The organism is Corynebacterium epidermidicanis (genome assembly GCF_001021025.1).
In the GTDB taxonomy this organism is placed as follows: domain Bacteria; phylum Actinomycetota; class Actinomycetes; order Mycobacteriales; family Mycobacteriaceae; genus Corynebacterium; species Corynebacterium epidermidicanis.
Map to the genome: position 1 here is coordinate 2,186,679 of NZ_CP011541.1, position 57,671 is coordinate 2,244,349.

49 protein-coding genes and 1 tRNA gene (2 of these 50 cut by a window edge) are annotated in these 57,671 nt (G+C 57.4%); 17 read left to right on the top strand and 33 right to left on the bottom strand.

Annotated elements, in window-relative coordinates:
* Positions 1 to 182 carry the start of an aminodeoxychorismate lyase gene (locus CEPID_RS10070; RefSeq protein WP_047240849.1) on the bottom strand. Its footprint begins 706 nt before the window's first position, so only the first 182 of its 888 coding nucleotides appear in the window; its start codon is at positions 180 to 182; its stop codon lies off the left edge, out of view.
* 45 nt (positions 183 to 227) lie between these two features.
* On the opposite strand from CEPID_RS10070, the gene ygfZ reads away from it, so the two are divergent.
* Together ygfZ and CEPID_RS10080 are read left to right on the top strand one after the other, a co-directional pair.
* Positions 228 to 1,277 (top strand): CAF17-like 4Fe-4S cluster assembly/insertion protein YgfZ, encoded by a 1,050-nt coding sequence (gene ygfZ / locus CEPID_RS10075; RefSeq protein ID WP_047240850.1) that lies wholly within the window; start codon positions 228 to 230, stop codon positions 1,275 to 1,277.
* Positions 1,278 to 1,496: 219 nt separating this feature from the next.
* Positions 1,497 to 1,709, top strand: a complete 213-nt coding sequence (locus CEPID_RS10080; RefSeq protein WP_047240851.1) for a DUF3073 domain-containing protein — start codon at positions 1,497 to 1,499, stop codon at positions 1,707 to 1,709.
* A 201-nt stretch (positions 1,710 to 1,910) separates the two neighbouring features.
* On the opposite strand, the gene purM is transcribed toward CEPID_RS10080, so the two are convergent.
* The 4 genes from purM to CEPID_RS10100 form a co-directional block, all read right to left on the bottom strand.
* The gene (purM, locus tag CEPID_RS10085; RefSeq protein ID WP_047240852.1) at positions 1,911 to 2,984 is read right to left on the bottom strand and encodes a phosphoribosylformylglycinamidine cyclo-ligase; all 1,074 of its coding nucleotides are present in this window, start codon (positions 2,982 to 2,984) and stop codon (positions 1,911 to 1,913) included.
* 67 nt (positions 2,985 to 3,051) lie between these two features.
* Complete coding sequence (gene purF, locus CEPID_RS10090) at positions 3,052 to 4,584, bottom strand: amidophosphoribosyltransferase (protein ID WP_083984445.1); 1,533 nt, start codon at positions 4,582 to 4,584, stop codon at positions 3,052 to 3,054.
* Between the two features lie 81 nt (positions 4,585 to 4,665).
* Positions 4,666 to 5,391, bottom strand: coding sequence for a VIT1/CCC1 transporter family protein (locus tag CEPID_RS10095; RefSeq protein WP_047241504.1), 726 nt, complete (start codon positions 5,389 to 5,391; stop codon positions 4,666 to 4,668).
* Between the two features lie 99 nt (positions 5,392 to 5,490).
* Positions 5,491 to 5,865, bottom strand: a complete 375-nt coding sequence (locus tag CEPID_RS10100) for a sterol carrier family protein (RefSeq protein WP_047241505.1) — start codon at positions 5,863 to 5,865, stop codon at positions 5,491 to 5,493.
* A 136-nt stretch (positions 5,866 to 6,001) separates the two neighbouring features.
* On the opposite strand from CEPID_RS10100, the gene CEPID_RS10105 reads away from it, so the two are divergent.
* Positions 6,002 to 6,952: an acyl-CoA thioesterase gene (locus CEPID_RS10105; protein ID WP_201775199.1), complete on the top strand. Its 951-nt coding sequence runs from the start codon at positions 6,002 to 6,004 to the stop codon at positions 6,950 to 6,952.
* A gap of 96 nt (positions 6,953 to 7,048) precedes the next feature.
* Here CEPID_RS10105 and CEPID_RS10110 read toward each other — a convergent pair whose 3' ends face one another.
* From CEPID_RS10110 to CEPID_RS10130, 5 genes are all read right to left on the bottom strand, one after another.
* Positions 7,049 to 7,921, bottom strand: a complete 873-nt coding sequence (locus tag CEPID_RS10110; RefSeq protein ID WP_236684332.1) for a class C sortase — start codon at positions 7,919 to 7,921, stop codon at positions 7,049 to 7,051.
* Positions 7,887 to 9,242: an isopeptide-forming domain-containing fimbrial protein gene (locus tag CEPID_RS10115; RefSeq protein WP_047240855.1), complete on the bottom strand. Its 1,356-nt coding sequence runs from the start codon at positions 9,240 to 9,242 to the stop codon at positions 7,887 to 7,889. The genes CEPID_RS10110 and CEPID_RS10115 overlap by 35 nt, the downstream gene beginning before the upstream one ends.
* Entirely contained in the window at positions 9,232 to 15,276 is a 6,045-nt protein-coding gene (locus tag CEPID_RS10120; RefSeq protein ID WP_144413512.1) for a DUF5979 domain-containing protein, read from the bottom strand. Before CEPID_RS10120 ends, CEPID_RS10115 begins: the two co-directional genes overlap by 11 nt.
* Before the next feature lie 106 nt (positions 15,277 to 15,382).
* The gene (locus CEPID_RS10125; protein ID WP_047240857.1) at positions 15,383 to 16,285 is read right to left on the bottom strand and encodes a class C sortase; all 903 of its coding nucleotides are present in this window, start codon (positions 16,283 to 16,285) and stop codon (positions 15,383 to 15,385) included.
* An 86-nt stretch (positions 16,286 to 16,371) separates the two neighbouring features.
* Positions 16,372 to 17,850, bottom strand: coding sequence for a SpaH/EbpB family LPXTG-anchored major pilin (locus CEPID_RS10130; protein WP_083984446.1), 1,479 nt, complete (start codon positions 17,848 to 17,850; stop codon positions 16,372 to 16,374).
* A 725-nt stretch (positions 17,851 to 18,575) separates the two neighbouring features.
* Here CEPID_RS10130 and CEPID_RS10135 point away from each other — a divergent pair.
* On the top strand, positions 18,576 to 21,842 hold the full coding sequence (locus CEPID_RS10135; protein WP_144413513.1) for an ExeM/NucH family extracellular endonuclease: 3,267 nt from the start codon (positions 18,576 to 18,578) through the stop codon (positions 21,840 to 21,842).
* An 82-nt stretch (positions 21,843 to 21,924) separates the two neighbouring features.
* Here the strand turns inward: CEPID_RS10135 and CEPID_RS10140 are convergent, their stop codons facing one another.
* From CEPID_RS10140 to purD, 12 genes are all read right to left on the bottom strand, one after another.
* A complete protein-coding gene (locus tag CEPID_RS10140; protein WP_047240859.1) occupies positions 21,925 to 22,413 on the bottom strand; it encodes a glutathione peroxidase in 489 nt (162 codons plus the stop codon).
* 17 nt (positions 22,414 to 22,430) lie between these two features.
* Positions 22,431 to 23,108 carry a DUF2334 domain-containing protein gene (locus CEPID_RS10145; RefSeq protein ID WP_047240860.1) on the bottom strand — a complete coding sequence of 226 codons (678 nt, stop codon included), beginning with the start codon at positions 23,106 to 23,108 and terminating at the stop codon, positions 22,431 to 22,433.
* 183 nt (positions 23,109 to 23,291) lie between these two features.
* Entirely contained in the window at positions 23,292 to 24,734 is a 1,443-nt protein-coding gene (locus CEPID_RS10150) for a cation:dicarboxylate symporter family transporter (protein ID WP_047240861.1), read from the bottom strand.
* Between the two features lie 386 nt (positions 24,735 to 25,120).
* A complete protein-coding gene (locus CEPID_RS10155) occupies positions 25,121 to 27,220 on the bottom strand; it encodes a S9 family peptidase (RefSeq protein ID WP_047241507.1) in 2,100 nt (699 codons plus the stop codon).
* A gap of 30 nt (positions 27,221 to 27,250) precedes the next feature.
* Entirely contained in the window at positions 27,251 to 28,009 is a 759-nt protein-coding gene (locus CEPID_RS10160) for an ABC transporter ATP-binding protein (protein ID WP_236684236.1), read from the bottom strand.
* Positions 28,006 to 29,139 (bottom strand): FecCD family ABC transporter permease, encoded by a 1,134-nt coding sequence (locus tag CEPID_RS10165; RefSeq protein ID WP_083984448.1) that lies wholly within the window; start codon positions 29,137 to 29,139, stop codon positions 28,006 to 28,008. The genes CEPID_RS10160 and CEPID_RS10165 overlap by 4 nt, the downstream gene beginning before the upstream one ends.
* Before the next feature lie 30 nt (positions 29,140 to 29,169).
* On the bottom strand, positions 29,170 to 30,369 hold the full coding sequence (locus CEPID_RS10170) for an ABC transporter substrate-binding protein (RefSeq protein WP_052843523.1): 1,200 nt from the start codon (positions 30,367 to 30,369) through the stop codon (positions 29,170 to 29,172).
* Positions 30,370 to 30,535: 166 nt separating this feature from the next.
* Positions 30,536 to 31,429 (bottom strand): phosphoribosylaminoimidazolesuccinocarboxamide synthase, encoded by an 894-nt coding sequence (locus CEPID_RS10175; protein WP_047240863.1) that lies wholly within the window; start codon positions 31,427 to 31,429, stop codon positions 30,536 to 30,538.
* 155 nt (positions 31,430 to 31,584) lie between these two features.
* On the bottom strand, positions 31,585 to 33,015 hold the full coding sequence (gene purB, locus CEPID_RS10180) for an adenylosuccinate lyase (protein WP_047240864.1): 1,431 nt from the start codon (positions 33,013 to 33,015) through the stop codon (positions 31,585 to 31,587).
* Positions 33,016 to 33,038: 23 nt separating this feature from the next.
* Positions 33,039 to 33,632 (bottom strand): potassium channel family protein, encoded by a 594-nt coding sequence (locus CEPID_RS10185; protein WP_236684333.1) that lies wholly within the window; start codon positions 33,630 to 33,632, stop codon positions 33,039 to 33,041.
* Between the two features lie 58 nt (positions 33,633 to 33,690).
* Positions 33,691 to 35,046: a TrkH family potassium uptake protein gene (locus CEPID_RS10190; RefSeq protein ID WP_236684237.1), complete on the bottom strand. Its 1,356-nt coding sequence runs from the start codon at positions 35,044 to 35,046 to the stop codon at positions 33,691 to 33,693.
* 45 nt (positions 35,047 to 35,091) lie between these two features.
* The gene (gene purD, locus CEPID_RS10195; protein ID WP_047241511.1) at positions 35,092 to 36,351 is read right to left on the bottom strand and encodes a phosphoribosylamine--glycine ligase; all 1,260 of its coding nucleotides are present in this window, start codon (positions 36,349 to 36,351) and stop codon (positions 35,092 to 35,094) included.
* Positions 36,352 to 36,402: 51 nt separating this feature from the next.
* Between purD and CEPID_RS10200 the strand changes: the two genes are divergently transcribed.
* Together CEPID_RS10200 and CEPID_RS10205 are read left to right on the top strand one after the other, a co-directional pair.
* On the top strand, positions 36,403 to 36,819 hold the full coding sequence (locus tag CEPID_RS10200; protein WP_047240866.1) for an HIT family protein: 417 nt from the start codon (positions 36,403 to 36,405) through the stop codon (positions 36,817 to 36,819).
* Positions 36,820 to 36,907: 88 nt separating this feature from the next.
* Positions 36,908 to 37,393 carry an alpha/beta fold hydrolase gene (locus CEPID_RS10205; protein ID WP_158408043.1) on the top strand — a complete coding sequence of 162 codons (486 nt, stop codon included), beginning with the start codon at positions 36,908 to 36,910 and terminating at the stop codon, positions 37,391 to 37,393.
* Positions 37,394 to 37,415: 22 nt separating this feature from the next.
* Here CEPID_RS10205 and CEPID_RS10210 read toward each other — a convergent pair whose 3' ends face one another.
* The 3 genes from CEPID_RS10210 to CEPID_RS10220 form a co-directional block, all read right to left on the bottom strand.
* Positions 37,416 to 38,828 (bottom strand): sensor histidine kinase, encoded by a 1,413-nt coding sequence (locus CEPID_RS10210; protein WP_236684334.1) that lies wholly within the window; start codon positions 38,826 to 38,828, stop codon positions 37,416 to 37,418.
* A gap of 17 nt (positions 38,829 to 38,845) precedes the next feature.
* Positions 38,846 to 39,565 carry a response regulator transcription factor gene (locus CEPID_RS10215; protein ID WP_047240868.1) on the bottom strand — a complete coding sequence of 240 codons (720 nt, stop codon included), beginning with the start codon at positions 39,563 to 39,565 and terminating at the stop codon, positions 38,846 to 38,848.
* 137 nt (positions 39,566 to 39,702) lie between these two features.
* Positions 39,703 to 40,458 (bottom strand): MerR family transcriptional regulator, encoded by a 756-nt coding sequence (locus tag CEPID_RS10220; protein ID WP_407921598.1) that lies wholly within the window; start codon positions 40,456 to 40,458, stop codon positions 39,703 to 39,705.
* Between the two features lie 94 nt (positions 40,459 to 40,552).
* On the opposite strand from CEPID_RS10220, the gene CEPID_RS10225 reads away from it, so the two are divergent.
* Genes CEPID_RS10225 through CEPID_RS10235 form a run of 3 tightly spaced genes read left to right on the top strand, consistent with a single transcriptional unit; the run spans position 40,553 to position 43,799 of the window.
* The gene (locus CEPID_RS10225; protein WP_047240870.1) at positions 40,553 to 41,977 is read left to right on the top strand and encodes an MFS transporter; all 1,425 of its coding nucleotides are present in this window, start codon (positions 40,553 to 40,555) and stop codon (positions 41,975 to 41,977) included.
* Positions 41,967 to 42,485, top strand: coding sequence for a TetR/AcrR family transcriptional regulator (locus CEPID_RS10230; RefSeq protein ID WP_047240871.1), 519 nt, complete (start codon positions 41,967 to 41,969; stop codon positions 42,483 to 42,485). The genes CEPID_RS10225 and CEPID_RS10230 overlap by 11 nt, the downstream gene beginning before the upstream one ends.
* Before the next feature lie 24 nt (positions 42,486 to 42,509).
* Positions 42,510 to 43,799 (top strand): MFS transporter, encoded by a 1,290-nt coding sequence (locus tag CEPID_RS10235; protein ID WP_047240872.1) that lies wholly within the window; start codon positions 42,510 to 42,512, stop codon positions 43,797 to 43,799.
* Positions 43,800 to 43,888: 89 nt separating this feature from the next.
* On the opposite strand, the gene CEPID_RS10240 is transcribed toward CEPID_RS10235, so the two are convergent.
* The 4 genes from CEPID_RS10240 to CEPID_RS10255 all read right to left on the bottom strand — a co-directional run bounded on the left by CEPID_RS10240 (position 43,889) and on the right by CEPID_RS10255 (position 47,539).
* Positions 43,889 to 44,854, bottom strand: a complete 966-nt coding sequence (locus CEPID_RS10240) for a diaminopimelate dehydrogenase (RefSeq protein ID WP_047241513.1) — start codon at positions 44,852 to 44,854, stop codon at positions 43,889 to 43,891.
* A gap of 156 nt (positions 44,855 to 45,010) precedes the next feature.
* Entirely contained in the window at positions 45,011 to 46,750 is a 1,740-nt protein-coding gene (locus CEPID_RS10245) for a pyruvate dehydrogenase (RefSeq protein WP_047240873.1), read from the bottom strand.
* Between the two features lie 84 nt (positions 46,751 to 46,834).
* Positions 46,835 to 47,335: a GNAT family N-acetyltransferase gene (locus tag CEPID_RS10250; RefSeq protein ID WP_236684238.1), complete on the bottom strand. Its 501-nt coding sequence runs from the start codon at positions 47,333 to 47,335 to the stop codon at positions 46,835 to 46,837.
* A 131-nt stretch (positions 47,336 to 47,466) separates the two neighbouring features.
* Positions 47,467 to 47,539 (bottom strand) — tRNA-Thr (locus CEPID_RS10255).
* A 192-nt stretch (positions 47,540 to 47,731) separates the two neighbouring features.
* On the opposite strand from CEPID_RS10255, the gene thrE reads away from it, so the two are divergent.
* The 5 genes from thrE (at position 47,732) to otsB (ending at position 52,411) form a co-directional block, all read left to right on the top strand.
* Positions 47,732 to 49,159 carry a threonine/serine exporter ThrE gene (thrE, locus tag CEPID_RS10260; RefSeq protein WP_047240874.1) on the top strand — a complete coding sequence of 476 codons (1,428 nt, stop codon included), beginning with the start codon at positions 47,732 to 47,734 and terminating at the stop codon, positions 49,157 to 49,159.
* A 179-nt stretch (positions 49,160 to 49,338) separates the two neighbouring features.
* Positions 49,339 to 49,680 (top strand): hypothetical protein, encoded by a 342-nt coding sequence (locus CEPID_RS10265; protein ID WP_047241515.1) that lies wholly within the window; start codon positions 49,339 to 49,341, stop codon positions 49,678 to 49,680.
* Between the two features lie 80 nt (positions 49,681 to 49,760).
* Positions 49,761 to 51,188, top strand: coding sequence for an alpha,alpha-trehalose-phosphate synthase (UDP-forming) (locus CEPID_RS10270; RefSeq protein ID WP_047241516.1), 1,428 nt, complete (start codon positions 49,761 to 49,763; stop codon positions 51,186 to 51,188).
* Positions 51,185 to 51,625 (top strand): META domain-containing protein, encoded by a 441-nt coding sequence (locus tag CEPID_RS12565; RefSeq protein WP_052843527.1) that lies wholly within the window; start codon positions 51,185 to 51,187, stop codon positions 51,623 to 51,625. Before CEPID_RS10270 ends, CEPID_RS12565 begins: the two co-directional genes overlap by 4 nt.
* A 24-nt stretch (positions 51,626 to 51,649) precedes the next feature.
* Entirely contained in the window at positions 51,650 to 52,411 is a 762-nt protein-coding gene (gene otsB, locus CEPID_RS10280; protein ID WP_052843528.1) for a trehalose-phosphatase, read from the top strand.
* On the opposite strand, the gene CEPID_RS10285 is transcribed toward otsB, so the two are convergent.
* Complete coding sequence (locus CEPID_RS10285; RefSeq protein ID WP_047240876.1) at positions 52,375 to 53,475, bottom strand: LacI family DNA-binding transcriptional regulator; 1,101 nt, start codon at positions 53,473 to 53,475, stop codon at positions 52,375 to 52,377. The genes otsB and CEPID_RS10285 overlap by 37 nt on opposite strands.
* A 101-nt stretch (positions 53,476 to 53,576) precedes the next feature.
* Between CEPID_RS10285 and CEPID_RS10290 the strand changes: the two genes are divergently transcribed.
* Genes CEPID_RS10290 through CEPID_RS10300 form a run of 3 tightly spaced genes read left to right on the top strand, consistent with a single transcriptional unit; the run spans position 53,577 to position 56,235 of the window.
* Complete coding sequence (locus CEPID_RS10290; RefSeq protein ID WP_047240877.1) at positions 53,577 to 54,629, top strand: metal ABC transporter solute-binding protein, Zn/Mn family; 1,053 nt, start codon at positions 53,577 to 53,579, stop codon at positions 54,627 to 54,629.
* 22 nt (positions 54,630 to 54,651) lie between these two features.
* Positions 54,652 to 55,353, top strand: coding sequence for a metal ABC transporter ATP-binding protein (locus CEPID_RS10295; RefSeq protein ID WP_047240878.1), 702 nt, complete (start codon positions 54,652 to 54,654; stop codon positions 55,351 to 55,353).
* On the top strand, positions 55,354 to 56,235 hold the full coding sequence (locus CEPID_RS10300; RefSeq protein WP_047240879.1) for a metal ABC transporter permease: 882 nt from the start codon (positions 55,354 to 55,356) through the stop codon (positions 56,233 to 56,235).
* 143 nt (positions 56,236 to 56,378) lie between these two features.
* On the opposite strand, the gene CEPID_RS10305 is transcribed toward CEPID_RS10300, so the two are convergent.
* The 3 genes in view from CEPID_RS10305 to CEPID_RS10315 are tightly spaced (at most 11 nt apart) and all read right to left on the bottom strand, a layout consistent with a single transcriptional unit that may run on beyond the window.
* Positions 56,379 to 56,810, bottom strand: a complete 432-nt coding sequence (locus tag CEPID_RS10305) for a hypothetical protein (RefSeq protein WP_047240880.1) — start codon at positions 56,808 to 56,810, stop codon at positions 56,379 to 56,381.
* 8 nt (positions 56,811 to 56,818) lie between these two features.
* Positions 56,819 to 57,229, bottom strand: a complete 411-nt coding sequence (locus tag CEPID_RS10310) for a hypothetical protein (RefSeq protein ID WP_047240881.1) — start codon at positions 57,227 to 57,229, stop codon at positions 56,819 to 56,821.
* 11 nt (positions 57,230 to 57,240) lie between these two features.
* Positions 57,241 to 57,671: the 3' end of an ALF repeat-containing protein gene (locus tag CEPID_RS10315; RefSeq protein WP_047240882.1), read on the bottom strand. It continues 3,403 nt past the right edge of the window; the window shows 431 of its 3,834 coding nt (coding positions 3,404–3,834); its start codon lies beyond the right edge, outside the window; its stop codon occupies positions 57,241 to 57,243.

Below are 57,671 nucleotides of genomic sequence, written 5' to 3' on the forward strand. Positions count from 1 at the left end.
ACGTGTCGCTCCAAATTCACCACTTTGCCATCCACTACACGCAGGGTCTCAAAAACGCCCTCTCCTCGAGTGACAGCGAAATCATCGACGTAAAGCAAAGGTAGCGTCGGCAGGTGCGCGCGTGTCGAACCGCCGAACGGCTCAATCACGAAAATCAGTGGGGCAATCTTCGGGGAACCCATGCCTACCAGATTACGCGCTATTGAAGCGCGCTAACATCGGGAAGCGTGGCTACTACTTATCGATCTCCTCTCCTCGATCACCCCGGCGCCGCCGAACTCCAGGACGAAAGCACACTTGTCGACGCCCGTGGTGTCGCCTGGCACTACGGCGCGCCACTGCAAGAACAGCAGCTTCTCAGTTCCACCACTGGAATTGTGGACCGGTCCCATCGGGTCATCTTCCTGGTCAGTGGCGAGGATGCCGCCACGTTCCTGAATAATTTGCTTTCCCAAAAGCTGGACGACGCCCAACCTGGCCTCTCCACCAGCGCCTTGGACCTCGATGTGCAGGGACACATCGCCCACCATCTTGATATCGCAGTGACGCGGGTTGGTTTCTATCTCGATGTCCCGGCAGGCCAAGCCGACAGCCTCCAGGACTACTTGAACAAGATGGTGTTCTGGTCCCAAGTCACAATCGAACGAACCGACCTAGCGTTGCTCACCCTGCTGGGCGATCCACTAGACTGCCCGAACGCACATTTTGTGCGCGGCGTTGATTGGTCACAGCTGCGCCGCACGGACCTGGCGGTGCCACGTGCAGAGCTGGTAGCTACGGTAACTCAGCTGGAAGCCGCTGGTGGCAAGCTCGTGGGCCTCATGGCTTTTACTGCGGAACGTGTCAAGGCATGGGAGCCGGAGTTGTTTGCCGACCTCGACAATCGGTCAATTCCACATGAGTCATCTTTCCTCCTCACTCACGCGGTGCATTTGAATAAAGGCTGCTACCGCGGGCAGGAGACTGTTTCTCGCGTCCACAATTTGGGGCGCGCACCCCGGGCACTCGTGCAAGTGCACCTCGACGGCAGCGTTCCACAGCTTCCGACCGCGGGCGCCGAAATTATCGCCAATGGGCGGGTGATAGGGCGCCTCGGCACTATCGTCGATGACTGCGACTACGGCCCCTCCGCATTGGCGTTAATCAAACGTTCGGCACTCGATGCGACTGCGCTGCAGACTGGAGACTGTGCCCTCACGATTGAAAAGGCCTCGTTGCCACAAGATGATGGGGAGAGGCCGGGACGCAGCGCCATTAATCGGCTACGGGGAATGTAAAGGTCGAAAAATAGTTCAACAGTTCTAGGTGGTTTGGTACACCGGGCCACCTATTTGGCCTTGCCGTTACCAGCGCAAACACGCCTACTGTAACCCCGTTGCAGAAATTTTCGTCACCACCCGCTATTGTGTGTAAACAGGAATACATACATTACGTAAAAATTAGCCCTGGGGCGCCGATCATTCCGTGCGCCCCGTTTACCTCAAGGGGGTCAGGCCATGGGTCGCGGCCGTGCCAAGGCAAAGCAAGCCAAGGTTGCTCGTCAGCTGAAGTACAACACGCCAGAGATGGATCTCGACCAGCTCCAACGAGAGCTGGCTGGGAAAGCAGCTGAAGGGTCCTCCTACGATCACGACAGTGACGACTACGAGGATCCTTACGCTGACTGGACCGACGAAGACTGGGATAACTCCGGTCTCGAACGTCGCTAGCGGGTATTCCTTCACCAAGTCAGCGAGGTAACCACCCTAGACACCCTGTAGGAAATTTACTACAGAGGATTCGCAAGGGCCGTTACCTCGCTTTTCCATGCGGCTTTTTCGGATCCTCACACGCACGGCAACTTCTACAAACGGCTAGACCCCCGCCCCGCAGCATGCGGAAGCAGGGGTCTAGACAAGAGACTTAAAAAGTTAGGCCGCAGGATGCGAATCCTTCATGATGACAGCAGGCTCGTCAGCATTTTCGGAAGCGCGGACGGTGCCCAGCTCCCAGGCGTCGATATGGCGCGCGGTGAGCATGGCGAGAGCGCGGTCACGATCGGCTGCCGACACGACGGCCACCATGCCTACGCCCATGTTGAAGGTCTTCTCCATCTCAGCTTGTGGGACCTTGCCCAGGGATTCGATGGTGCGGAAAATCGGGCCGGGTGTCCAGGTAGCACGCGAAATCTCAGCGGTCATGCCAGCAGGGATAACGCGGGCCAAGTTACCTGCGAGCCCACCGCCTGTGACATGGCAGAAGGTGTGTACGTCGCACTCATTGATGAGCGCGAGGCAGTCGAGGGCGTAGATCTTGGTTGGCTCCAACAGCTCCTCACCCAGGGTGCGTCCGAGCTCTTCGACATAGCCGTCGAGTGGCAGACCGGCCTTCTCCAGGAGCACGTGCCGGGCCAGAGAGTAACCGTTGGAGTGAAGGCCGGAGGACTTCATGCCAATCAGCACGTCGCCGGAGCGGACGCGATCTGGGCCCAAGACGTCTTCGGCCTCGACCACACCAACGGCGGTGGCGGACACGTCGTAATGATCCGGTTCCATCACGCCAGGGTGCTCAGCGGTTTCGCCGCCGAGGAGGGCACAGCCTGCCTGCACACAGCCTTCAGCGATGCCCTTCACGATCTCCGCAACATGCTCGGGAACCACCTTGCCGATGGCGATGTAGTCCTGCAAGAACAGCGGTTCTGCGCCACACACCACCAAGTCATCCACGCACATTGCCACCAAGTCAATACCGATGGTGTCATGCTTGTTCATTGCTTGCGCGACGGCGAGTTTGGTGCCCACGCCGTCGGAACCTGCAGCCAGGAGCGGCTCTTTGTACTTCCCCAGGGCGAAAAGACCAGCGAACCCTCCGAGGCCACCGCGGACCTCAGGGCGGGAAGCACGCTTGGCGTGTGGGGCGAACAATTCAACGGCCCGGTCACCGGCCTCGATGTCGACGCCAGCGGCCGCGTACGATACGCCTTGTTCGTCGTGGTGTTCAGTCATGACTGCGGTCTCTTCTCCTGGTTTTTGTTAATAGGTTCCATGATTGCTGCATGTAGAAAATGCTGCGTTAAGATTTCTGCATTTTTCGCACGAGGTCTGCGTTGGGGTTGCCAGCTGGCAATCCCAACGGGTACTTTCCATCAAAGCAGGCGCAGCATAGATTCTCGCGCTTCTCTCGGGTGGCTTCCACCATGCCGTCAACAGATACATAGCCTAGCGAGTCGGCTCCGAGCGCAACGCGCACGGATTCGACCATAGCGGCTTCGTCATTGCTGTCGACGTTGTTGGCGATCAGTTCGCCCGGCGAAGCGAAATCAATGCCGTAGAAGCACGGCCACTTCACGGGTGGCGACGCAATACGCACGTGCACCTCAGCGGCGCCGGCTTCACGAAGCATCCGGATCAGCGCGCGCTGGGTATTGCCACGCACGATGGAGTCATCAACGACCACCAGTCGCTTCCCGGCAATCTCTTCCTTCAACGGATTGAGCTTCAGCCGGATACCCAGCTGACGAATCGTCTGGGTCGGCTGGATAAACGTACGGCCCACGTAGGCGTTCTTCACCAGGCCCAGACCGAACGGAATTCCCGACCCCTGCGCGTAGCCCACAGCTGCTGGGGTGCCGGAATCCGGGGTTGGCATAACCATGTCCGCGTCCGCCGGCCACTCTGCTGCTAGTCGACGCCCAATTTCCACACGGGAGGCGTGCACCGACTGTCCACCAATGACGGAGTCCGGGCGAGCGAGGTAGACATGCTCGAAGACGCACAACTTCCGCTTGGTCTCAGCAAACCGGATCGAATGGATACCAGAGGCGTCGATGCGCAGCATTTCGCCAGGTTCGACGTCACGAACGAAGGAAGCACCCACGATGTCGAGGGCACACGTCTCAGAAGCAACGACCCAGCCGTTGTCGAGGCGACCAATAGAAAGTGGGCGCACACCATGCGGGTCACGAGCTGCATAGAGACTTTCGCTGTCCATGAAAGCCAGGCAGAATGCGCCTTCGATGCGGGGAAGTAGTTCCGCCGCGGCATCGAAAATGCTCTTTCCATCAGCCGCGCTGTGTGAAAGCAGGGCGGTCATGATGTCAGAATCTGAAGGTTGCTTCTTGGGGTCGACGAGGCCGAGTTCCGTCGCTTCGTCGAGAAGCTCTAGGTAGTTGACCAGGTTTCCGTTGTGCCCGAGGGCAACGTCTGCCCCGTCCGGGGTCATGCGGAACATTGGCTGGGAGTTTTCCCAGGAAACCCCGCCTGCGGTTGAGTATCGGGTGTGCCCGATCGCTAGGTCGCCTTTGAGGGCGCCGAGGGATTGTTCGTCGAATACTTGGCTGACGAGGCCTAGGTCTTTGAATACGACGATAGAATCGCCGTCAGCCACCGCGATACCGGCGGCTTCTTGGCCACGGTGTTGCAGGGCGTAGAGGCCATAGTAGGTCAATTTGGCTACGTCTTCACCTGGAGCCCACACACCGAAAACGCCACACTCTTCGCGAGGAGGGTTCTCATTGTGGTCATCGAGATCAAGCCGATTCGTGCTTACGTTATCTGCCACGGTGCTTAACTCTAGCCTGTCAAGCCCATAACCACCAGAACCCATGCACTACCAGCACAAACAATGCCTCTCGACGTCAAGATGTTGCTTTAGCAGCCCCAAAACAGCTCAACATCCGCGCATGTGTTAAGCCACGGACACGCCGAAAACCCAACCTATGGCGTAGGTGACTGCTAGCGCTAGCGCTCCACCGACCGCCAATCGGGCCACAGAGCGAGAACGTGATCCTCCGGAAAAGACTGCCGATAGCCCACCGGTCACCCCGAGCGCAATCAAAGTGCCGATCAAAGTTGCCCACACCCGCATGTAATCCGGAACGAGCATGCACACCAGTAGCGGAATGAACGCACCCACCACGAAAGACACCGCCGAAGAACCGGCAGCGACCCAAGGATTGGTGTAGTCGTCCTCAGCCATGCCAAGCTCCAAATCGAGGTGAGCAGCCAATCTATCGTGCTGCTCCATTTCCCGCACGGCTTGTTCGGCTACAGCCTCGGAAAGTCCCTTGCTACGCAGGATGCTAACGAGCTCAAGGTGCTCATCTTCGGGGAAATTTTCCAACTCCCAACGTTCTTTAGCTACCAGGCGCTGCTCCGTGTCTCGCTGCGCGGAGACCGAGACGTACTCGCCTAACGCCATCGACACAGCCCCGGAGGCCACGGCGGCGACACCAGCAATGAGCAACGCATGCGAATCGGCACCGGTGGCAGCCACACCCATGAGCAGGCCGGCCACGGATACAATGCCGTCGTTAGCTCCCAGCACACCAGCCCGCAGCCAGTTAAGACGGGAATTCACTGAGTCTGAGTGGGGTTCAATGTATTTGGCACCGTGCGTATTGTCAGCGGACATTGTCATCGGAATTCTCCTCAAGAATTAGGGCAGCCTAACGCAAAAGTGCTGGTCAGACGCTCCAATTTTACGGGAGAGTGCAACAGCTCACAACCAAATCTAGGCTAACCGAACTATGGGTAGCCAGTCCTGCACCGCGCTTACTCTGGTTCCCGAAGCATCAACTCTGGCAGTGCCCATCGTGCTCAGCCCCGTGGCCAGGCGTAACCATTCCAGCGGTGCTGCCTCCAACACGTTCGGCGGAGTTCCCCTGGTGTGCTCTGGCCCCGCGATACACTGCACCGCCACAAATGGAGGCACCCGAATTTCCACCGTGTGCCCCGGGGCGAGCTCAGCCAGGGTTCGTGCGGTCAGTCGGCAGGCTGCGGCCAGCTGGGCCCGCGGTGGCTTGGCGACGTTTTCCGGGTCCCGAATCCACTCCTCGACGGCCAGCACGGCTTCCCGACATTCCGCTGGATCAATGCGCTTCTTCATATCACTCGCAACTCTCATTCATGCTGGTGCACTTTGTTAAACTCATCGTTCGGGTCTTAGTTAGATTAATAATGATTCTTCCCTGCAGAAAGATTGGTTGATGTCGCACCGAAACCCTGAAATCACTTTGCGCTTCATGGCAGCACCTACCGACGTGTTGATGGCCGGAAACCACGGTGTCAACGGCGGTCGCGTTTTGGAATGGATTGATAAGGCCGCCTATGCGTGCGCAACTTCCTGGTCAGGGACGTATTGTGTCACCGCCTATGTGGGCCACATTCACTTCTTCCGCCCAATTCCATCTGGACACATGGTTGAAGTTCGTTCGCGGATCGCCATGACGGGCCGCTCTTCCATGCACATCGTCAATGAGGTGTACTCTGCTGACCCGCGCGAGGGTGTCTTCACCCGAGCCTGCGACTGCCTCGTTATTTTCGTAGCAAAGGATACTGAAACCGGCAAAGCTGTCGCGGTACCCAAGTACGAACCAACGAATGCGGAGGAACAGCGCGTGTACGACGCAGCGCTCTCCCGCATCGAGCTGCGCCAAGCCATCGAAGCAGAGATGGAAAAGCAGACCTACGAAGGCCCATCCGACGCACCACGCCTGATCACCCGTTTCCTGGCGAAGCCTACCGACGTCAACTGGGGCGGCAAGGTCCACGGTGGCACCGCCATGGAATGGATCGACGAAGCCGGAGCTGCCTGCACCATGGAATGGTCGGGCGAACACACGGTTGCCGTGTACGCCGGTGGGATCCGCTTCTACCGCCCCATCCAAATCGGTGACCTCATCGAAGTCGATGCCCGACTCATGCGTACCGACGCCCGCGGAATGCAGATGTCCATCCACGTGCGCTCCGGGGCTCCCCGCGGCGGGCGCGATTCCCTGCAGACCGCCATTCATGCAACCGTTTCATACGTCGGTGTAGACATCGACGGAAACGCACTGCCCGCCCGCCAGTTTGAGCCACGCACCGAGGAAGACCTGCGTCTGTGGGAGCATGCAGCTCGTCTGCGTGAGCTGCGGTCGGAGTACTCGCCACGTCCTTTGACGAAGCAGAGCGACGCGCGACACTTGTCTTAGGTCGAGCGCTGCTGGGCGGTGCCTGGCGCCGAGTTCAAAGGACACCCAGGGCTTCAGAAGCGCTAAGCAGTACTTCCGCACTTGTTGTGTGTGGTACTAGCCCGCCAATTCAGCAGCCTCGCTCTCTTGGGCTTTCTTCTTGTCTCGACGACGCTTTTCCACAATGAACAGCAGAATTCCGGCGATGAGTAGGATCAGCAAGTCCAGAATCATCCACCAGGACAGTGGCCAGTGCACACCAGCGACAGAGGTTGCTTCGCTCGGGTCGATGCGGTCAGCCACTACCAACAATCGGTCCGAGTTGATTCCATACGGGGTGCAGGTGACGAGCGTGAGCTTATCTCGGTTTGGCTCATATGTGACGTCTTGCCAATCGTTGGGTTTTACTACTTTTCGCCCGGTTACTTTGTAATAGTTTGTTTGTCCGAGAACTTGGATTTTTACTACGGCGCCGTCTTTCACAGCTGGTAGTCGGTCGAACATCGAGGCGTTCACCATACCGGTGTGCGCGGATATCACGGCATTGGTGCCCAGGCCACCAACTGGGAGATCAGAGCCGAACATGTGCCCAGCCCCGTGATAGAGCACGTCTGGATGTGTGGTGTGCGATACGGGCAAATCCACACCGATTGAATCGATCGAGATTCGGGCGATCGTATCCCCCGTCGATGAGTTCTTCAGCGTGCTCATGTAACGGTCGTAACCCGGCGAACTGGGCTCTGGAGGCATAGCATGGTGCCCTGTTTGTGCCAGCCAGGAGTTGTACGCGTGGGCGTCGGCAAGCAAGCGGTCGATTTCGCCGTTGGGGTGGATGTTTTGGACGTTGGAGCTGTACTCGTCGGCTTGGCGCTGGAGCAGGTGGTCGTTCCATAAGGTAGCCACGATGGGGTACAGCAGGACGATCACACCCAGCAGAATCCACAACCAAGAACGATTACGCTTCTTCTTCGTCTTTTCTGCGTTTTGCACCAAGGAAGAACAAACCTCCTAACGCTAGTAAGAGTGCAACGATGACGAGCCCAATGATGCTGGCACCAGTCATCGCCAAGCTTTGGTCCAGCCGCTTGAGCGGGTTCTTGGTGGCCTGGTTTTGGTCAGCGGTCGCGGGTTTTTCTCCTTGGACCGTGGAGGATCCACCACTGCTGCCGTGTCCGCTGCTACCGAGCCCGAAGATGGGCAGCAGGATGACAGGGATGTACCAGGGCTTTTCCTCCGGCGCAGGGTTATGCACGGTGACGCTGGCGGTGTTCGAGCCAAAGCCGGTGACAGGCACGCCGTCCTTGCCCACCAATGGGCAGGATGTCGGCATAATTTGCTGCTGCTTGGCGTAGACCGCTACCAGCTTGAATACTGGCTTGTTCTTCGCCGCCACGGGTGCGTTCAGCGGTCGGGATACCAAACCGTCTGGGCGATAAATTGCGCAGTTATTCACTACGACTCCATCGACAACGGTATGCGCAACATCTACGTCGAAGCTGAATTTGAGCTTCGTCTCTGGGTGACCGGGGCGAATGGCGGCTACTTGCTCCAGGCCATGCTCGGTCAGTTCTAGATCTAGGCGTTGCCCATCAACGGCCACCGTGTAATCCGTTGCGCCATCCAATACGATGTCTCGGGCCAAGTTACCTGCAGTTACGCGGAAGTTGCGCGGGTTTCGCAAGTTGTCATCCAGCTGGTCGATGATATAGAGCTGGTACAGCTTTCCGGAAGCATCAACTTCCACCACCGTAGCTTCCACCTGGTAGTTCAATGATTCATCGACGTTGATATCCGTCTTATCCACCGTCTTGACCACGGGTGAAGTCAGTGACTTGGCGTGAATTTGCGGCTCGAACGTGACATCACTGCGCACCACCACCAGGAACGGGTTGGAAATCTGTTCGTAATCGTTGCCGATTCTTTGGGGCAGCTCGCTGACCTGGTAGACGCCATCGGCAAGCCCGATGAAGTGGGCAAAACCGTCCAGGTCGGTCAGTTCAACGATTGGTGCGCCGAGGGGATACCCGGGGTCTGAGGTGAGCAGCTGTGGCATCGTTCGGGTGAGCTCGCCAAGCTGACTGGTTGTCGCGGACAGCCCGATCAGCTGGCGCGCTTGGAACCGAGCCCCGACGACTGGCGTTTGCCCGCCAGCATCCTCGGGCCCTCCCGAGCCTTTGAAGACATGAAATGCTCGGGCATCCGAGGCGAAGTCCTGGGCATGAGCCTGGGGACAACAGATGGTAGCCATGAGGGTGAGCAGCACAGCCAACCAGGCGGTTGCGTTGCGACGGCGTATTTCCTTAGCTCTCATCGTCGTCCTTAGTCTCGCGGTAGCGACGCCACAGGCCAAACGCCAGCAGTGCCAAACCGATCAACAGTCCGTATACCAGCGTTTGTCGGCCAGTTTCGGGCAGCACCCACGCCAGGGACTCCATCGGACGGAACGCGCCGTACTTATCCGTGGCGTTGATTGATCCAGCCTTTGTGGTGCCTGCGATGGTGACGGTGCTCTCGGAAGCTGCATAGGTGAAGTTCTGGGTATTCGGTTCGGTGATCAACACATCGAAGGAACAGGACTTTTCTGTTCCCGCCGTCAACACCTGGCCGACCACTGCGCACACGTTGGCAGGAATTGTGCCGTTGGCATCAATGACCACCTGGGTTCCGTCAGCAGCGACCACGGTCCGGCCTGCCAGTGCGGGCTCGGTCAAGGTGACATTACTGATATCCATCGCTCCGGTGTTGGTGGCGGTATAGGTAAAGTGCATGCGGTCCGCGGTGTGTGGCAGCAATGCAGTGTCCGCAATCGCCCCGGTTATCGAACTGATCGGTGACCCATCGATCTTTTTGTTGATCTTCAGGCCTGGGTAGGTGTTGAGTGCTACCAAGCGCCAATCAGCAGGGTTAGCTGTGGTAGTGGCAGCGCTTTCCACCGGCAGCACAGTTGCACCAATCGAGTGTTGTTCTGTCGAATCGGGATTTGCTGGGTCGACGAAGTTGTTAACTTCGGTAATTCCTGAGAGGCGATCACCAGCGGAGGTGACGGTCAATACTGGGGAAAGCCCATCGATTCCGTCGGATTCTTCGTTAATGAAGCAGTTTTGATTTACCGCTACCTGTGGCAGAGTCTTGGTTTGTCCCGCCTGCAGCGTAAATGTTCCGTCGGCGAAACAATTCGAGGAGAACTCAAAGGTTGGGTTGAGCTCTGAGCTACCAGCCACTTCCTTCACAAAGGTGACGTCCACATGGTCGATCGGGTACATGACATCGGCTGCGATGGTCATCACTTCCCCGGTATCCGTCGGGGTGGCGCCCGCCGGAACCGCGAAAGAGTAGGTGTAGCTCTTCATCGCAGTGGTGACTTGATCTACCGGAATCTTGTTGGCCGGAGTTTGCGGATTGCTTGGACTTGGGGTCTCCCCTATCCAGGATCCGTAGAGCATGAACGGGCGACGGTCCCCTTGGGTTACCGCCAGCGACGCCAGTGGCGCCAACGCCGGCGAGGCGTTATCCGCGGTGATCGTGCAGTTCGACCCTGCTGGCAGCATTACGACATGACCGCCGGCCGGGGCAGCCGGATCCGCAGTCGTTAGGTTAACCAACGCCTCGGAAAGAAGTTGCTGTTCAGTGATGGTCGTTTGTTGTGCATCATCGCAGGTAATGGTGAAGCTATAACCTGCTGGATCAGCATCTTGGAAATAGCCGTCTTTCATCGTCACGATTCGCGTTGGCACCATTTCGCGCTCGTACTTGTTGACGAAATCGAATCCCTTGGTCGGGGAATCATTCTCGCTAATGCGCTGGGAGAGCTTTGTGGAATCCGTGCCGTTGACAGTGGTGGTCACCTTGACCCCTGCCGGGGTATTTTGAGTGCCCGATTCCGTCACGGTGCACCAAGCACCGGAAGGTACTTCCAAGCCGGTCAGTCCTGGGTAAACCCGCTGTTGCGATCCATCCGGCGATGCTTCACGAGCCCCGAAGCTACCGAGAGGAATCTGTCGGGGGAGGTTTTCACCAGTACCCTGACGAACGTCAGTGCTGATCGCCGAGAAGTTGTACCCTACTCCTTCACACTTGTAGGTGAAGTCAAATGTTGGTTCCGGCTGTTTATTCTCCAAAAGGTCCATCACCTGGGAGTCCGCCACCACGGTCTTGGAGAACTCAACTGGCGCAGTCACCCACGCGTAGTTATTAGTCAAGTTAACCACGTTCTGGCTACCGCCATCAGCTGCATTATCGAGGACCTCAAACCCCATCGAAGTGGTGGTTGTCTTCGTCTCTGACAACGTGGTGTCATGCTCACTAGAAGCGTCATTTCGATCTAAGGTCCAGTCAACACTTTCCGGGCGCAGGTGAGTTTCCAGGTCAACTCCATTTTGGGTGTCCTTCAGATCGAGTCGACCGAAGTTGTCACCGGTGATGGTACATTCCGTGCCGACCGGCACATTCTGGAATGTTGTCGATCCAGGGCCATGAATCGTGCCAGTGAATACTCCGAGAACCGGCCGGTCCGCGGCCAGTGGATCAACACACGTCATCTCAAAGGTGTGTGTGAAGAACTGACCATAGTAGGCCGACAAATCAATCGGAGTGTTTGCAATCTTGTTCAGCTCGACGGGAGCTAGTCGACGGGTGTAGGAGTTAATAAACTCGGCGGTATTTTGGCCATCTTTGATGGTAAATGTGGCCGGAGCCGCTGCGCTCGCTGTGGCACTTGCTGTGTTCGACCCGTTGAGCTTTACTTCCTGCTTAAGATCAATACCCGTCGCGGTCTGGCTGATATCTTCCGTTGCCGAGCACGTCGCACCAATCGGGAGTCGTTGCGAGGTGAAGTTCACTTCAGTTGCGGACGTTGCGCCATCAACGATGGTGCCGACGAGGTTGACCACATTCCCATCCGGGTAAGTACAGCGGAAACGGACAGTGAACTGGCGGTCCTTCTTAACTGCCTTGCGCTCATCGCTGATGTAGCTTTGCGGATCTTGCGGGAATTGCACTGTCTTAGAAGCAGTCACATTGCTGTAAAGGTAATCGTACTGGTTGTTAATGGTGACCACCGAGTTGTTACCCACAACGATTCCGCTGATGTTCAGCAAATTGCCTTCACTCTCGGACTGCGCTCGGCTTTGAGTACCTGACGCATCTGAGGGGTACGTCGTTTCAGTAATCCAAGTCACCGGAAATGTGACGCCGTTAATGGTGCGTGTCTTCTTGTCGGCGGTCAGTGGCTTAGCCTGGAGCTGACACTGGGAGCCTTGCGGAACTTCTGCAGGGGTGAACGAAATCGAGTCCCCATCAGCCAAAGTGAATTCACCGTTACCTGGCAGAGTGAGCGGCAGTCCGATATTTGTACAGGTCAATACGTAGTCGAGTGGACCGCTCAGTTCTGGGTTGAGGGCAACGTTTCGGCTGATCGTAATACCGTCTCCCGCAGGGGTGTAGGTATTTGTTACTGATACCGCGTTGTCAGGAGCTTGTACCGTGACCGTTTGGTCCGCGACGTCCGCGGTCCAGTTGATACCACCAGCCGTGATATTCGGGCGCGGCTCGCTAAAACTACAGGTATTCCCATATGGGACCTGCATGGAACCGTCTAGGGCGTCGTTAAGCATTGCAGCTACGGCTGGGTCCGCATTGGTAGCAACCAAATGGACGGTTCCGTTTTCGCTGACGCGCACTTTACCGGTGAGCGCAGCCGATTGGATGCCGTTGGCAGTCTCGTAGGAACGCGTGCCACACTCAAAGAGAATGTCATAGTCCGATGGGATGCCAGTAGTGATGCCGTTCTTTTGGACGAGCTTTGTCAGATTAACCGTGCCCAGCTTGTTCACGTAGTGGTTGGTGACCACGACGCGGTTCTGTCCCGGATCGGTGGAGTCAATCACGGTCAGAATCGGCTGGGTCTTGGCTTGATCGTTGCTGAGGTGTGTGGCTTGGTCATTTGCATCGGAGCCAACCAGGTCAGTGCGGTCGAGAGTGAAGTTCGTTGCTTCCGGCGTCGCTTCTTCCCACACCTTGCACTGAGCGTCGATACGCACGTCCGGGATCTGCACCGGGTTGGCTGAATCTGTGGTGATGTCGAGCTTTCCTGTTACTCGATAGGTCGAGTCATTGGGCAAGGTACATTCATAGCTCACCGGATAGGTGGCATAGGTGTTTTTCGCCAGTTCTGCAGCCGGGCCGGAAACCTGCTTAATCACCTTTACGGGTGCAGTCTTCCAGGAGTAATGAGCAGCGATATTGACCTGGCTTGTTATCAGAGTGGTTCCTTGGGCGTAGTTTGGAACGACCAATGGGTACGCGCCGAACGAGTTTGGCTGCACATCGACATTGCCATCGATGTTGACCTTGCGACCATCGAATTTCACGGTCTTCTGCTGATCAATAGACAGTCCGGTCAATGGCGTCAAGGTACAGTTTTGGGCTACGGGCACACCATCAATTGTGGTTGAGCCCGACAGCGTATTGGGGCTCCCCGGAACAGCATTAAGTACGAGATCAACGGTGCGTCGGTAGGTAGTACCAGGGCAGTTGAGGTCGAATCGGTATGTCTTGCTTGTGCCGAAGGTTTGGTCTACTGGGTCACCTGTAACCGTCTTGGAAAGGACCACCCTGCCCAGGCGTGCTTTGTAGTTGTTATCGGCAATGACCTTGGTTGCTGAGCCAGAAGCGTCGACAGGCTGCAAAACGACCGTGACGCTATTTAGCTCGGGCGCGGTTCCGGGCTGTGTGATGCCTCCGGTCCAGGTCAAGGTGTGATCGACACCCGCGTCGGTCGGTAGTATCGCGTCATTCTTTTCAGTGACTTTACAGGTCGCCCCGGAAGGAAGTCCGGAAATCTGGGCGGAGTCGCCGCTCTTGAAGCTGTAAGTTCCCGTGAGCGGCACATTCGGGTAGGCGGTACTAAATTCGTCGCGAGCTTGCTGATCTGTCTTGGTTGCGTCATGTGGCGGAACGCAATCGTAGTTGATTGTGAAGGTCTTGCCAGTGACTGCGGCAAATGTGCGGGCGTCGCCGCTAACGATCTTGCTGAGATCGAGCGTTGCTGAAATGAACTTCGGGGTCCATTTCACCACACAGGTGATGGGTTCGTTTTGCGGATTTGATGCCGCGAGTTCGGACGTTTTTGTCGCCGGATCATTGGTGAGGGTATAGCCCGCGGGAACACTTCCTGGTTTGATCGTGGTCACCGTGTTTGTGGTGGCAAGAGTACAGGTCCACACCGGGTCATAACGCTTGAAGACTTCACTCGACTGCGCGCCGGACGCAGTTGAGGTAAAAATCTGTTGGTCAGAGGAGGTTTTCCCCCACAGATCGGGACTATTGATGCTGCGAGCTACCTGGGTGTACGTATTTGGGCCCTGCCAGGGAGCAGGGACGGTGGTGGTGCCGGAGCGAACCCCCATTTTGAAATCGAAGTCAGTGACTTGGCCGGTTGCCAATTGCTCCTGCTGAGTATCAGCGGTGACATCGCCTCGCATGCGACCGAAGTCGATGGCCAGCGCCCAGGCTTGGGTCGACCAAGAGTAGGTCGAAATTTCCAGCGCGGTAGCTGCGGTCGCACCAACCAGGTAGGTGCCGGCCTTCGTTGAGTTCGAGTTCAACACACCTGCGTTGTATTCGTAGCAAGCGAAGTCCACCGGACCCACCTGGTTCAACCCGTAGCGAACGGAGGAAGCCGCCGGACCGAAGATGTTTGAGCTGCTAGTCGCAGTCGAACATGCCGGTGTGTACGTTGACGGAGTTAGCCTGGTGAACGGAATCGCGTCCACCCCGGCCGTGCTGGAATGAACGGTCAGCACTTCGGAGCCCGTACCGACGGCAGTTTGTTGCGCATCAGCGACGACGAAGCGTGGGTTAGCAACAGTTGCCCCCGTGAACTTATCGACGAGCTTGATGTTATCGAATTTGAATGTGTACACACGAGCACTGGTGGAATCATGCGAGGTCTTCACCACCGGCTTGTTGGGATCACCAGCGTACTGCGCAAAATAGGTGGTACCGTCAATGGTATTTCCAAATGCGGAAGTGTTGTCTACCCAACCAAAGCTGGTAGAAACGCCTGGCCCCTGCGCCTCTGCGGCCGTGCCACCGACGGCAACTTTGCCACTTTGTCCTGTCAAAGACAGAGTATATGTGAGCGTGTAGCGCCCGAGGTTCTTCGTCACCGTCTGCGGAGTTGAGAGGCTGGCTGCTTCTTTCATGTCGATCCAGCACAACTCGTCAGCGTATGTAGCGGCATCATTAGTGCCAGATCGGAACGAGCAATCGCCGTACTGCCAATCAGAACCGCTGTAGTTCATATTGGTGGCTGGCGTGCTCGGTGTTGCTGCATCAGCGGACATTGGCCGTGCAACTACTTGCATTACAAGCGCCACAAGAAAGGCAATGCTCACCAGAGCAAGCGCCCGAAGGAGCTTTCGGTGTTCCATTACTTTGTGCATGCTATTCCTAACGTTGTTGCGTTTGTTGCTCTTGCTGCTTTTTGCGTTTGCGTGACCGCCACCAGCGCCACAACAGATACAAAATGACAAATATGCTGATTCCTACGGCGAACACCATCCACGGCTGCCAAGGCGATTTGTATCGCTGATCCTGGATGTGAGCAGGAAGTTCGGTGCGCTCGCCTCGTACGAGCAGACGATGCGAGTTGATCCCATAAGGTGTGCAGGTGATCAACGTCGCATAGTCTTTGCCCGGCTCCGCCTTGATCGCCTGTACATCCTGCGGGAGTACTACCTTGATTTGATCGACCTTGTAGGCACGCTGCTCCCCCATGACTTCGACGGTGAAGATGTCGCCATCTTTCATGTGGGTGAGGTTGTCGAACATCGTCAGCGTCGCTAGTCCCGTGTGCCCAGTAAGGACCGTGTGGGTGCCTTCCCCGCCGACGGGCAACGCCGTGCCGTAGAGATGCCCTACGCCATGAGCTAGCACATCTTGCTGGGTGCCGTGGTACACCGGCAAATCGATACCAACTGCTGGGACGCGCAGGCGTGCCATAGTTCCGGACACATCCAGTTGGCTGCGATAGTTCTGATATCCGGGTGAATTGATATCCACGCCGTTGACCCATGGGTCTACCGCACCAACTTGCGGGAGGTTTCGGTTGTACTCGTGGGCACGCTCGAGAATTGCGTTACGCTGCCCGTCATGAAGCTTTTGCACATTGCGGGAGTACGACTCTGCAATTTTGTGCTGCTCGACGTTCTTCCAGTGAGTCAGGACGACAGGAGACAGGAACACCAGGAGCGCAAGCACGAGGTAAATCACCGAACGGGGATTCCTGCGCTTGTTGGCGGAGCCATCACCCCGCTGCTGTTGGCGCGCGGTGCGAGTTCGGTGCGTGCCCACGGTTCCTTAGGTCCCCTTCGTCAAATTATTGGCTGCAACTGCTGAGGGGCGAACCAATTGGTCGCCCCTCAGCTAGTTCCGGCTAGTTAGGCAGCTTGTGCCTTGTTGTCCTTGTAGCTGGTGTAGAGACCACGGGCCAGGAGAGCGAGGCCGAGCAAGAACACGAGAACAATTCCCCATGCACCGGTGGCTGGGAGCTGACCGATGATGGAATCCTTGGCGTTGTTCACGGTGACACTGAAGGTCTTTGTCGCTGCGTCGTAGTTAACCTTGACTGGCTCTGGGTTACGAACGTAGCCCGAAGGAGCCTTGGTCTCCAACACACAGTAAGTGTTGGCTATATCGCCGGTGCCGCCACCAGAGAAGGAAGTAGCCGGGATGCCGTAGCCGGTGTAGGTGTCTTGGTTGGTTACCAAAACGTCGGAGCGTGTTGCGCCATCAGCGGTGCTTGCGACGGAGATTGGCGCGCCAAGCAGCTCAAACTTGTTCGGATCTGCCGCAGTAGGTGCACACTGGTAGAGCTGGAACTCGGCACCATTCATTTCTGCTGCCGTGCCACCGGTCTTGGTCAAGGTGAGGTTACCGAAGGTCGTGGAGGTTGGTTGGTCCGGCGTGTTTGGATCATCATCAACGACATCGGTATCTACGGTGCCTCCGTTTGGCAGTTCAACGGTGGCGGTGTTGGTGATAACACCCGTAGCTGGAATCGAGGTAACCGTGGCCTTGAAAGCTACCGTTACCTGGAGGGTTGGATCGGTAGCGCGAGCATTCGACAACTTGGAAAGACCAGTTGAGGTGAAGTCGACCCGAACGGTGTTGTTCGCGGTAGAAATGGTGTAGTCACCCGCGTCCAGCGTGATAGCAGGTGCACCAGTCGTCGCTACCACCACGGAAGCTGGATCCAACGTAAGGCCGGTCTGCAGTGTGTCAACGATGTTGAAGCGATCGAGCGTACCAGCCGGCACAGGCGCGTTGATGGTGTAACCCATCACGCCACCTAGAGTTGCCTGAGAGTCGTCTGCCTGCTTGTTCGGGCGAACGTCCTGGTTCTTTGGGTTCACCGTCTGGCTGTAGTTCCAGTCACCAGTGGCTGGATCGTTGAACGGCAGAGTAACAATGAACGGAGCTGCCGTCGAGTATCCATCGAGGGTCTGTTCAGTGACCAGGTAAGCACCAACCGTTACCTCTGGATTGGTAACCGTGATCTTTCCGTCTGTACCGGTGGTTTTCGTGAATCCGGCATCAAGTGCACCAGGGGCTGCGCCGGTTCGCGTAGCCAAATCAGCCCAGCCTTGCTGTGTGGTCAGGTCGATGTCTGTGATGCGTTGAATCAAGAAGGTCACGCCTGGCAAAGGAGTCGAAGTGTTGCCGACTTCGCCTTCAAACTTATTGATCGTCAAGGAAACAGTTGCGTTGGCATCAATGCCAGCGCCTGGAGCAGGAGCTACCGTAGCAAGCGGGGTTTCCGTACCAGCAGGCTGTGCGAGCACGACGGGCGTAGCACCAAAAGTGAGGGCGCCAGCAGCTAGTACCGTCAGGCAGCTGCGAGAAAATTTGTTCATCATAATCTCCAATTAGGACGACTTGCCTATTCAATTTCGGTACTACCTATTAGTTTTGTATAGGAAATCGCTAAGAATTAAACGTTCTCGAACGATTATTGTTGAATTCCCTCAGCGATTCAACATATTAAAATTTACTGAGTCCAAATGCAGGGAAAATGGCGAAATTATGCGAATAATAAGAGTAAAATTAAGAAATTGGCTACGATACTGTCTTTCTTGTTACCATTTTGTTATCCAGAATTGGCGGGCAGAAAGTTCCCAAAACTCCACCCCGAACACATCAAATCGCCTACGAGCTGGCAGATCTGCTACCTGGTATCAAATTCGACCACTCGTGCACTTGAGTTCCATCACAAACGCCACCCGACCATACCCTTCAGGAATAGCGCTTCCCTAAAGTCGCGCTCCACTCCAGACTATTCACAGCATTTCCCCTGAGTAATCTCCACCCGGAGCAAGGGTCCGACTCGTCACTTTTCATAAGTTAGGCATATTTGTCGTCTCGGCGCTTCCGGCAGATGTTTGTCCCAGAACGTTTTCCGTCGACCAGTTGTCCACTGCAAGAATCGACGGTGAACTCTTCATGAAAAGTCATTGATCGAAGGGTAAACTCCCAGCTCATCGCCAATTTCGCGTTCGCCTAAATGTTAAAAATTGTCTAAGAATGAGAGCCGTTGGCTTTCCCGAGCCACATTCCGCCCTCTTGGACAAACGACGATTTAAAAGTGAAGATCTCCCCTCGCATGCTTGCCATGCTGGTGGCAACGGCCACCGTGGCTGCACTCCCCGTACCTGCAGCGCTCGCCAGCCCAGACGGCTCCGATCTGGTCATCAACGAAGTGTTCGGTGGAGGCGGCAATTCCGGCGCCCCTTACACCAACGACTTTGTTGAGCTCTACAACCCAACCGACCAGGCAATTTCCTTGGCCGGATATGAAGTTGCCTACTACTCTGCTAAGGGGGGACCGGGTGGCAAAACTCAGTTGACTGGTAACGTTGCCCCGCGTTCCCACTTCTTGATCTCTATGAGCGGGGGCACCAATGGAGTTGCACTTCCAACTCCAGATTTCACTGGCACGCTGGCACTCGGTGGCACTGGCGGTACGGTGAAGCTGCTCAAGGCGGGTGCTGACCTCGACGTAGTTGGCTGGGGCGCTGCCACCATTTTTGAGTCCCAAGCTGCGGCCGGCACTGCCAACACCACATCGGTGCAGCGTACGTCCGCAGGTGTAGATACGGACAACAATGCGGCTGACTTCACTGCGGGCTCACCGACCCCGCAAAATTCCGGCACCACCCCGGGAGAAACCACCACTCCAGGCACCACTTCGCCCACCACTTCTGCTCCAACCACCACTGCGCAGCCATCGGTAGAGCCAGGCGCAGTAATCCCTATCGCCGACATTCAGGGCACCGGTTCCGCGTCCCCGATGGTCGGCAAGTCTGTGACCACTCGTGGCTGGGTAACTTCGAGCTACCCAGAAGGCGGCTTCAACGGTTTCCACCTGCAGACTGGTGGCACCGGCAAGACTGAAAAGCAAGCAGGCCAAGCTTCGGACGGCATCTTCATCTACGCGGGCAAGGGCACCAGCCTGCCAAGCATCGGCGACTGCGTGACGGTATCGGGCACGGTGTCCGAATACGGCAAGGCCGGTACCTCTATCACGCAGCTGAGCAGTCCGACCGTAACGAGCGTCGATAAGGCTCAGTGTGGCGAGGAAGTGACCCCTGTTGCGGTGACCCAGCTGGCCGCGGATCCTAACTTGCGTGAGGCTTACGAGGGCATGCTGGTGCAGCCTACGGGCGCGCACACTGTCACCAACAACTATGCGCTCAACACCTACGGCTCGGTAGACCTCGCCTTGGGCGACAAGCCTTACTACCAGGGCACGGACGTCTTCCCTCCATCAACTGATCCGAACTCCGACGTGCAAAAGTTGATGGCGCAGCAGGCAGCGGAAGTCATCACGCTTGACGACGGCCGCTCGGCCGACTACTTCAAGACGGATAAGAACACCCCACTGCCTTACCTCGCCCAGGACGGCGGAAAGACGATCAAGTCGCTGCGCACCGGCGACGGCGTGCGCTTCCAGCACCCAGTGATCCTAGACCAGCGATTCAACACCTGGAATTTCCAGCCCACCCAGCCGATCACCGGCAACACCGCGGGCACTGATCTCCCGATCACCTGGGAAGACTCTCGTGTAAAGGTCGCCAATGTTCCGGACACGGTCGCTGGCAACTACTCCCTCGCGAGCTTCAACGTCCTCAACTACTTCACCACGCTGGGCCAAAACAAGCCTGGCTGCAAGGCATACAACGACAAGGACGGCCATCCGGTCGCAGCGAACGGCTGCACGGTGCGTGGAGCATACTCTGAGAAAGCGTTCCAGGACCAGCAAGCCAAGATCGTCGCCGCGATCAACAAATTGAATGTCTCCGTGCTGGGCTTGGAAGAGATTGAAAACACCGCCACCGTTACTGACTCCCAAAAGGACCGCGACACGGCCCTGGCTTACCTGGTTTCCCAGCTCAACGCTGCTGGCGGCAACTGGGACTATGTCCGCAGCCCTGCCAAGGTTCCAAGCAGCGAAGACTACATCCGCGTCGCCTTCATTTACCAGAAGGACAAGGTTGCACCGAAGGGTGAATCCATCATCTTCGATGCCCCAGAATTCACCGGAACTGCCCGCCAGCCACTGGCCCAGGAATTCTCCTCAGTTGCGAACCCAGAGGCAACTTTCGTAACGATCGTCAACCACTTCAAATCGAAGGGCTCTGTCGCTAAGGGCGACGGAGACACCGGCGACGGCCAAGGCAACAACGCAAACCTGCGCGTCCAACAGGCCAAGGCGCTGCTTCGCGAGCTCAGCAACCAAAAGCAGTGGCAAAACACCCCAACCTTCATCGTCGGTGACCTCAACTCCTACTCCAAGGAAACCCCGGTAACCACGCTTATCGACGGCGGGTTCGCCAACCTCGGTGAGGGACGAGCAGACGCCTCTCCGAGCTACCAATTCGGCGGACGCCTCGGCTCCCTCGACCACGCTCTTGCCAACGAAGCTGCAGCCAAGCTCGTGCAGGATGCCAAGGTATGGGACATCAACTCCGACGAGTCCGTCGCCTTTGAGTACTCCCGACGCAACTACAACGCGGTCGACTTCTACCAACCAGACTTCTTCCGCTCCTCAGACCACGACCCGATCAAGGTCGGCTTCAACCTTCCTGAGACGACCACTTCGGCACCGACCACCCCCGAGACCACGACGCCAGAAGTGACCTCCCCAGCCACCAGCACCGAGCCAACTTCGGAACCAGTGCCGACGGTAACCACCGCCGTCACCACCACGCTGGAACCAACCACGGTCACCGAAACACTGGCTCCAGAAACCATAACTACTACCGCTGAGCCGGTCACGACCACCGCGGTCTCTACTCAGGTCACTACCCAGGTTTCCACCGTCACCGCCGATCCAGTAACCGTCACCGCCGATCCAGTAACCGTCACCGCTGATCCAGTGACCGTTACTGCCGCACCAGTGACGACCACCGTCAACGGCACCCCGGTCACCGTTACCGCAGACCCAGTCACCACCACTGTGACGGCAGCACCAGTCACGGTCACCCCGGCACCAGTGACGACCACCGTCAACGGCACCCCAATCACCGTCACCGCTGCACCGGTTACCACCACCGCCGCACCAGTTACGGTTACGGAAACTGCAACCGTTACCCCGGCTCCAGTGACCACCACCGTGACCACCACCGGTACGGCGACGGTCACTGTCACCCCTACCAATCCGGAAACTCCAAAGCCAGGCAAGAAGCCAGTATCCAACGGATCTTCCGCCGGCTCATTCCTTGGTGTGCTGTTCGGCATCGGCACGATCTTTGGCTTGGGAAACTTCCTGCTGCAACGCTTTGCACCACAGCTGTTTGCACAAGCTCAGGCACAGTTCATGGCCTTCTTTGCGCGCTTCATGCGCTTCTAACAAAGCGACGAGTCTAGCCAAGACTTAAGCCGGGGTTAGGACGCAATAAAGCGTGCTAACCCCGGCTTTTGCAATTCGCGAACTAGATCGGCAGATGTTCTTCGAGTAGGTCGATAATCGCGTCGTCGTCTGGCTCGGTGCGGGGGCGGAAACGACCAAGTACTTCGCCAGTCGGGCTGACAAGGAATTTCTCAAAATTCCACTGCACGTCACCAGCTTCGCCGTCCGGGTCGCTCGACTGAGTGAGGAATTGGTACAGAGGGTGCGCGTTCGGGCCGTTCACGTCAGCTTTAGTCAGCATCGGGAAATCTACCGAGAACCGAGTAGAACAAAACTGCGCGATGTCTGCATCTGTACCCGGCTCCTGCGCACCGAACTGGTTGCAGGGCATGCCAATAACGAAGAAGCCTCGGGGGGCATAGTCGTCGAAAAGCTGCTGCAGTTGTTCGTATTGGCCGGTGAGCCCGCATTCCGACGCAGTGTTGACGATGAGCAAGACATGGCCTGCCCAGTCGGCCATCGTGGTGTCTCGGCCGTCGATGGTGGTCACGGGAATGTCAAAGAAGTTCATGTGACCATGATAGTGAGCTACAGAAAAGCCCGGTAGTCTTTCGGTTCGGCGCCGACTTCCAAGGCACGATCGACAGCTTTCTTGAAGTCGGCGACCGTCTTTTTGTCTTCGAGGTTTCGTGCGGAAACCGACAAGCGGACCACGCGCCCGCGGGCAGCATTGCGCTCCACCGCCTTGATGATATTGCGTCGCCACCACTTGGCCGCACCATAGCCCTCGCCAAACGACAAGTTACGTGTTTGGGTAAAAGCTCCCGTGCGCAGGTTATATACGCCTCGCGTTGAAGATGCCAGCACAAAATTGAACTCCGGCAAGACTTCCAATGTTCCAGCGGACAACTGCCACCGTGGAGGCGCGAACAGATCGGTGTCAAACCCCAATTTGTGCATCTGTCGAGTGGCTCCAGTTAGCCTCAGCCTAGCCTCATGAGCCTCCAAGGTCGCAAACTCTGCGCGCCGGCCCTTCACTGGTTGATCGAAGCCATTCAAAATGATTGCGCGCCCAGCTGCGCGCTGCTCGCCCAACCACGCAGAAGTTTCGGCGTCCTTTGCCAAATGCCAGTTACCATCGATATGGGGTGCGACCAGCAAAGAACTGGGGACCTCAAGGCTGTCGAGGTGGTTGATTAGGGAGATGGCGTCACTGCGGGTGGCGTCGAAAATGCTAGAAATTGAGACCAAAAGTGTGCCACGCATGCGCGCAATTATCCCACGGATTGCCGGCTTTGTCTTGGTAAAGCTTCAGCTTCGGCCGGCTGAGCCTCGTGCCTTAGCAGAAATGCGTGGCCATCAAAAACGGCGAATGCCTTTCAACTTGTCCAGAATTTGCAAAACTGGTCAAAGTGAAAGGCAATCCGGCGAGGTGTAAAGCCAAAACTCTTAGTGCTTGTAATTATCCAAATCCACTTGAGGGGTCGGCTGCATGTTGAGGTGCGGCGCGTTTTCGACCTCTGGGTTACGGAAATCGACATGAGTGTCTTCTGGAATGGCAACGTAAGGAATCTTGCCGTCGAGTACATCCCGCACACGCTGCTTATCGATGGTGTGCGTCCAGGTGCCCACGAGCAGAGTTGCGACGGAGTTGCCAGCGAAGTTGGTCAAGGCGCGAGCTTCGGACATGAGACGGTCGATACCGACGATAACGCCGACGCCGTCGAGAAGCTCTGGGCGGTGCGCTTGCAGGCCACCAGCGAGGGTCGCGAGGCCAGCACCGGTAACACCGGCGGCACCTTTGGAGGCGATGATCATGAAGACCAGGAGGCCGATCTGCTCGGAGATGGACATTGGCTTGTTCATCGCGTCGGCGATAAAGATCGAGGCCATGGTCAGGTAGATTGCGGTGCCGTCCAGGTTGAAGGAGTAACCGGTCGGAACGACGATACCGACAGTCGCTTTATCTACACCAACGTGTTCCATCTTGCGCATCAAGTTTGGCAGGGCCGATTCGGAAGAGGAAGTCGCCACGATCAGCAGGAATTCCCGAGCCAGGTACTTGCAAAGCTTGAAGATGTTGAAACCAGTGAAGATCTTCAAGATCAGGCCGAGCACCACGAAGATGAAGATGATACACGTGATGTAGAAGGCGATCATCAGGATCGCGAGCTGCTTTACAGCTTCGATACCAGAGCCACCAACGACAGCTGCGATTGCACCGAAAGCACCGATTGGGGCCAGCCAAAGCACCATAGTCAGGATCTTGAAGACAATCTTTTGCAGGTGTGCCACGAAGCTCAAGATTGGCTCGCCACCGCGACCCATCGACTGCACTGCAAAACCGAACAGCAGCGCGATGAAAAGAGTCTGCAGCACAGAACCGTGCGTGAACGCCGAGAACATGGTCTCCGGGACGATCGACTTGATGAAGTCAACCGTTCCGCCAGCCCCCTCCGCGGTCTTGGCATACTTAGCGCCGGCAGCCTTGTTAGCTTCGATATTCAAGCCCTCACCAGGCTGAATAAGGTTGCCCACCACGAGGCCGATTGCGAGCGCAAAGGTCGACATCACAATGAAGTAGGCCAGCGCAATGCCACCGGCCTTACCGACGGATGCTGCTGCGCGCACCGAGCCGATACCCAGCACAATCGTGCAGAAAATCACTGGGGAAATCATCATTTTGATGAGGGCGACAAAGATCTCGCCCAGCGGTTTCATCGCCTTGGCGTGGTCGGGGTCGAGAAGGCCGAAAGCGATGCCGCCTACGATGGCCAGGATGACCATGATGTATAGCCAGTGCGTCCGGTCTTTCTTGGGTTTGCCGGAATCGGCAATGCGAGGGCTTGCAGCGACTGCGCTGCCGGCACCTGGGGTGGTCTCTGATGACATGTGTTGTGTGGTCTTTCTAAGAAAAAGACCGCTCAAGGTGAGCGGTCAAAGTTAAATGTTCGCACTCTAGGTGACGCACATTGACAAGCAGTTGTGAACGCCACAAAACAAGTTGGCGCAGTGTAGCCTGCAGCACATCTATCCCGCTGGGGAACTTTAGCGGTCGATTAGCATAGATTCAATTGCTACGTTGAGGTAATCAGCAGTGACACACCCCCGTTCCCAACATGCCTATCAGATCACATGTTGATTCCGGAGACTTTTCCGCAGGGCAGTTAGTCCAACATCTTCGATGAGGGCAGCACGGTGAGTAAATCTTTCACTTTGTGAAACCAGACACATCGATAATGGGTGGGGTCAAAGTCACCCCCACCCTCCCTCATTCTTTAAGCAAGCATCCCCGCCGCCTTGTTTAGCGACCAAGCCAACTCAAAGGCGGATTGACGCCAGCGCTCGTACCGCCCGGACACGCCCCCGTGGCCCGCGGCCATTTCGGTCTTCAACAAGAATTCGCCACCTGTTGCTACGTCGCGAAGCCGGGCAATCCACTTGGCAGGTTCGACATACAACACCCGGGTGTCATTGAGAGAGGTCACGGCAAGGATATCCGGGTAGCGCTTGGCAGACACGTTCTCGTAGGGCGCGTAGGAAGCCATGTAGTCATAGACCTCCGGGTCGTGGAAAGGGTCGCCCCATTCATCCCATTCCACAACCGTCAGCGGAAGTTCAGGCATGAGCATCGAGGTCAACGGGTCCACGAACGGGACCTTTGCATTGATGCCTACGAACCGATCCCCGCCCATGTTCGCTACCGCGCCCATCAGCAAGCCACCCGCCGAACCGCCCTCGGCCACCATCATCTCCGGAGTGGTGACCTTGGTATCAATCAGGTGGTCAGCCACAGCGATGAAGTCAGTAAACGTATTCTTCTTTGACAGCAATTTTCCGTTGTCGTACCACAGTCGCCCCATCTCTCCCCCGCCACGCACGTGGGCGACAGCGAAAATCACGCCACGGTCATAAGCAGAAACCCACAAATTGGAAAAGCTCGGGTCGAAGCTCGATTCGTACGAACCATATCCGTAAAGAATCACCGGTTGAGGCTGCGATAGGTCGAGGTCAGCACGGTGAACGAGGGAGATTGGAATACGAGTACCGTCTTCAGCTCGGGCCCACTCGCGACGCGCCACATAGTCGGAGGCTTGGTAGCCACCCAGAACTTCCTGTTGCTTGAGCAGTGTGCGATCCCCCGTGGCCACGTCAAGGAGGTTCACGCTGCCCGGTTCGGTGAAGCTCGAGTAGGAGTAGCGGTAGACCGGAGTATCCCACTCCGGATTGCCGCCACCGCCCACCGAATAGAGTTCTTCCGAAAACTCCATTTCCACGAACGAACCAAGTCCGTTGGCCAGCGACATCAACGCTAACCGGCCAATTCCGCCTCGGCGATAACCCAAGACCAAGTGCCCGGCGAACGGGTCGATCCCTTCGATTCGGACATCCGCGCGGTGCGGAACCAGCACTTGCAACTCGGCCAAAGAGTCAAATGCCCCAACTTCCGCGATACCCACCTCAAAGTTCGGGCCGGTGGCGTTGTGCGTGACCAACCAATGGTCCTTGCCGTCGATGACCGCATGGTCCACGTCGTACTCCACGCCATCCTGGCGGGGCAACAGACAGACAAACTCCCCGGTCGGGTCATCGAGCGGTAGTACCCAGGTTTCTGAAGTGATCTTCGAACCGACGGCAATCATCAGGTACTTTTCTGAGCGAGTGGTACCCACACCTACCCAGAAGTGCTCGTCAGGCTCGTGGAAGACCAAGACGTCTTCGTCGACAGGCGTGCCTACCTTGTGGCGCCACACGGAATCGGGGCGCCAGGCGTCGTCGACACGCTGGTAGAACACATAATCCTCGCCTGCCCACGTAGCTCCGTAAGAGATTCCCTCGATGATGTCCGGCAGGACTTCGCCGGAACGCAAGTCTTTGATCCGCAGGGTGAAACGCTCATCGCCGGCGGTGTCCACCGAGTAGGCAAGCAAATTGCCGGACAACGTCACCGTCGACGCTCCGAGGGAAAAGAAGTCGTGGCCGGCCGCCATTTCGTTGACATCCAGTAGCACCTCTTCACCCTCTGGAGCCTGCTCCTCGATCACCGGCGGAATCCAAGCATCGTCGCCTTCCCTAACGGGGAGTCTGCAAGACGTCCCGTAGGACTTTCCTTCCTCGGTGCGGGAGTAGTACCAGTAATTGCCCTGACGTACCGGCACAGACATGTCCGTTTCCTTGATACGCCCCTTCAATTCCTGGAAGATGTTCTCGCTCAAGGTGCTCAGCTGGGCTGTCTGCTCAGCCGTGTAGGCATTTTCTGCTTCGAGGTATTCCCGTACCTCCGGTGCTTCCTTTTCCCGAAGCCACTCGTAGTTGTCAACGAATTCCCGGCCATGAAAACTGCGGGTAACGGGGCGTTTGTCAGCGATTGGATACATGGCACCCCATGCTACCCGCTCATTCACCCACTACCCCACCGCGCAAATCACCGGCACTCCCTGGTGGTCGATAATCTCGGCCCGCACCCCGTAGACTTCGCGCAAAAGCTCAGCGGTCAGTACATCTTCAGGGCGTCCCTGGGCTCGCACCTCGCCCGCCTGGATTACCACTAACTCATCGCAGAACCGCGCCGCGAGGTTTATGTCATGGATAGCTACTACCGCCACTGCATCGGTATCGCGCACCCGACGTCGAATCTCGCTGAGCACAAACAGTTGGCGCTGCAAGTCGAGGGCGGAGGTCGGTTCGTCGAGAAGCAACACCGCAGGGTCCGTGACCAGCATCTGCGCGAGCGCGACCATTTGCTGTTGCCCGCCGGAGAGCTCGCTGAGGTAGGTGCCGGCGAGGTGGGCGATGTCGAGCTGGGTCATGATCTCCGCAGCCCGCAGCCTGGCCTGAGCGGCGCCTTGTCGACGACGCCCTGCGACCACGATCGTCTCGAAGGAGGTCAGCGCCGCAGATTTCGGTAGGTCTTGCGGTACGTACCCGATCGCTTCACGGGCCTGCTTCGGTGCTAACTCGTGATTGTCGACAGTCAGCGTCAGCCGGCCAGCGGCGGGTTTGGAAACCCCCGCAATTGCTTGCAAGAGGCTAGATTTGCCGGCCGCATTCGGCCCCAACAATCCCACCACTTGGCCACCCACCATGCGCTGCAGGCTCAAGTCCGCAATAACCGTGCGATTGCCATAAGCTACCCGAAAATTGTCGACTTCTAGGGAAATTGTCACCACAACACCCGCTTCTTGGACAAGACAATGGCAACAAAACATGGCACGCCGACCAGCGCAGTAATAATTCCGATGGGAATGGCAACGCCTGGCACCACGATCAAACTCAACGCATGAGCTCCACACATCAACGCAGCACCGGCCGCCATTGAGGCCGGAAGAAAGAATCGCTGCTCCTCGCCCACCAACATCCGCGCGATATGCGGCCCCACGAGTCCAACAAAACCGATAATTCCGCAAAATGCCACTGCCGTCGCGGACAGCAGGGAAACAACCGCTAGCACGGTCACCCGAAGTACCGTGACATTAACTCCCATGGCAAGGGCGCGTTCGTCGCCCAGACGCAGTGCCGTGAGCTGCCAAGACAGCAACCACAGGACTGGCAGAGCCACCGCTAGCGCTCCTGCGATCACCGCGTTGCCAAGCCAGCTAGCGCGGGTAAGCGAACCCATGGTCCAAAACACGATTCGCTGCAGCGCCTCGGCCGAGGAACGATACTGCATCAGCGCCAGCATCGCTTGGAATAAAAACACCAGACCAATACCCAGCAAAATCATGGTCTCAGCTGTCGCGCCCTTATAGAGAGCTGCGAGGATAATAACGCTGGTAGCCACCATGGCCGCCAGCCAGGCCAGCAAGGCTAGGTTGAGCTGCGGAACCGATAGTGGCGCAATCCCAAACACGATTCCCGCTGCCCCGCCGAAGGCAGCCGCCGCGGAAATACCCAGCGTAAACGGTTCTGCCAGTGGATTCCCCAGAATGGTCTGCATCTGCGCGCCAGCCACCGACAGGGAAATTCCGACCAGCAGCGCCATCACGGACATGGGCAGGCGCAGTTTCCACAAGACGGTGAATTCAGTGCTATCCAACGAAGACGGGTTAGCGATTCCTAGCACCACCTGACGGATCGATAGATTAATGGGACCGACAACCGTGCTCGCGAAGAAGGCCACGAGCGCCACAGCCGTCAGGCCAACGATGATTGCTAATCGACGTCGTACCGTACGCTGATTAGTTTCGAGCAAAGTCCGCACCACGCTCGCTTCTGCTGCGCCTGTGGGGGTAGTGGCCTGCTCTGCGTTTTCCGGTGAGCTTGTGCGCGTTCTTGACGAAGTTACTGTCGCTGTCATGTGAGACTCACTATTGCCTATACCTTGGGATTACTGCGGGTTCGCCAGATCTGCCGGGTTCGCCGGGTTCGTCACAAAAAAGACTCCGCTGGCATCAAACGGGAAGTACTTCTTGTGGACGTCCTCCCAGTGCTTCTCAGTGTCTACATCTACAAAAAGCTCGGGATGCAGCCACCTCGCGATGAATTCCACGGCCATGAAATTCATCGGCGAGTCGTAGAACTGGTGCCAAATAGCTGCCGAATGGCCATTGCTCAATGCCGACACTTTGTCCATCCCGGCCACCTGGGTGAGGTCACGCAAGGTTTGCTGCGCCTTCGCAGGCTCCGAGGTGTACCCCAGCGTCACATGCGATACTTTTTGTTCGCCTTTGGGAGCCCACGAGCCACCTGTCACCAGGATGTGCTCTGGCTGCTCGGCAATCAGCTTCTCTGGTGTGACCGAGCCAAATTCGGTGTCAAGAATGCTGTCGCCGAGATTTTGGCCACCGGCCGCATTGACGAACTCGCCGATGTTGCCATCTTTGACTGAGCCACAGCAATCGAAATAGCCGCCGGCGCGCCAAACAAATGTCTCCTTCTTATTCGCCTTGGCGACTCGTTCTTTCACCCGAGTGACCGATTCCGTCCATTCGGTATTGAACGCGTCCGCAGCTGCCTGCTTTCCCATGATCTTGCCAAACACGGTCATGGATGTCGTGGTGTTCGTCATTGGATGCTGACGGAAGTCGGTGACCACATACTTCAGCCCAGCTTGATCAAGCTTGTCCAGCAGGCCTGTGTCGCGCGCGCCCGCATAGTGATCGGCTGTCATCGTGATCACGTCCGGCTGATATGCCAACAGCGTCTCCACGTTGACATCGTTCTTGGCCAGGCTGCCAATCTCCGGAATATCGCGCACCTCCGGATGCGTCTGAAGCAGTCGGTCCCGGAAGGAAGGCGCCCCGGACTGCAAATCGCTGCCCATGGCCACGACATTTCGGGTGGGCTGCTCACGATCGAGTATTGACGTCGCAAACACGCTACGTCCCTCGCCGAGAATAATGCGTTCCGGCTGCTTATCGAACGTCACGGTGCGCCCCATCACATCCGTCACGCTTATCGACGCCTGGCTGTCCCGCCCCGGGTTTGTCCCAGCCTTATCGCCATTCCCGGCTACCCCACATGCGGTAGCAAGGCTCGCCAGGGAGCAAGCAGACGCCACAGCGGCGATCTTCTTCCATTTGGTCACGGAAAGTCCTTTCGGAGTTGAAGAACAAAACACCGCAACTATAGTTAGGCTAACCTTAGTTAGGCAACCCTTAAATGGAAATGGGAATAAAAATCCGCGCCCGGTTGACAGCACCCATCCGGGGTGCCTTACTCAGCTCGAGCGCGGAATATAGCGAATAACCAGCCTAAACGCAGCAACCAATCCAATCGGCAAACTTCTTGCCAGAAATTCGTTCGTATGCTTCCACGTAACGCTCGCGGGTTGCTTCCACCACAGAACCGGGAAGTGGTGGCGGTGGGGTCTGCGAGTTCTTGTCCCAGCCGGACTTGTTTCCGGTCAACCAGTTACGCACGTACTGCTTGTCAAAGCTTGGCTGCACTTTGCCTTCAGCATAGCCATCGGCGGGCCAGTAGCGGGAGGAATCTGGGGTCAGCACTTCGTCGGCAAGCACGAGATTGCCCTCCTCGTCGAGGCCGAACTCAAACTTGGTATCCGCCAAGATGATGCCCTTCTCAAGTGCCATATCTGCTGCCTGCTGGTAGATGCGCAGAGTAGCGTCGCGCAGCTCCTCCGCGCGCGCCTGTCCCAGCTTCTCCACCACTTTGTCAAAGCTCACGTTTTCGTCGTGATCACCAATTTCAGCCTTGGTAGCTGGCGTGAAAATCGGTTCAGGAAGCTTAGACGCCTCGCGCAGTCCTTCCGGCAATTCGATGCCGCATACTGTTCCCGACTGCTGGTACTCCGCCAATCCGGAACCAGTTAGGTAGCCTCGAGCCACGCATTCGAACGGCAGCATCTCGAGCTTCTTGCACACGATCGCACGCCCGAGAACTTCCTCCGGAATCCGAGGATCGTCGATTGGGCCAGCCAAGTGGTTCGGGAAATCGATACTGTCAAAGAAGTACATACTCATTGCGGTGAGCACCCGACCCTTGTCGGGGATTTCCGTATCCAGGATGTAGTCGTATGCCGAAATTCGATCGGAGACCAGCATCAATAGGGTCTTATCATCGATTTCGTAGATTTCGCGCACTTTGCCAGCCGAAAGGTGGTTGTACGAGGAAAGTTCAGGACGCATAGTGAAGCAGTTTAGCCCTGCCCCCTCGCAAATGCCATGTGGGAGCTGCCTCAAGCAAAAATGTGAGCAAAGAATCAACGTGCAAAACTTATCGACGCCCACTTCCCTGCCACTGCGGTGGGAGGGATCGGGCGTCGATAAGGCGCAGCGGCGACTTAGAGGATGTCTCCTGGGCGGTAATTCGCGGCCTCTGGGTAACGGTTAACCAGGTCCTGCACCCGGGCGAGCACCCGATCTACCTGGGACTCGGCAGCACCGATGAAGGCATGGCGGTCGGCCAGGGCTTCTTGCAGGTCAGATAGCGAGAGTGGCATGCGCTCGTCGGCGGCCAAGCGCTCGATCAAGTCCTGCGAGCCGCCGTTTTCACGCATGTTAAGCGCGACAGCAACCGCATTTTCCTTGATAATCTCGTGCGCTGTCTCACGGCCAACGCCTGCCCGGACCGCAGCCATCAAAATGCGGGTGGTAGCCAAGAACGGCAAGTAACGCTCGAGCTCGCGGTCGATCATCGCAGGGAAGGCACCAAACTCATCGAGCACGGTCAGGAAGGTCTCAAACATGCCGTCCAACGCGAAGAAGGCATCAGGCAAGGCCACGCGACGGACCACGGAACAGAACACGTCGCCTTCGTTCCACTGCTGTCCCGACAGGTCAGCAACCATCGTCAAGTAACCGCGCAGAATGACCTGGAAGCCACCCACCCGCTCACAGGAACGGGCATTCATCTTGTGCGGCATAGCCGAGGAACCGACCTGGCCCTCCTTGAAGCCCTCCGTCACGGTCTCGTTGCCCGCCATCAATCGGATGGTGTGCGCCAACGAGCTAGGCCCGGCACCGAGCTGCACCAGAGCCGAGACGGCGTCGAAATCCAGCGAACGTGGGTACACCTGCCCCACCGAGTCAAAAACCCGATGGAAGCCCAAATGGTCAGCGATAGAAGTTTCGAGCGAGGCCAACTTCGTTTCATTGCCACCCATGAGATCCAGCATGTCCTGCGCAGTGCCCATCGGACCCTTAATACCGCGCAGTGGGTAACGGTCAATCAAAGATTCCGTACGCTCAATGGCAACCAGTAACTCATCCGCCGCCGAGGCAAAGCGCTTCCCCAAAGTCGTGGCCTGAGCAGCGACGTTATGGGAACGGCCCGCCATCACCAAGGTCTGGTACTGCGCCGCACGCTCGCCAATGCGGGCAGCCACAGTGACGGCCTTGTTCCGCAGAATCGTCAGCGACTCATGAATCTGCAGCTGCTCGACGTTTTCCGTAAGGTCTCGAGAGGTCATCCCCTTGTGGATATGCTCGTGCCCAGCGAGAGCATTGAATTCCTCGATGCGAGCCTTCACATCGTGGCGGGTAACCTTTTCCCGAGCAGCAATCGAATCAACATCTACCTGGTCAATAACAGCCTCGTAAGCTGCAATTGCCTCCGCGGGAATATCTACCCCCAGATCCTTTTGCGCTTTCATGACCGCAATCCAGAGCTGGCGCTCCATCACGATCTTGGATTCAGCACTCCAAATGTTAGACAATTCCGCCGAGGCGTACCGGTTGGACAGGACGTTTGCAATCTTCTTCTTTTCAGCCACGTCCTCGAGTTTATGCCACGAATTTAGGATTCAGCGAACTTATCCAAATCCTTCACACGCCCCGCAGCAATAACGAGATCTCCGGACCGCAAAACATAGCCCGGCGCGGGGGTAGCAAAACGACCATCCGCACTGCGTACCGCCACAATATTGATGCCACGCGGGCACTGTTCAATCTTGCGGCCGTGCATGTCCACCGGCGGGGCCATCTTCGCCATGGCAAAGTCCCGGTCAAACTCGATGTATTCCTGCAAATGTCCAGCGATCAGGTGAGCAATGCGACGCCCGGTGTCCCGCTCCGGTCGCACTACATGGTGCACGCCGATCTGCGTCAAAATCTTCGCGTGTTGAGCGTTATCAGCCTTCGCCCACACACTTGGAACATCGAGGTCCATGACAGCAGAGGCGGTGAGCAGCGAAGCCCCCATGTCCGACCCGATACCGATGACCACACGCTGCGCATCCTGCACGCCGAGTTGCCGCAAGGCTTCCGCAGAGGTGGTTTCCGCGATTACCGCATGAGTGAGCAATGGTGCTGCCTTGGTCACCACGGCTTCGGAGACGTCGATGCCCAAAACCTCCACGCCGGAATGCACGAGCTCTTCGCCGAGGGCCATACCAAATCGGCCGAGTCCAATGATCACCACTGGCGGGGTGGACTTACGCGCAAATAATTTAGCCAATGAACGGCCTCTCTACTGGGAAGGAATACATTCTGCGGTTGTTTCGGGCGGCCAAAGCAGCCACCACGGTAATCGGCCCGACGCGACCGGCGTACATCAATGCTACGAGCCAGATCTGCGCCACGTCAGGTAACTGCGGGGTAATGCCGGTGGTCAATCCCACGGTAGCGAAGGCCGAAATTGTTTCGAAGACAATTTGGTGGGAGGAAAACTGCGGCATCAAAATTTGCAACCCCATTATGGACCCGACTACCAGCACAAACGCCATCATAAACACGGCCATTGCCTGTCGCACGGTGCGTCCAGGAATGCGGCGTCCTCCTACGAGCAGCTGTTCATCACCGCGGATCTCGGCCACCATTACGGCAACCAGCACCGCGGCCGTGGTGACCTTTACGCCACCTGCGGTACCACCTGATCCGCCGCCGAGGAGCATGAGGAAGTCTGTGAGCAGCAGCGACGACGAATGCAGATTGGACAGGTCAATGGAATTGAAGCCTGCGGTGCGCGTTGAAACCGAGTGGAAGAAAGCCGCCATCACCGCGGATCCTGGGCTGAGCTCCTTCAGCGCGCCATTCCATTCCATCACTCCGAAACCGACCGTACCTAGCACCAGCAGGAAGGTCGTGCCCCACAAGGTAAATCGCAGGGTCAGACTCGGCAGCGTCTTGTGTCCGGACCGCAGCCGGGCGGTCAGCTCTAGCAGAACCGGGAATCCTAAGCCACCAACGATGATGCCGAAAGCAATGGGCATGATGATTCCGGCGTCGTTGACAAAGGGCACCAGGTTCGTCGATTGGAGCCCGAACCCGGCGTTGTTGAAGGCTGACACCGCGTGGAAAACGCTCTGCCACACAGCCGGGCCGAAAGAATAGTCGTAGCTAAAAAAGAAGCGGAAGAAAAGCAGCAACGCAATAATCAGTTCGATGGCAAGGGAAAAACCCACCGTTCCCCAGATGATCGTGCGGATTTCTCCGAGATCACGGCCACGCTGTTCCGCGGCCGCCCGGAGACGTCCTTTTACGCCCATGCGACCCGCCAACACGAAGCTCACCACCGTGGCCAGTGTCATGATGCCCAAACCACCAATTTGGATCAGGATCAAAATGACTGCTTGGCCGAAATGGGACCAATAGGTGGCCGTGTCCACCACGTTCAAACCGGTCAGGCACACGGCTGACGTTGCGGTGAACAGCGCCGTGACAAACTCGGGGCTCTGCGGCCCACTTCGGGCAATGGGCAGCAGCAATAGCGAGGTGCCCAGCAAGATGAGCAACAAGAAACTGCCTGAGACCAGCTGGGCTGGGCTCAGGCCACGTTTCTGTTCCTCGGAAATTGAAGAATCCACGATTGGATACTCTATTCCGACCGCACCCTTATTACATAGGGGAGGCTAGATTTTTATGCGGCCTTCGACTGCGGGAAGGGCGATGTCGCTGCGGAAATGTGAGCCTGCCAGCGAGATTTCGTTGAGGGTCGCATAGGCTGCATCGCGCGCGTCGGCAAGCGTTTCGCCCGTGCCAATCACGTTGAGTACGCGTCCCCCGGAGGAAACCAAGGTGCCGTCGCGAAGCGAAGTGCCCGCGTGCAGCACGTTGTCATGGTCAGCGCCAGTGATCTCGCCCCCGGTGCGTGGATTCTCTGGGTAGCCTTCGGCGGCCAGCACTACGGTCAGCGCGTAGCCTGGTGCCCACTCGAGCGGTGGCTGATCAGCAAGCGTCCCGGTGGATGCGGCGTGAAGCAATTGCGCAAGAGGGGTTTTGAGCAGGGCCAACACGGCTTGGGTTTCTGGGTCGCCGAAACGGCAGTTGAACTCCACCACCGCGATGCCGTCCTTGCCCCAAGCCAAACCAGCATAAAGCAAGCCCTGGTAAGGGGTACCGCGCCGCACCATTTCCTTGGCTACGGGGACGCACACTTCGTCAACGATGCGCTGTACCCCGTCTTCTGGCAGCCATGGAAGTGGCGTGTACGCGCCCATTCCGCCGGTGTTGGGCCCCTCGTCGTTGTCACGCACGCGCTTGTGATCTTGGGCAGGCAGGAGCGGAACGACGGTCTCATGGTCTACCAGGCAGAACAGCGAAACTTCCGGGCCGTCGAGGTAGGACTCGAGCAGCACCGGATTGCCACCAGCGTGAACATCGTGAACATGGGCGAGAGCAGCCGCGCGGTCTTCGGTCACGACAACGCCTTTTCCTCCCGCGAGGCCGTCGTCCTTCACCACCCAGATTGGGCCGAAGCGATTGAGGGCAGCCTCGATATCTGCTTCGCTCGAGCCGACCGGCAGCATCTCCGCGTGGGCTGTTTTCACTCCTGCGGCTGCCATCACGTCTTTCGCGAACGCCTTCGATCCTTCAATCTGGGCGGCCGCCTTAGATGGACCAAAAACAGGGAAGCCCGCATCCCGAAGGGCATCAGATACGCCGGCGACTAGCGGGATTTCCGGGCCGATGACCACGAGGTCCGCCGCGACTTCTTGGGCGAGACGAACCATCGCCGCGGAATCGTCGACCTTGCCTTCGTGCAGGGTAGCAAGCTTTTCCATACCGGCATTACCTGGTACAACATGCAGCTCATCAACTACTGGATCTTTGGACATACCGAGCAAGAGGGCGTGTTCACGGGCGCCCGAACCGATCACCAAAATTCGCATGGCTTTCAGTTTAGCTGCCAGCGACACGGCACAGGCACTATCGTGGCTGTTATGAGCAGCGTATTTACTCGAATTATCAACGGTGAACTCCCTGGACGCTTTGTCTACCGAGATGAGCAAGTAGTGGCCTTTCTCACGATCGAACCGCTGGCCTACGGACACACCTTGGTCGTACCGGTTGAGGAAGTGGACAAGTGGACCGATCTCTCCCCGGAGCTGTGGGGGCACCTCAATGCCGTCGCCCAGCGGGTAGGTCAGGCAATCATCAGCGAGTTTGATTGCCAGCGCGCCGGCTACATCATCGCCGGGTTCGACGTCCCACACACCCACATCCACGTCTTCCCCACCAATCAGATGTCCGACTACGACTTCCGCAATGCCATGGCGATGGACGCTACCGACCCTACTGCCATGGATGAAGCCGCCGAAAAACTGCGCCGTGCACTGGACCAATCTCGTACCGCGTAGGGGGCAGTTCCCCAGCTCAAACGCTGGTGTTTCCCCTACTGCCCCACCGGTGCTCTTTCTCCATGGCACCCTGGGCTCGCCAGGCAACTTGGCAAGAAGTGCCCGGGCGGTACAGCTAGCTGGTCGACGCGCCGTCGCCTTGGAATATAACAACCGCGGCACTGGTGGTTTGGATCGCTCCATCGCGGAAGTTACCGAGTTTGCAGAGCGCTTTTCGACGCTCGATATCGTCGGCCATTCCATGGGCGGATTGGTGGGTCTCGGGGTGGCGCACAATCTTGGCTCTCGAGTTCGCACGTTGGTGGGAGTTGGGGCATGTTGGCGGGGCGTCCCCAACAGGGGTTGGAACCGCTACTCCGCGGTGCTAGGCCAAGGCTATCGAGACGCATTACTTCCCCGGGAACCAGTGTTGCCCACCTCGACTCGGGTGGTCTCGGTGGTCTCCGACGCCGACAAAACAGTGCCGGTTTCCTCAGCTAGCTTGGGAGAAGTCATCACCGTTCCCGGGGTACACCATGCGCATTTAGGCAATCAAGCGGAAGCCATAGTGCGCGCGCTGGGGCTGAGTTCCTAGCCCTTCCCCAGTGGCCGCGGCGCTAGCTGGATCTAGGTAGACACACCGTGAATGTGGTGCCTACTCCCAGCTCAGATTCAACGGTGACGCTTCCTTGGTGCTGTTCCACGAGTGACTTCACAATCGCCAGGCCCAGGCCCGAACCACCGGAGGCGCGCGAACGGGACGAATCGGCCCGGTAGAACCGTTCGAAGACGTGGCTAGCTACCTCTTCGGACATCCCGCACCCGTTATCGATGACATCGACACACACGCACGTTCCCTCAAGGCGGACCCGAACTGTCACATCTGCGCCACCATGCACCAACCCATTGTTGATCAGATTGGTAAATACCCGGTGAATCTTGAGTTGATCCCCCAACACGATGGGGACGTCGTCTGCATCATTGGTAACAGTGATCATCCGGTTCGGGTGCGCCGCACGCATCGACGACGCCACGTTCAGCACCAGCTCGAAGATGTCTACCTTTTCCCGTTTGGTAGGTGAACCTTCTGCTCGGGTCAACGAAAGTAGGTCTTCGACCAGGTAGCCCATACGCCCGGCCTCTTCGTTTACCTTTGCAAGCACTTTGTCTGCGTCGGGCATCGCCCCAGATTGATATAACTCTGTGTATCCCCGGAGTGAAGTTAATGGAGTGCGCAGCTCATGGGATGCGTCCCCCACGAAACGACGCATCTGCTCCTCTTTAGACCTCGATTCCTCAATGGAACGCTGTAGTTGGGACAACATGACGTTTAAGGCGACCGAGAGGCGTCCAACTTCAGTGGACGTCGGCAAGCTAGGCACACGCCGGTCCAGGTCGCCCGCGGCGATGGACGCAGCGGTCCGCTCGACGTCGCGAAGCGGGCGCAAAGCCTTACGCACACCCCAGAACGAAACCAAGCCGAGCAGGGACAGCACTATCAACCCGATGACGATCTGAGTGGCCATGAGCCGGTCGATGATGCGATCCTCGCGGCGTAGGTTGAGGGCCACAATGGTGCGGATGCCGTCTCGTTGTCGAGAAATCACTCGCCAGCGGGAATTGGAGTCGCCACCGGCGGCTGAGCCTACAGTGAAGAGCTGGTCGTCGTATTTCACTTCGGAGAGATTGGGGGCAGAGTCCGAGTCATTGAGAATTAGCCTGCTGCCATCCTGGAATATCTTTTGCACGTAGAAGTCGCTGGGGGGACGAGCCGTAGATGAGTCCGGGCGAAGGAAGTCATTGCGGGCCGCCCACCCCGTGGCTGCATTGGTGAGGTCTTGATCAACGCGGGACAAAGTGAACTCACGCATGATCCCATTGACCACTAGCGCACTAGCAGCAAGACCTGCGGCGGCGATGACCACCATCACCATCACGAGGAGACTACGTAGTGGAATTTCTTCCAGTACGCTCAGCCTCCGAGGTTCCTCCGGCTCGAAGTTGGGAGCCGAGGGCACCTGCGGATCCATGCTATTCACAAACGAACCTAATTATCCTTGATAACCGTGCGCGGAGTACGCAGCACGTAGCCTACGCCTCGCACCGTTTGGATGAGTGGGGTCTCGCCGGTGTCGATCTTGCGACGCAGGTAGGAGATGTAGGATTCGACCACGTTGCCGTCACCACCGAAGTCGTAGTGCCACACGTTGTCGAGAATCTTTGCCTTGGACAGCACAACTTCAGCATTGAGCATCAGGTAGCGCAGCAGGTTGAATTCAGTTGGGGAAAGCTCGACGATTTCACCAGCCTTGGTCACCTCGTGGGTCTCGTCGTTGAGCACCAGGTCGGCGTACTCCAAGACCGCCGAGGATGCGTCGTTGTTGTCGATGACCGACCCACGTCGCAGGATAACTCGCAGGCGGGTGATGACTTCCTCGAGAGAAAATGGCTTGGTGACGTAGTCATCAGCGCCGATGGTCAGACCGTGGATCCGGTTTTCCACCGCGTCCTTAGCGGTCAGGTAAAGCACAGGTCCATCGAAACCCTCAGCACGGAGCTTGGACAGCAGCTCAAAGCCGTCGAAGCCCGGCAGCATGACGTCCAAGATGAACGCATCCGGGCGGAATTCACGCGCCACCCGGAGGGCATCTGTGCCCGATGGTGCGGTTGCGACATCAAATCCCTGAAACTTCAGGCTCACCGTCAACAATTCGACGATGTTCGGCTCGTCGTCGACAACAAGCACTTTCACAGCGGGCTCGCTCATGAGATCCTTCTTCTACGATTGGATTAATTGGATGATTCCAGTATTCCCTATCGCACTGCCCCGAGACTGATTGGTCGCTGAACGTTTTCTGTGAGGGTTGAGCTGCGGGTTTCCCACAGCCACTGCCATCGGCTCCGCTAGCCCCACTTCACATCCGCCAAATCCACCCCTTCCGCTTGCGCTTGAGCTTCCACCAACTGCAGCAAGTAACCGGCCAGGCCCTCATAGGTATCAGCAAAACGGTCGTCAGCAACATACATGCGTGCCAAGCACACCTGTTTCGCGGGCGTACACTCATACCACTGCGCAATCTGCGCCCGATGCCGCAAAACCAACTCCCGAGCAGCTTCCGATCCCGGCGCGACCTCCTCAGCATGGGCTGCGGCGAGCGCGGCGTTGAAGTCGGCCATTTCCTGCTTGACCGCCGCAAAGTCTTCCTTGCTCATATGCTGCTGCTTACGCTGGGCCTGCTCCCATTCTGGAGTATCCCCCCAGCGCTGTTTCGCCTCTTGCTCATAGTCGTACCACTGCTGTCCAAAAGCTTGTGCTTTTTCGGTCATAGTGAGTTTCCCTTCCAATAGGAGATTGACTGCAGCTTGCATCCGCTGCAGGTGAACGAGTTGCGATTGGAGGTGGCGCTGTTGCGCGCGGAGCCGTTCAGTGCGGCTGGATTGGCCGTCGACAATTGCGCTGATGTCTTTGAGAGACATTCCGGTTTCGCGATACACCAATATTTCCCACGCCTTGTCCACATCGCTTTCGGTGTAGAGCCGGTAGTCTCCCCACGTGCGGTAGCTGGGGCTAAGCAGACCGATGCTGTCCCAGTGACGCAGTGTGCGGGTTGAGATGCCGAGCAGGGACGCGGCCTCGCCAATCGTTAGTTCCTCATTCACGTCTTCCACCTTTCACTTTGACGCTACGTGAAGGTCAATAGCTGTGGTTTTTTGTTTTGCATACTGTACCGAACGTTCATTACAGTTACGGCTTATGACTTCGCAACGACGGTGGCTCTTCTTCGGCCTGATCAGCATTGGCCTTTACCTCGTTGGCATGGACAATTCCATCCTGTTCACCGCGCTTCCCTCCCTGCAAGAACAACTCCACACGACCGAAAACCAAGGTTTGTGGATCATCAACGCCTATCCGCTCACCATGTGTGGGCTGTTGTTGGGAACAGGGACGCTGGGCGATCGGATCGGACACCGGCGAATGTTTCTGTGGGGTCTAGCAACCTTTGGCGTCGCCTCCCTGGCCGCAGCTTTTTCCCCGTTAGCCTGGCTTTTGGTGCTGGCCCGCGGCCTGTTGGGCGCTGCGGCTGCAGCCATGATGCCAGCAACCTTGGCCCTCATCCGGGTTACCTTTGAGTCCGAGCGGGAACGTAACACTGCCATCGGCATTTGGGGTTCCGTTTTCGTGCTTGGGGCGGTTTCTGGGCCACTCATCGGCGGCGTGTTGTTGGAATACTTTTGGTGGGGCTCCATTTTCCTCATCAATGTCCCCATCGCAGCGGTGACGTTGGTAGCGACATTAGCTGTTGCGCCTCCCAACATGCCCAACCCGGCGAAGAAGTGGGACTTCCTAGCCTCTTGTTTGGCTTTGCTCACGCTCTCCGGATTGGTCATGACTATCGAGCAGGCAGTGTCGCCGCACCGGTCGGTCCCCGCTCTCATTTTTGGCCTTGTCGCGCTACCAGTAGGCGCGGTCGCCTTCCATCAACGGCAACGCGCGCTGATTGATCCGTTCATCGATTTCAGTTTGTTTCGCAATCCTATTTTCCTGGGTGGTTTCTTGGGTGCTGGGATCTCTACGCTCTTGATGTCCGGTTTGCAGCTGTTGACTTCGCAGCGGTTCCAACTCGTTGCTGGGTTCACGCCATTTGAAGCTGGGTTGCTCGCCGTCGCTATGGCCGGCAGCGCATTCCCATCGTCGATCCTGGCTGGTGTGTTCCTTGACCGCATCGGTTTCCGGACGCTCATGGCAGGCAGCTTCACAAGCTTCGGCTGCGGAGCGGTGATCTGCGCACTTTCGCTGTCCCAACCTCCTATATTCGTGGGTGGACTGCTGCTCACCGGGTTAGGCACCGGGGCAATTGCTTCGTGTTCTTCCGTGGCAATCATCAACAGCGCCCCGCTCAACAAGGTAGGGATGGCATCCTCAATCGAGGAGGTTGCGTACGAGTTCGGAGCCCTCATCGCGGTGGCACTATTCGGCAGTTTGCTGTCCCAACTTTTTGCCGTGTTTGCACCACCCGGGGTAGAAATCACGCACCCGCTTGTCGACGCCGCCTTCCACCCCTTCGACCTGGCCTACCTGACCATAGTGGTCATCCTCGCAATCTTGGCGTTTGTGACCAGCCTGATCTGCCTTCGACTTTTCCGCGCACGGACGCTGGAGGTCAACGTTGCGCACTAGCAAGCGGACCGAAATCCTCCAGGCAGCGATCGAACTCATCGAGGTTGGCGGAGTGGAAAGCGTCACTTATGAGGCGCTGGCCACGCACTCCGGGTTGAGTAAAAGCGGGTTGGTGTACCACTTCCCTTCCCGGCATGACATCTTGCTCGGCGTACACCAATTCCTGGCACAGCGATGGGCCGAGGAATTGGTTGCTGCTGGTGGCGCGCCTGCCCACGAGTTAGATCAGGTGGATCGCTTGCGGGCGTACATCCTGACCTTAAGCAGGAAGGCCACAAGGGCGGATCTGCTGGTGGCGATTGACGCGCACTCCCACCCGGACTACCTCGCGCAGTGGCAGCAGGTCACCTCGCTGTGGTCGCCCGGCCCGGATGACCCTGACTACGCTTTGCGTCTGCAAGCTGACGGGCTCTGGCTGCATGACCAAGTCAGTGAGGTGCCACTGACTCCAGAGCAACGCGAACTACTTACCCAGCAACTTTTATCCCAGCTCGACAGGCGCAACTAGGGGCAGCCAATTAGGGTGATGCGTATGCATTCAGCGCTTACGCATCGCACTGACCGTGGCACGGTCACTGCTTGGGCGTTGTGGGACTGGGGTTCCTCCGCCTTCAACGCCGTCTTAGTCACTTTTGTCTTTTCGGTTTATCTCAAGGATTCCGTCGGCGCGTCCATTCCCGATGCCGCCGCCCACTACGGCTTTGCGATGGCCGCCGCGGGTATCCTCATCGCCGTTATCGCACCAGTTCAGGGACGTCGAACCGATGTCAAGGGGCATCGCCGTCGCGCGGTGCGGGTTTGGACCCTAGTCACGGTATGTTTGATGGCCAGCTTGTTCTTCGTCCGCAACGACGCCCCCTGGTACTTCTACTTGGGCTGCACAATCATGGCGGTGGCCTCGGTGACGTTTCAATTCGCCGAAGTTCCTTATTTCGCGATGTTGGCACAAGTGTCCACGAAACAAACGGTCGGGCGGGTGTCTGGCTATGGTTGGGCGGCTGGCTACTTCGGTGGGATCTTCCTGCTCCTGATCTGCTTTGTTGGCTTCATTTCGGGTTCCGGGGAGACCCGGGGTCTGCTCGGACTACCGATCGAAGGTGGCCTCAACATTCGCCTCGTAGCGGTGCTGGCGGCGGTGTGGCTGCTGGTGTTTGGGCTACCAGTAATGTTTCGAGTCCCGGAGATCCCCGCTGATCCCAAAGCCGCGAGGCAATCTTTTACCCAGGCCTACCGAAACCTGTTTAGCGAGGTAGCGCAGCTGTGGCGCACCGATCGCAACTCCGTGTTCTTCCTGCTTGCCTCGGCGGTGTTTCGTGATGGGCTAGCCGGAGTGTTTACCTTCGGCGCGATTCTGGCCGTGTCCGTTTATGGAATTTCGGCCAGCGACGTGCTGCTCTTCGGCGTCGCAGCCAATGTCGTGTCCGCGCTGGGCGCGGTGCTAGCTGGATATTTGGATGACATCATTGGTCCGAAACCCGTGATCGTCGTGTCACTGCTGTGCATGATCCTAGACTGCGCTGTGCTGTACCTGGTGTCCGGAGCGACAATGTTCTGGATCTTCGGGCTGATTCTGTGCTTGTTTGTCGGCCCGGCGCAGTCCGCGGCCCGCACTTTTCTCACGCGGGTCTCCCCACCAAGGCGCGAGGGCCAAATGTTCGGCCTCTATGCCACCACGGGCCGCGCGGTCAGCTGGCTAGCTCCGGGGGCGTTTGCCATCTTCGTGGCGCTTTTCGACGCCGATCGCGCTGGGATCATCGGGATCGGCCTGATCTTGCTGCTGGGTTGCCTTCTTATGCTTTCCGTCGCATCGCCACGAAAATAGCTTGCAGGTGCTGATCAAGCAATAGCAAAAGCGGTGGTGACTACCTTGCTTGGGTAGTTACCACCGCTTCGTCGATAAGCTAGGCGGGTTTAGACGCTCTTAGCTACCAAATCATCCAGGGAAGCTGGGTGGATCAGGTAAGGGGCGATTTCCAGGACGGTGCGAGCACCGGTCTCGCCGGCCTGAGCCAGGCGGTGCGCTGCACGTCCGTAGGCGACCATTGCGCCTGCGGTGAAATCTGGGTTGCGCTCGAGCTTGAGGGTGTACTCGATCAGGTGCTGGGTGTCGCCGATTTTGCCGGCGGTGACCACGTGGCCGCCGTGTGGCATGCCGGTGTGCTCAGCATCGAAGACTTCGTCAGTGATGAAGTTGACTTCAACTTCGTAGCCAACGAAGTAGTCCGGCATGGTGCGGATGCTGTTTTCGATAGCCTCGAGGTCAGCGCCATCTTCCGCCACGATCCAGCACTGACGCAGGTGCGCGTTCTTGCCGGTGATACCTTCACCCTGGCGTGTCCGGGCCTTATCCAGCGCGTCTTCCGCGGGGATGGTGTACTGCACGGCCTTCTTCACACCGTCGATGCGGCGCAGGGCATCGGAGTGACCCTGCGAGAGACCAGGGCCCCAGAACGTGTGTTGGTCATTGTCCGTCATCACGGCGTCGGCGTAGACGCGGTTGAGGGAGAACATGCCAGGGTCCCAGCCGGTGGAGATCACTGCGACGTGGCCAGATTCCTTTGCCGCGGCATCCATTTCGGCGCGGTGGCGTGGGATTTCATTGTGGTTGTCGTAGGTGTCAACCGTGTTGTAAAGCTTGGCCAAGTTGGCAGCTTGTTCTGGCATGTCCGTAGCGGATCCCAGGCAGAGGTAAAGCACGTCGATGTTGTCAGTGTGCTTTTCGATGTCTGCAATAGGGATGACCGGTGCGGAGGTGTCCAGGGATTCACGACGCGAGAACACACCCACGAGATCGATGTCAGGCTGCGAGGCGATAACTTGCTCGACACTCTTGCCCAAGTTGCCGTAGCCGATAATTGCGGCACGAATATTGCTCATGTTGGTGTCCTTTCCACAAACGAGCATTGCTTAGATGCTCAATCCTACTGGTTGTGCCCGATTCGGCCCGATTAAATTCATCGGCTTTCAACAATTCCCATCGAATTGACAACGAGCCCACGGGTTGCGCCAACGGGTGATACTTTCGGACGACTCTTAAGGACGCGGAATATTTCGGACGTTGGACTTCGCCAAATCGAGCATCCGGCCCACGCCTCCGCCGAACACGGTGCGCGTCGCAGCCTTGGAAAAACCAAGGATCTGTTCGAAAGTGATGTTTGGTGGGATGGATAGCGCATTCGGATCCGTCACGACGTCGACAAGCACCGGCCCATCAAAAGCCAGCGCCTTTTCCAACGTCTTGCGCAGGTCGCCGGGCTTTTCGACGCGAAACGCCTTGATACCGGCGGCTTCCGCAATGGCGGCGTAGTTGACGCCCTCGTGATCGGTTTCGAACTCGGGGAAGCCCTGCACCAGCATCTCCAGCTTGACCATGCCAAGGGAGGAGTTGTTGAAGGTCACGATCTTCACCGGCAGCTGGTGCAGCTTGACGGTGAGCAACTCACCGAGCAGCATGCTCAGACCGCCGTCGCCGGACATGGATATCACCTGGCGGTTGCGGTTAGCTGCCTGCGCGCCGATGGCGTGTGGTAGCGCGTTGGCCATCGTGCCGTGGCGGAAGGATCCGATAAGTTCGCGTTGCCCGGAGAAATTGTTGATGTAGCGCGCAGCCCACACGTTGCACATGCCGGTGTCCACGGTGAAAACAGCGTCATCAGCTGCGAGTTCATCCAACATATCCGCGACCAATTCGGGGTGGATCGGGGTGTGCTTCTGCATCTTGTTGGTGTAGGCCTCGATGACAGTTTCCAGCTTGCGATGGTGTTCGCGCAGCATCGCATCCAGGAACTTACGGTTAGTCTTTTCTTCCACGTGTGGCAGGATGTTTTCGATCGTGGCTGCCACATCGCCCACCACCGGGTGCTTCACGGTGGTGCGTCGGCCGATGGCGGCCGCATTGATGTCGACCTGGGCCACGTTCTTCTTCGGCAGGAACTCCGAGTAAGGGAAGTCGGTTCCTAGCAGAATGAGCAGGTCAGCGTCGTTGGTGGCATCGTGGCAGGCGCCATAGCCGAGGAGCCCCGACATGCCGACATCGAAGGGGTTGTCGTGCTGGATGTACATCTTGCCACCCAGCGCGTGCCCCACGGGCGCCTTGATCTTCTCAGCGAGCGCGAGCACTTGTTCCCGGGCATCCTTGCAGCCAGCGCCACAAAACAGAGCCACCGTGTCGGCCTCATTAATGGCCTTGACTAGGTCCGCCGCCTGGGCTGGGTGCGGGAACACCACCGGTTTATCGACGGCCACCTTCGAATTCAAGTAGGTGTCATCCTCCGCATCGCACATCGAAATGTTGCCTGGCAGAACCAGCACAGAAACGCCGTTACCACCCATCGTCGATTGAATTGCGTGGTGCAGAATCCGGGCGCCCTGGGCTGGGTCATTAACTAACTCGCAGTAGCCGGAACACTCGTTGAAGAGCATCTCTGGATGCGTCTCCTGGAAGAAGTGCGAGCCGATTTGGGGGCTCGGGATATGGCTGGCGAGCGCCAGTACCTTCGCGCCGTTGCGGTGTGAATCATAAAGCCCCTGGACCAGGTGGGTATTACCTGGCCCACAGGAGGCGGCACAGACCGCCAATTCGCCGGTAACCAGTGATTCCGCGCCCGCAGCAAAGGCGGCCGCCTCCTCATTGCGGACGTGGACCCACTCGATGCTCGATTCCCGGACCGCGTCAGAAATTGGGTTGAGGCTGTCGCCCACCAACCCAAAGATTCGCTTTACACCTTGCTTTTCCAACGCTTGCACTAGCTGTGCCGCAAAAGTTTGCGCCATCTCTACCTACTCCTTGATTGTTGACTCTTACGCAATCAAGTGTGCGCCTAATCGGGAGATTTCGCCACCGCCGCCAAGCGCTACCTATAGGTCGAGCTGTAAAATAGCCAGGTCAAGCCGTTGATTATTCTTATCGCCCACGCCGGGGAACAGTCCTACTCGGCGAAAGCCCAGCTTTTCATGCAGCTTTATCGACGCCACGTTGCCGGCCTCAATATTGGCCAGCATCACTCTCAAACCCTGCTCTCGCGCTTCCGTAATCAGGGACTCCATCAAGGATCCCGCGAGCCCCCGCCCATAAAAACCCTCGCGGATATAAACCGAGTTTTCCACCGTGAACCGGTATCCCGCAGCCGGCCGATACTGACCATATCCCGCAAAACCCACCACTTGCCCGGAAATTTCCGCGACCAGAACGTGATGGGAGCGCAGCCAATCCTGGCGGTTTTCCACCGTGACCGGCTCTAGCAGCCAGGATGCCACAGTATTGAGTACAGCATGGTTGAAGATTTCCGCGATCGCCTCAGCATCTGCGAGGGAAGCTGGACGAATCTCAGGGCTTGCAGCCAAGTTTTGGGAAGTCACCAGACCGTTATAGTCGCTCGACCACCTAGCGTGCCAACTAAGTTACGAGGCATTGGACTGAACTAGAGAGCCCGCCAGCAAAACAGACCAGATCAACAGCGCACTAAACACACGTTGACCTGGCCTAATTGAGCTGGAGACGAGACTTGAACTCGCAACCTACGCATTACAAGTGCGTTGCGCTACCGATTGCGCCACTCCAGCACCATGCAGCTACCTTGCGTTGAGGCAAAGGCAGGAAGCACGAGAAATCATGCTACATCACAATTCGCACGCATTCCAACAAGCCAGTATGTGGCCAGATCCAGCAACCACTCACCCGAACCGAAACCAGACAAGACGGTAGGGTAAAAACGTCACGCCAACAACCGTCGATAAGGCCGAGGAGGGACTTCTATGGGCTGGCTGCCGGACTGGCTGCATCGACCCAAACGTATCGCAACGATTGACGCTGCCAAAGCGGCGCCACCGCCATCCCCCTTGGCGCCGATTAACTTGCAGGACCCCGGCCAAGTCGCGGGCGTCATGCACATTGCGGCACGCATCGGCGATATCCTCTTGAGCTCGGGCACCGGCAACAACGACGCCAAAGCCCAGATTCGGGCTGTGACCTCGGCGTACGGCTTACACTATGCGCACGTGGATATCACGATGAACACCATCACGATCTTCACCCACATGGGTTCATTCAAAACTCCGGTGAGCGTGTTTCGAGTAGTCAATCGCCTGGGGACCAATTTCGGCCAACTGGCGGAAGTAGACCGTTTGATCCGCTCGATTCAGGCAGGTGCCACATCGCCAGAGCTAGCGGAGCAAATCCTGGATGAGATTCTGTTGTCCCGGCCGGCCTATCGTTTTTGGAAATTCAATGGTGGTTGGGCGGTCATGGCAGCGGCGGTTGCGGTGCTCTTGGGCGGTGGCTGGCTCGTCGCATCGATCTCGTTCTTCGTAGCCGCGGTCATCATGACCGGCTCTGAATGGCTTGACAAACAGGGGCTTCCCCCGTTCTTCCAAAATCTTTACGGCGGCTTCGTCGGCACGGTTCCGGCGGGGATCGCCTATTGGTTTGCGCTGGAACGAGGCTTGCAAGTCGCGCCGTCCCAGATTATTGCGTCCGGGATCGTGGTGATGCTGGCAGGTTTGACCCTGGTCCAAGCACTCCAAGACGGCATCACGGGTGCGCCGGTGACCGCTAGCGCCCGATTCTTCGAAACGATGCTGCTCACCGGCGGAATCGTTGCTGGTGTGGCAATCGGCATCCAGGTTTCCAGTGCGATTGGTGTCGAACTACCACCGTTACAGACTTCGGCACCGCCTAACTTCCAGTCCGCCACCGTGAAGGTACTGTCGGGCGCGATCGCTTCGGCGGCCTTCGCCGTCGCCTGCTTCGTGGAATGGAAGTCCATGTGGATCGCCGGCCTGGCAGCAGCCGCGGGTTCCAGCGTGTATTACTTCCTGCTCATTCCCAACGGGGTTGGTCCGGTGGTGTCCACGGGTATCTCGGCGACCATCATCGGCCTCGCCGGTGGTTTGCTCGCCCGCCGCTTCTTGATCCCTCCCCTGATCGTCTCCGTGTCCGGCATTACGCCGTTGCTGCCCGGCCTGTCGATCTACCGTGGCATGTACGCCATCCTGAACGAGCAAATGCTGATCGGCTTTTCCAACATGGCCCTCGCGCTCGCGATCGCTACCGCATTGGGCGCGGGCGTGGTTCTTGGTGAATGGACCGCCCGCAAGCTGCGCCGTCCACCGCGTTTCAACCCTTACCGTGGTTTCCGTCGCCGTCGTCGATTCTTCAGCAAACAGGTTTCTCCGTATATGTAACAACTCCGAGTAGTAAACAGCGAGCAAACATTGCCCGCATATGTCCCCTAATTATTGCAGTGGCGTATTATGGAAGCCTACGTGTGTTTTTGCTGCTGCCGCGTGCGACATCCAACTGGTTGAAACTGGACGCGGCCCCGGCGAAACGACCTTTCCAGCTTTCGATTCCAGGAGGATCCTTGCCACCCAAGGTGACTGACACCCGCACCGCATCCGCTGAAGCTCTCCACGCCGTTGAGGCGGAAACTGCGCTGGCTGCTCGGCGAATCGTCGCAACTTATTCCCACGATTTCCTCGACGCGGTGACCCTATCCTGCATGTTGGGCGTAGAACCAGAGGGCCTGATCTACCGCAAGGTGGCAGCTGAGCACGAGGAAGCACAGCCAAAGAAGGCTGCCAAGCGCACCCGCAAGGCAGCAGCTAAAAAGACCACTAAGAAGGCTGCAAAGAAGACGACGAAGAAAACTGCAGCTAAAAAGACCACTAAGAAAACGACGAAGAAGACCACCAAGAAGGCCTAACCGGGCAGCGCCTGCACTTTCCGACGCTCCCGAGCAACCACTTTCTTACTTCGTCGCGCAATCTAAGGCAGGTGTACCCGTTGAGCAACAACAGCTTCGTTGTAGTTGCTAACCGACTTCCCGTTGACCGAGCTAAGGACGGCTCGTGGCAGCCCAGCCCGGGAGGCCTAGTCACCGCCTTGGCTCCGGTGCTGGAAAAGCACCAGGGCTGCTGGGTCGGGTGGCCCGGCAACGCCGGGGAACACCTCGAACCTTTCCGCACCGACAGTGGCGTCTTGCTGCACCCCGTCACCCTCACCGAAGCCGACTATGAGCTGTTTTACGAGGGTTTCTCCAACGCCACACTATGGCCTCTTTACCACGACCTCATCGTGCCCCCGCGTTTCGAACGCAGCTGGTGGGAAGCTTACCGAGAAGTTAATTTGAAGTTCGCCGAAGCCGTTGCCGAGGTCGCTGCCCCATCAGCTACCGTGTGGGTCCAGGACTACCAATTGCAGCTGGTCCCCGGTATTTTGCGACAAATCCGCCCCGATCTCACCATTGGTTTCTTCCTCCACATCCCGTTTCCCGGCGCGGAACTCTTTCGTCAGCTTCCTTGGCGCGAGGAGCTCATGCGCGGGCTTTTGGGCGCTGATTTGATTGGTTTCCATTCGGTAGACAATGCCCAGAACTTCCTCGCTCTCGCCGCTCAGGTCGCGGGTGCGGCTGGGTCTCATATCGGCCAGCCGGACGAATTAGAGGTCGAAGGTGAGGCGTCGATTAGGCAGGTCACAGCTAAGATTACGGCGCCTGATGGCCGAAAGGTTGGGGTGGCGGCCTTCCCTATTTCGATCGACTCGGCTGAAACCGCGAAGCTTTCCCAGCATAAGGGGGCGCTGCGTAGTCGAGTGGGTGAGCGGACTCTGATCCTGGGTGTTGACCGATTGGACTACACGAAGGGGATTTTGCAGCGCCTACAGGCCTTCGAGGAACTACTGGAGTCCGAAGCGATCGCACCTGATGAGGTGGTGTTTGTGCAGATCGCCACGCCGTCGCGCGAGCGCATCGACCACTACCGAAAAACCCGCTACGAGGTGGAAGCCGCTGTCGGTCGCATCAATGGCCTGTACGGCGAAATTGGCGAGCCTGTAGTGCACTATATCCATCGTCCCGTGCCTAAGCCCCAGCTCATGGGCTATTACGCCGATGCCGATATCATGCTCGTTACCCCGTTTAAGGACGGCATGAACCTGGTGGCCAAGGAGTACGTCGCCTGCCATGACGACGGCTCCGGGGCCCTGGTCCTCAGCGAGTTCGCCGGGGCCGCCGCCGAGCTTAACGACGCCTACCTGTGCAATCCACACGACCTGGAATCGATCAAGCGCCAGCTACTCGCGGCGATCACGGATGTGCGTGCAGGAAGCGAAAGTGCCCAGACTCGTATGCAACAGCTGCATGATCAAGTGATGACCCATGATGTTGACCTGTGGGCACGCAGCTTCCTGGGCGCATTGGAGAACCACGCATGAGCCGACGCACCATTCCACTGCTTTTCTCCGGTCTCGTTGCAGGCACCGCGCTGGTCGCCTGCACTCCCCCGCACAATAGTGACATCACCTGGCAAATCAACGAGGTCTACCTGGACCCGGCAACACCTGCATCGCTGCCGGGTGATGTCACCGCAACCATGGTGATGGGTGGTGCGACTGTCACAGGTGACACGGGCTGCGCGGCGTACCAAGGTCGGGTGAAGTTCGATAATCTCGATGACCCCCATTCCGTGACTTTCAGCACGATGCGTTTCCAGGAAACCCAATGCATCGGTGCCCAGCGCTACTTTCACGATGCCCTAGTAACCCTGTTAGACGGGGAATTCGCCGTGACCAAGACTGACAAAGAAATGCGACTGACGAAACAGCCAGCGGGTTTGGATGCGCCGTCGATAAGGCTTGTCGCGACGCAGTAGTGGCCGTGCACTAAGTTAGTAGGCATGGATTTTGCCTCTGCAGCAGACGTGACCTCAGCCCTTGTCCGTGTAGCCGATGTGCCTCGATTGCTGGTGATTTCGGACTTTGACGGCACGCTCGCAGACTTTTCTGTGGATCCCTACAACGTCCCCGTGAACCAAAAGTCGATTGCGATGCTGCAAGAACTCGGCACCCTCCCAAACACTTTCGTGGCGATTCTTTCTGGCCGCCATCGGGAAGGCTTGGCCCAGGTGTCTGGCGCGCCCGAAGGAATCGTGCTGGCAGGCTCGCATGGGGCTGATGCCCATGTTCTCAGCGACTCGGAAGCAACGGCCCTCGAAGAAGTTGCTGTCCAGCTGGAGAAACTTGTCGAGTCTGTCTCGGGTGCTTTCGTGGAACGCAAACCTTTCAACTGCGTGCTGCACTACCGCGATGTCTCTGAGGACCTCCAACAGCAGCTCATCGCTGGCGCAAACGACATCGCAGTGCCGGGGGCACATCAGATTCCAGGCAAATTTGTCATCGAGTTCTCGGTAGTGGATATCACCAAGGGCACCTGGATTACCGAAGCACGCGAGCGCTACGAGGCCGACGCGGTGGTGTTCTTCGGCGACGACGTCACCGATGAACACGGCTTCCGCGCCCTGGGCCCTGCTGATCTTGGCATCCGCGTGAGCGAAGGTCCCACCGCCGCTCACATTCGTATCCCAGATACCGCTGCGGTGGCTGCCACCCTCGAGGAGCTGTATCAGCTGCGAGCTGACGCCACGGTAGAACCCGCGTAGAAGCTGGTCTTCAAGATCTTTCGGGGCACCTCGACTTCGCGGTCGGCAAGGTGCGCGTCGATAAGCAGGTGCAGCATGTGCCCGGCGGCCGCCCCCTTCGCGCGATTCGGCTGAATGATGGTGGTGACATCGCGCTGCAGTGCGGTAGAAATCCCATCGAAACCCGTCACGCTGAGGTCCTCCGGCACCCGAATGCCTCGCTGGCGCGCGTATTCCAGCACCCCAAGCGCCATCGAATCCGTCGTGCAGATCACCGCGGTGAGCTCGGGGTGCGTTTCCAGCAGCTCCCGAGCGGCATCGATGTTGTTGGGCGCGTCGTTGATGTGGCGTTCGACCACCGGCACCGAATTCGGATCAATGCCCGCAGCCGCCAGCACCTCCAGCGCGCCCTGCACACGAGCTTGCTGCACATGCAGCCTTGCCGACGCCAACCGCGCCTCATCCACCGGGCCGTCATTTCGCTTACGGTCCAGGCGAATCGCCAAGATCCCGATGTTGCGGTGGCCGGCGGCCAGCACAGCTTCGGCAGCCGGTTTGATTGCTTCCCGGTCGTCGATCCCGACGAACGGCAGATCAGTGTCATTCGGTTGATCGCACACGACGATCGGGAGTCGCCGCATCCGTGCCGCTTCCAGATAGGGATCGTCGCAGGCCACGGAGTAAACCACGAAACCATCCACGACCGCCCGGGATAGCAACTGTGGCGGGTTGATGCCTGATTCGCCATCTGGTCCAGCCGGGATCAGCGTCAGAGAGACATGCGAACCAAACGATGCCTCTGCCATGCCTGCCAGAAAATCGACCGAGGCTAAGTCTTCGAAGGCGTAGGACAGGTGATCGGTGAAGAGAACGCCGATAGTGTCGGTGCGACGCGTGCGCAGCGAACGGGCAGTCGGGTCAGGACCCGGATAACCGATGCGCTCCGCGGTAGCCAAAATCTTTTCACGCAAGGCCGGAGATAGCTGCTCAGGACGGTTATACGCATTTGAAACAGTGGTGCGTGAAACCCCAAGTTCCGCCGCGAGCGATGCCAACGTGCCGCGACCCGATCTACGTTTCGACATGCCTGAACTCTAACACTTAGCAACCCAAGTCCGTATTCACTTAGATTTACTTATTGAAAATTGGTTTGACATAGCGGGCGCGTGCGACTTGGCTATTATCCATGAATTCCGGAAATTTACTATCCCGCAAAGTGGCACGCACCGCCACCGCTCTCCTAGCTAGTGCCGCCGCCGCTATCGGTTTGAGCGCCTGCTCAACTTCCGAGGACTCGTCCAAGACGGCAGAAACCAAGGATGCCATCAGCATCGTCGCCTCGACCCCAATCTGGGCCGATGTAGCCGATCTCGTCGTTGACGATGACAGTATCAAGATCGAATCCATCATCGAAGGCAACAACATCGATCCGCACGGTTTCGAGCCTTCGGCGGCACAGATGGCAAAAGCCGAAAAGGCAAACATTATCGTCGCCGGTGGCGGCGGATACGACTCTTGGCTCTATTCGGCCGTTGACGAAAACAAGGTCATCCACGCATTGCCGCTGACCGAGCATGATCACGAAGGGCACGATCACGAAGGTCACGACCACGGCACCGAAGCAGCAGCCGGCCACGAGGGCCACAACCACGGCACCGAAACAGCCACCGCCACCGCAGCAGCCGGCCACGAGGGCCACAACCACGGTGGAGCCGAGGGCGCTGCGGACAATGAGCACATTTGGTACGACACGACTTCTTTGACTGAGGTCGCCAACGAGATCGCTAAGAAAGTCACCGAGTTAAAGCCTGGCGCCAAGGTCAATCCACAGGCAGTTGAGAAGAAGGTCGGTGAGCTGGACAAGCGCCTGCACGCGCTGCATGGTGCCGATGTCGCACAGACCCACCCGCTTGGTGACCACATCCTCGCCCACACTGAGCTGCACGATGTCACCCCTGAAGGCTACCGAAAGACCACGCTCTCCGAGTCCGAGCCAGCTGCTGCTGATGTCAACGCCTTCCTCGAGGCCATCGAAGCTGGGAAGATTCAGGTCCTGTTGGACTCCCCACAGACCGAGACTGAATACTCTAAGAAGATCCGTTCCGCTGCTGAAGCCAAGCACATCCCGGTGGTTAACATCTACGAGACCCCGGAAAAGGGCACGAACTTCTTCGATCTCTATGATCAGACGATCACCAAATTGGAAGAAGCTACCAAGGCTGTTCCGCACACGCACTAATCAGGCAAAGTATTCTTAAACAGTGCTACTTCAGTTCAACGACGCAGCGGTGAGCCCGCTTTGGGAGAACCTCAATCTCGAGGTGTCCCCAGGCGAGTTCATCGCTGTTTTGGGCCCTAATGGCGCCGGGAAATCCTCCCTTCTGCACACGATCTTGGGCACTCGGCAACTCACCCGCGGAACGGTATCTGCGACCAAGAAGATTGGTTTCATCCCGCAACAGCGAATGTTTCCTGCGGAGCTACCGCTACGAGCGCGAGACTTGGTATCCCTTTCGCTGGCGCACGGCATCGTCCGCAATCGCCACGCATCCGCCGATCGAGTCAATGCCCTGCTCAAGAAGGTGGGAGCCGAAGGAATCGCAGATCGGCGCGTCGGCAAGCTTTCCGGCGGGCAGCAGCAACTGGTCCGCCAGGCGCAAGCCCTGGCAAATTCGCCCGAGCTTTTGCTTTGCGACGAGCCGTTGCTCTCCCTGGATATGGGAGTCCAGCAACGCACGGTGGATCTCCTCAACCGCGAACGCACCGAGCACGACACGGCTATCGTGTTCGTGACCCACGGCATCAACCCGATCCTCGAGCACGTCAACCGTGTGCTCTACCTGGGCCCATTCGGGCATACCCTCGGCGAGGTTTCCGAGGTCATGCGGTCGGAAGTGCTTTCGGAAATCTATCGCACCCATATCGATGTGCTACACATCGACGGAAGGCTGATCGTGGTGTAAATGACGCAATTTATTCAAGACACCCTTTACTTGCTCGACGTCGGCTTCGTGCGCCAAGCCCTCATCGCTTCCGGACTGCTGGGCATCCTTTCGGGCGTGATGGCCCCAATAATTGTGCTGCGCCAAATGTCGTTTTCGGTTCACGGCACCTCAGAATTGGCACTGATGGGTGCCTCGGCAGCGTTGCTACTTGGTCTCAACATTGGCCTCGGCGCGGTGGTCGGATCGATCGTGGCTGCAATCGTCCTAGCGCTTTTGGGTCTGCGCCAGCAAGACGCGGCCGTCGGCGTGGTAATGAGTTTCGGTATGGGATTGTCCGTACTTTTCATCCACCTCTACCCTGGTCGATCCTCGACGGCATTTTCACTGCTCACAGGACAAATCGTGGGGGTTTCCAGCTCGTCGGTATGGCTGCTTGCGGGAGTGACCGTTATTGTGCTCGGAGCCGTTGCTTTACTGTGGCGTCCCCTGCTTTTCGCGTCCGCTGACCCGGTGGTGGCGTCCGCGAGCGGCATTAATGTCCGAACTCTGTCGGTGATTTTCGCTGTCCTAGTGGGGCTGACCACTTCGCAATCCGTACAGATTGTGGGTGCTTTGCTGGTCATGGCCTTGCTCATCACGCCGGGCGCGGGAGCCGTTCACATCACCTCAAATCCATTGCACGCCATCCTGTGGTCAGTGCTTTTTGCCGAGGTTTCCGCGGTTGGTGGCTTAGTCCTTTCTCTGGCTCCCGGTTTGCCAGTCTCGGTATTCGTGACCACGATATCGTTTGCGATCTACCTAATTTGCCGACTGATTGGTTTGTTAAGAGGCCGGGGCGCTACTCGGGATGAGGCGGTGGCTCGGGCGTACGCGAAAGAATGTCATCACGCCGAACAATAGTTTGGGTATTTGCTAACCACATCCGCTAGCCGAACTCAGTAGTTCATAATCTCCGCGTGGGGCAAAACAACACACCATGAACGGCGGAAAAGAAAAGCACCCCAATCGGGTGCTTGGTGGTGTTAGGTGAGTTTCTTGCGTGGCTAAGGGGCTATCGTTTCGTGGCGAAAGCCGTCCTCACCCCAATATTCTGGATCCCACCAGGTAATGGTTTCATTGAGGATAATAGTGATCAGATGCTCAGGCAAGATGATTTCCCCGAATTGAACGAGGACATTAATTCCTTGTTTTTCTAGTTCAGCTACCACTTCTTCGTCTGTTATTTTCCGGGGATCAAGGCATATGCCGAGGAAGGTGTCGCGGTAGATGTCGGTGAGAGCGACCGTTACACACTTATTGTCTTCAATGCGACAAACAACAAGTGAGTATTCTTCATCGTTGTCCCTGTTTGGGATGTCAATCCATGCTTCGAGTTCATCTTCCGCTGGCTGCTGGCAATCAACGCAACTCTCGACAGCCTCTTGGAGGGTGCCGCCGAGGGGGAATGGCAAAGCGTAGTCAGTAGTGAAATTCATGAATTGACCTAGCGCTCAGGGAACTCAGTCCACACGATGGAAATAACTTTACCTTTTTCGAAATAAACTTCAATAGGGTAATCCTTGAGGACCACACTTTCACCGTCGTATTCGGCCTCAATACCTTTAGCGAGCAATGCTTTTAGGAAAGGAATTGCGCGAAGGGAAAAATCAACCCCCATAAAAGAATCACCTCGTTCAATAGGGGACAACTCCATCGCGGTTATTCTTTCATTCTTTATAGATCCCTTTATGAGACGCTGTTTGTTTTCAATCTCTAGATAGCCTAGGAGTCTCGCTCTTAAAGATGGGTCAATCCAGGTCAGATCGTCAATTTTTAGATCAATTAAGCGATCTTCATAAGACAGGGGTTCTTTACCGGGATTGAGAGCTTCAAAAAACTCAGGTTGAAAATCCATAGATATTCTCCTTATGTCAGCGTTGTCCGGAAGTCGACTTTCATGTACCCCTTTTCTAGAGCATAGTCCAGCATTTCATTAAGAGCCGCCGTGTACTTGCCGGGAAACAATGACTCAATGTGATAAAATTCTATCTCATAGATTTTGTCTATTTTTCCTTCCAGAATCAATTTTTCTTGATCCGCGCGATATTCAACCGCCTCAGGATAGTTCCCGAATGAACGCGTAAGGGCATGGTCTTCGGGGAGCATCTGAATGGCGGGGCCTTTATACTCGCTCAGATCACCGGGAAGATCGGAGCGCACATTCCGCATGACTGATTGGGCGATAATATGATGCCTCTCGAATGAGACGTATTCCACACTAGGTACTTTACGAACATTGGATGTTGAAAGATTCGCGTAGTGGCCTCCGCGGAATCCCTTTCCATTAGGTGGAAAAA

What these genes read in the sequence shown, in the direction of transcription:
- CEPID_RS10080 (WP_047240851.1), top strand. Translation starts at nt 1,497, where the DNA reads ATGGGTCGCGGCCGTGCCAAGGCAAAGCAAGCCAAGGTTGCTCGTCAG.
- purM (WP_047240852.1), bottom strand. Translation starts at nt 2,984, where the DNA reads ATGACTGAACACCACGACGAACAAGGCGTATCGTACGCGGCCGCTGGC.
- purF (WP_083984445.1), bottom strand. Translation starts at nt 4,584, where the DNA reads ATGGGTTCTGGTGGTTATGGGCTTGACAGGCTAGAGTTAAGCACCGTG.
- CEPID_RS10095 (WP_047241504.1), bottom strand. Translation starts at nt 5,391, where the DNA reads ATGTCCGCTGACAATACGCACGGTGCCAAATACATTGAACCCCACTCA.
- CEPID_RS10100 (WP_047241505.1), bottom strand. Translation starts at nt 5,865, where the DNA reads ATGAAGAAGCGCATTGATCCAGCGGAATGTCGGGAAGCCGTGCTGGCC.
- CEPID_RS10105 (WP_201775199.1), top strand. Translation starts at nt 6,002, where the DNA reads ATGGCAGCACCTACCGACGTGTTGATGGCCGGAAACCACGGTGTCAAC.
- CEPID_RS10115 (WP_047240855.1), bottom strand. Translation starts at nt 9,242, where the DNA reads ATGAGAGCTAAGGAAATACGCCGTCGCAACGCAACCGCCTGGTTGGCT.
- CEPID_RS10120 (WP_144413512.1), bottom strand. Translation starts at nt 15,276, where the DNA reads ATGTCCGCTGATGCAGCAACACCGAGCACGCCAGCCACCAATATGAAC.
- CEPID_RS10130 (WP_083984446.1), bottom strand. Translation starts at nt 17,850, where the DNA reads ATGATGAACAAATTTTCTCGCAGCTGCCTGACGGTACTAGCTGCTGGC.
- CEPID_RS10140 (WP_047240859.1), bottom strand. Translation starts at nt 22,413, where the DNA reads ATGAACTTCTTTGACATTCCCGTGACCACCATCGACGGCCGAGACACC.
- CEPID_RS10145 (WP_047240860.1), bottom strand. Translation starts at nt 23,108, where the DNA reads ATGCGTGGCACACTTTTGGTCTCAATTTCTAGCATTTTCGACGCCACC.
- CEPID_RS10150 (WP_047240861.1), bottom strand. Translation starts at nt 24,734, where the DNA reads ATGTCATCAGAGACCACCCCAGGTGCCGGCAGCGCAGTCGCTGCAAGC.
- CEPID_RS10155 (WP_047241507.1), bottom strand. Translation starts at nt 27,220, where the DNA reads ATGTATCCAATCGCTGACAAACGCCCCGTTACCCGCAGTTTTCATGGC.
- CEPID_RS10165 (WP_083984448.1), bottom strand. Translation starts at nt 29,139, where the DNA reads ATGACAGCGACAGTAACTTCGTCAAGAACGCGCACAAGCTCACCGGAA.
- CEPID_RS10175 (WP_047240863.1), bottom strand. Translation starts at nt 31,429, where the DNA reads ATGCGTCCTGAACTTTCCTCGTACAACCACCTTTCGGCTGGCAAAGTG.
- CEPID_RS10185 (WP_236684333.1), bottom strand. Translation starts at nt 33,632, where the DNA reads ATGGCCCTCGGCGAAGAGCTCGTGCATTCCGGCGTGGAGGTTTTGGGC.
- purD (WP_047241511.1), bottom strand. Translation starts at nt 36,351, where the DNA reads ATGCGAATTTTGGTGATCGGTTCGGGCGCCCGTGAACACGCCCTCTTG.
- CEPID_RS10200 (WP_047240866.1), top strand. Translation starts at nt 36,403, where the DNA reads ATGAGCAGCGTATTTACTCGAATTATCAACGGTGAACTCCCTGGACGC.
- CEPID_RS10210 (WP_236684334.1), bottom strand. Translation starts at nt 38,828, where the DNA reads ATGGATCCGCAGGTGCCCTCGGCTCCCAACTTCGAGCCGGAGGAACCT.
- CEPID_RS10215 (WP_047240868.1), bottom strand. Translation starts at nt 39,565, where the DNA reads ATGAGCGAGCCCGCTGTGAAAGTGCTTGTTGTCGACGACGAGCCGAAC.
- CEPID_RS10225 (WP_047240870.1), top strand. Translation starts at nt 40,553, where the DNA reads ATGACTTCGCAACGACGGTGGCTCTTCTTCGGCCTGATCAGCATTGGC.
- CEPID_RS10235 (WP_047240872.1), top strand. Translation starts at nt 42,510, where the DNA reads ATGCATTCAGCGCTTACGCATCGCACTGACCGTGGCACGGTCACTGCT.
- CEPID_RS10240 (WP_047241513.1), bottom strand. Translation starts at nt 44,854, where the DNA reads ATGAGCAATATTCGTGCCGCAATTATCGGCTACGGCAACTTGGGCAAG.
- CEPID_RS10245 (WP_047240873.1), bottom strand. Translation starts at nt 46,750, where the DNA reads ATGGCGCAAACTTTTGCGGCACAGCTAGTGCAAGCGTTGGAAAAGCAA.
- thrE (WP_047240874.1), top strand. Translation starts at nt 47,732, where the DNA reads ATGGGCTGGCTGCCGGACTGGCTGCATCGACCCAAACGTATCGCAACG.
- CEPID_RS12565 (WP_052843527.1), top strand. Translation starts at nt 51,185, where the DNA reads ATGAGCCGACGCACCATTCCACTGCTTTTCTCCGGTCTCGTTGCAGGC.
- otsB (WP_052843528.1), top strand. Translation starts at nt 51,650, where the DNA reads ATGGATTTTGCCTCTGCAGCAGACGTGACCTCAGCCCTTGTCCGTGTA.
- CEPID_RS10285 (WP_047240876.1), bottom strand. Translation starts at nt 53,475, where the DNA reads ATGTCGAAACGTAGATCGGGTCGCGGCACGTTGGCATCGCTCGCGGCG.
- CEPID_RS10290 (WP_047240877.1), top strand. Translation starts at nt 53,577, where the DNA reads ATGAATTCCGGAAATTTACTATCCCGCAAAGTGGCACGCACCGCCACC.
- CEPID_RS10300 (WP_047240879.1), top strand. Translation starts at nt 55,354, where the DNA reads ATGACGCAATTTATTCAAGACACCCTTTACTTGCTCGACGTCGGCTTC.
- CEPID_RS10305 (WP_047240880.1), bottom strand. Translation starts at nt 56,810, where the DNA reads ATGAATTTCACTACTGACTACGCTTTGCCATTCCCCCTCGGCGGCACC.
- CEPID_RS10310 (WP_047240881.1), bottom strand. Translation starts at nt 57,229, where the DNA reads ATGGATTTTCAACCTGAGTTTTTTGAAGCTCTCAATCCCGGTAAAGAA.